Consider the following 54936-nt stretch of genomic DNA (forward strand, 5'->3'; position numbering starts at 1 on the left):
CGGTGATTCATTGTTTTGGTAAAGATGATGCGCTGGTGCCATCGGATACCGGTGAGAGAATAGAAAGAGACTACCCTGCCCACAGTGTTCTGATGATGGAAGGGGGTCACTGCTTCTTCCTGGATAAAGACTCAGGCGCTATAAAACAGGTAGCAGACCAGGTTAACCGCTTATGCAACCGAAGCTGAAAACAGCTGCATATTCTTCAGAGGCTCAAGTTGATAAGTTACGCGTGGCTGCCAATTTCAGCCGGGCTGCGGCTACCTATGATTCAGCAGCGGTTCTTCAGAAGCGTGTAGCTGCAAGGGCCATGCTGGGTCTGCCTACAGAGTGCTCTCCTCAACAGATTCTGGATCTGGGCTCGGGTACAGGCAGTCAGACAAAGGTGCTGGCAGAGCATTTCCCGGAAGCTCATGTTACCGGTCTGGATCTGGCCATGGGCATGCTGCAATTTGCCCGCTCCCAGTGTGACTCTTCCTCCTGGTGCTCCGGAGATATTGAAGCTCTGCCGTTTAAAAGCAACAGCTTTGATCTGGTGTTTTCCAGTCTGGCAATCCAATGGTGTTCATTCGAAACCGTTCTTGATGAGCTGTACCGTATTCTCAAGCCAGGTGGTGTTTTCGTCTTCTCAAGTCTCACCAGTGGCACCATGGGGGAATTGAATGAAGCCTGGAAGCAGGTAGACAGCAATATCCATGTGAACGGTTTTGAAAGCTTCGAGCATCAGAAAAAACAGGTGCTTGAATCTTGCTTTAAACAGCAATCTTTCAAGCAACAAACAGAGACACTCTACTATCCTGAGCTTTTTCAGCTCCTCAGGGAACTGAAAGCACTGGGAGTCAACACGGTGCACAGTCGACAGCCGGGCTTGATGACAAGAGGCCGACTGCTCCAGCTTCAGGAAGCCTACGAAACGTTTCGGGTCGACGCCGGGTTACCCCTGTCCTATCAAGTGCTGTACGGGATTTTGAGAAAACCAGCCCATGCCTAAAACCTTTTTTGTCACTGGCACCGATACGGATGCCGGTAAGACCTTTGTCACCTGTGCCATGTTAGCGTCAGCGAATCAGCAGGGTCTGAAAACTCTGGCTCTAAAGCCGGTGGCAGCGGGATCAGAGAACACTCCGGATGGTCCCAGGAATGACGACGCCCTGAACCTGATGAGTGCCATGAATGTTGATCTGGGTTATTCGCAGGTCAACCCTGTGCTCTTTGAGCCTCCGATTGCACCTCATATTGCAGCTCAGGAAGAAGGAAGACGAGTCACGGTCGATCGCCTTACAGGGTTTTGCCGCGGCGCTCTGATGACTCGGCATGACCTTTCATTTATTGAGGGTGCTGGTGGTTGGAGAGTGCCTCTGAATGATCGTGAGATGCTGGCAGATCTGGCGAAAAATATGAATGTACCTGTCATCTTAGTGGTGGGTATGAAGCTGGGTTGTATCAGCCATTCTCTGCTGACGGTTGAGTCCATTCTGCAAAGTGGATGTCAGCTGGCTGGATGGGTAGCTAATCAGGTGGACCCTGAAATGAGTCGGTTTGAGGAAAATGTCGAAACGCTTAAAGCTATGATTCCTTCTCCCTGCCTGGGTGTTGTTCCCTGGATGGATGATAGCCAAAAGAACAATGCTGCTTCCTGTTTGGACCTGTCTCCCCTGCTGTCCTGATATTAAAGCCAGTCATCCGACTGGCTTAATTTCAAAACTCCATTTCAATCACTCAGGCATCAGTTCATGGTTGTCTGTCCGATATAAAAAGATGGGTCACAAGAGTGGTTCATCATGGGTGAAAAAATCAATCCGAGTTCTCCATCGCCTTCCCAGTCTGTAGGTCATGAGGCTCATCAACCCGCCAGCAAGAAGTCGGTTCTCTGGAAAGGGCGTTTCAAAGTCAGCGTTCCTGATGGTGTAAAAAGAAAGCTGGGCCATTTAAAGACTAATCCATTCAAACGCTCTTCCGGACAAAGACGAATCAAGAGAATGACCCGTGAGGAATTCAAGTTTCGGCTGGGGCTTTTGAAACCCTCCAACTGGGCCAGCAGGGCGGTTCCTCGACTGGATGGCCAAATCAGAAGTCAGGTTGATTCTGCATTGTCCTCTCTTAGAGAAGGAAAGACAGAAGCATTCATGGACGGTATCTTTTCTGTTCGGCAGTTGATGCACCAGAGAGCTTTTTACACTGGGGAAGGTCATGCCCAGGAAGATTTTCTGAACAGTATTGAGGCTGAAATCCTGAATCATCCAGAAGAGTATACAGGGCGCCTTTTGGCTGAATTTTCAGACGCTGGCAGCTATCTTAACCGTCTTCGTGATGCTGTGGATAAAGCGTATGATGAATTCAGAAGTGGAGACGTACTGGCTTCTAATCACCTCCTGACACTTTCCAGTGCCAGAAGCTTTTTGGTCAAGCTTGGTCAGTTAACTCTTGGAAAAGAGGCTTCTGAAGAGTGGCTCAGGAAAGAGCCTGAAAGTGATAACGATGTTATGCACAAAGTGAGCGAGACAGTGAGCCGCTTGCCTCCCGGAAGACTCCATTGAAAAAGCCATTGATCAGGTATCTCTTCAAGCTCCACGTTTTTGAAAGATAAAGCATGAACAATAGTTGACATTTGTTGTAAGCGAACGTAAGTTTCAAACAACTGTTTGAAACTGGTACTATAATTTTATATATACCAGTTCATTGAATAAATATAAGAGAACCCAGAGGTACCGTTATGCCAGAATATAAGGCCCCCCTGCGCGATATCCGGTTCGTACGTGACGAGCTCCTTGGATACACTGAGCACTATGCCAGTATCCCCGGTGGTGAAGAAGCTACCCCTGATATGGTTGATGCCATTCTTGAAGAAGGTGCAAAGTTCTGCGAGCAGGTTCTGGCTCCTTTGAATCAGATTGGCGACGAACAAGGTTGCACCTGGTCTGAAGAAGGTGTGAAAACACCTGACGGTTTTAAAGACGCTTATCTGCAGTATGTAGAAGGCGGATGGCCTTCACTGGCCAGCGATCCTGCCTATGGTGGTCAGGGTCTGCCATATTCTCTTGGGCTGGTTCTGAGTGAACTGATGGGTGAAGCCAACTGGTCCTGGGGTATGTACCCAGGCCTGAGTCATGGCGCCATGAATACTCTGGAAGCCCATGGTACTGAAGAACAAAAGCAAACCTACCTGACCAAACTGGTATCCGGTGAATGGACTGGTACCATGTGTCTGACAGAACCTCACTGTGGTTCTGACCTGGGCATGCTGCGCACCAAAGCTGAGCCAGCGGCTGACGGTTCTTACAAGATTTCAGGCACCAAGATTTTCATCTCTGCCGGTGAGCACGACATGGCAGACAATATTGTCCATATCGTTCTGGCTCGTCTGCCAGGTGCTCCTGAAGGTACCAAAGGTATCTCCCTGTTTATCGTTCCCAAACATCTCCCAGGCAAGCACGGCGAAAGCAATGGTGTCAGCTGTGGCTCGATCGAGCACAAGATGGGGATTCACGGTAACGCAACCTGCGTCATGAACTTTGATGAAGCTACCGGCTTCCTGATTGGTCCGGAAAACCGTGGTCTGAACTGCATGTTTACCTTTATGAATACAGCCCGTCTGGGAACCGGTATTCAGGGACTGTCACACGGTGAGATTGCTTATCAAGGTGCACTGCGTTATGCCCGTGAGCGCCTGCAGATGCGTTCTCTGAGTGGTGCCAAGAATCCTGATGGCCCTGCAGATCCCATCATCGTACATCCTGATGTTCGTCGTATGCTGCTGACCATCAAAGCCTTCACTGAAGGTAACCGTGCGCTGATGTATTACACCGCCAAGAAAGCGGATCTGCTGCACAATCCAGACGAAGCAGTTCGTGATCAGGCGGATAAAGAGTTGGGCTTCCTGACACCTATTCTGAAAGCCTTCCTGACCGAAACAGGTTTTGAATCGGCCAACCATGGCGTTCAGTGCTACGGTGGTCACGGTTATATCAGTGAGTGGGGTATGGAGCAGAACGTTCGTGACTGCCGTATCTCCATGCTTTATGAAGGCACTACCGGTATCCAGGCGTTGGATCTGCTGGGAAGAAAAATCTTCCAGACCGGCGGTGAGTCCATGAAGCCTTTCACCAAGGAAGTTCACAAATTCTGTAAAGCTCATGCCGAGAATGAAGAGCTGAAAGCATTTGTTGAGCCTCTGGCTGCGCTGAACAAAGAGTGGGGCGATCTCACCATGCAGCTGGGTCTGAAGGCGATGGAAAATCCGGATGAAGTGGGTGCGGCGGCTGTCGACTTCCTGATGTACTCCGGTTACGCGACACTGGCATACATGTGGGCTGATATGGCCAGAGTGGCTTCCGAGAAGCTGGCTGAAGGCACTACTGAAGAAGGCTTCTACAAAGCCAAGCTTCAGACAGCACGTTTCTATTATGAGCGTATTCTGCCAAGAACCCTGTCTCATAAGGCAGCCATGTTGTCCGGTACTGAAAACCTGCTGGATATGGCTGAAGAAGATTTCGGCGAGCTGTAAAGCTGAAATGCTGTTAAAGAAGGGCTACCGTATGGTGGCCCTTTTTTATGGATAAAGTAAAAATAACTTTTGTTTCAGGGTGTCTCGTCAAGTATTACAAAACTAAGCAGGGTGACTGGCAGGGCTATTAACAAGGCGATATGAATGACCGGGTTAATCAGCATCAACAGGCCTGCAGCAATCCAGATGTTTTTCACAATACTTCTTTTGGCTCGATAGGACGCAGTGAAAGTCCTACGATAAAAATGACGGGCATCCGGTGTTTTGTCTTGCATCCAGTCCGGTTGCCATTTGATTTTCAACATAGTGCTGATCAGGGCTATCAGATACCGCATAGTCATTCCTTTGATATATGCGCATACATTTAAGTTAACACGAAAAAAACCATTTGCTGGTCATTTTGAGTCTATCGTTTATTAGTTTTTTGCCTAACCTCCAACGCTGGTCTATAAAAAAATACAGCATTAATCCTTTTTCAAAGACCATGGAGATATAACAGCCGCACCAGGAGCTGTATTAGGCGAGGCGATGAGCACACAGAAAACACTAATAATCCCCTTATCGGGCTTTTATAAGCGAATCATTAATCCTTTCTTAAAGGTAATTCTTATTCTCTCAATTCCCTGCAGCCTGCTGGCGGCAGAGAACAGCGAAATAAACTACGGATTACAGAGCCATAATGGCCAGTCTCAATGGTTAGAGCCTGACGGCGTCATGTTGGCTGCAGATACCAACAGGGACATGGTTCAGGACGATCAGCCCCCAGAGGAATCAGAAGAACCTCCGGTTACCGTAGATACATACTCCCCCTACAATAGCTTTGAAGAAGAGTCCGGCTGGGTGGATCAAATCTGGGGGCGTCCATCCCGAGATCATATCTATCTTGGGATGTGGACTTTGCACCTGGATCCTGGCGATGATCAGGAAAACAATAATGAGCTGATTGGTTTCACATACAAGGGATACTACGGTGGAACATTTATCAATACCCACAGCGACCGGGTTTGGTCGGCGGGTTGGCAGAGAACACTGTTTCAGCAGAAGTATGGAGAGTTTGATGTCGAGGCTGGTTATCGTGCCGGCATCATGTATGGGTACAAGAAGTATCTGACGCTCTATGACACCCGTTTCTTTCCACTGATTCAGGCGGTTCTGGATATCGATTACAAAGGTTTCGGCCTGGAGCTCTCCTGGGCTGGAGTCGTTCTGACAGCGGGCTTCTATTATCGTTTTTAACCGCCTGGATTTGGAAAGAGACTGATTTAAAACACTTCCTGAAGCCACAGATAAATGCTGTGGCTTTTTTTGTAGTTAAAAATTCAAACGTTAGTTTAAAACATTCCTTTTAGAGCCCTATCCACTGGGGTAAAATAAATGAACACTTGACTAAAAACATTAAAACTCCAGGAGTGTCCACCATGGCAGATTATCAGGCACCTCTCCGTGATATGCGCTTTGTGATGTACGAAGTATTCAATGCTGATAAACGTTGGAGCCAGTGGCCTGCTACTCAGGAAGTGGTTGATCGTGAAACTGCGGATGCCTTTCTGGAAGAAGGTGCAAAGCTGGCTGCTCGAACCGTTGCGCCGTTGAATCGCGAAGGTGACGAGGAAGGCTGTCACTGGACTGAAGAAGGTGTAACCACCCCAAAAGGTTACAAAGAAGCTTATCAGCTGTTTTCAGAAGCGGGTCTGACCGGAATTAGTGGAAATCCTGAATATGGTGGCATGGGCATGCCCAAGGCACTGAGTGCTCAATTTGATGAGATGTTCAGTAGCGCCAGCCTGGCATTTATTTTGTACCCAAGCCTGACTTCTGGCTCTGCTCTGGCGATTGATGCTCACGCTTCTGAAGGTCTGAAATCACTCTATCTGCCAAAGCTTTATTCCGGTGAGTGGACAGGTGCTATGTGCCTGACTGAACCTCATTGCGGAACTGATCTGGGGATCATCAGAACCAAGGCAGAAGACAATGGTGATGGTTCCTACAACATTACTGGAACCAAAATTTTTATCACCGCAGGTGAGCATGACCTGACGGACAATATTATTCATCTGGTTCTGGCCAAGCTACCGGATGCCCCGGCTGGACCCAAAGGCATTTCCATGTTCCTGGTGCCAAAAGTCAATGTGAATGACGATGGGTCACTGGCAGAAAGAAACGAAGTGCATTGTGGTTCCCTGGAACACAAAATGGGCATCAAGGCTTCTGCAACCTGTGTCATGAATTTTGATGGTGCCAAAGGTTATCTGGTGGGTGAGGTCAATAAAGGCCTGAACGCCATGTTTACCATGATGAACTATGAGCGACTGTTTGTGGGTATCCAGGGTTTGGGTACCAGTGAAATGTCTTATCAGTCGGCTCTGGAATACGCTAAAGAAAGAGGGCAGGGCAGAGCGGCAACCGGTGCCCAAAATCCTGAAAAAGCAGCGGACCCTATCCTGGTTCACGGTGATGTCAGAAGAATGCTGCTCAATATGAAAGCCCTGAATGAGGGTGGTCGGGCGTTTTCAACCTATGTTGCAACACAGCTGGATACTGCAAAGTTCAGTCCGGATGAAACTGAAAGAAAGCAGGCTGCAAATCAGGTCGCACTGTTAACACCTGTGGTCAAAGCTTTCCTGACTGATATGGGACTGGAGAGTTGTGTGGCTGGCCAGCAGGTATTTGGCGGCCATGGTTACATTCGTGAGTGGGGTCAGGAACAACTGGTCAGGGATGTTCGCATCGCCCAGATTTACGAGGGCACCAACGGCATTCAGGCTCTGGATTTACTGGGACGTAAAATTGTTGCTAACAAGGGTGCCTACGTTAAAGAATTTGCAGAGAATGTGAGAAGCTTTATTGCTGAAGGTGAAGCCGACGAGTTTTCCAAACCACTGGAAGGCGCTCTTTCCAGTCTTGAATCTCTGACAGAAAACTTGTTGGAACAAGCAGCGAAAGATCCAAATGCTGTTAATTCAAGTTGTGTTGATTACCTCCATGCTTTTTCTTATGTGGCATACGGTTGGATGTGGTCCATGATGGCAAGGCAGGCTCAGATGCAACTCAATGAAGGCACTCAGGAAGAAAGTTTTTATCAGGCAAAGATTGTGACTGCACGTTATTATTTCAAGCGTCTCTTGCCAAAAATGGAAGGTCTTCTGGCGACTGCGGCTTCCGGTACTGAAGAGCTGTATGGCCTTTCTGATGAACAGTTTTAATGCGTCATTAACATCTTTATCTGAAACATTCTGCTGACCAATAAGATCTTTCGCTTTAACCAGGCGAAGGATCTTTTCATAAAACTGCGATGATAATGAAAGTAAATTGAAAGACATTTAACAGTAGTCTTTAAATCAAGGAACTTTGCATTCCTGACCGATTGTCTATAGTTAAAGTACTGGGCTATTAATCTACATGGATTGTAGAGGCAAGGAAGCAAAAAAATGAGCAGGATGCTCACAGGGAGTCGCCCAGTCTAATTAACCTCGCTTTGCGAGGTTTTTCTTTTTCAGGAAATGCATTAAAGAATTAGCTTAGATTCTTCAACGCTTTTGTAGTTTTATCCAGAGCATTTTTTAAGTCAGGAATTAACTCAATAGCTTCCGAGAGTTGATTATCCTTGCCGAGTTTTTCCACTTCCAGAGAGATCCCCGCCAGGTATGAAGCCCCCAGATTGTTGCTGCTGGATTTCAATGTATGCGCAGCCCTGACCATTATTTTCAGATCAGCTTCTTTGGATGCGTTCTCAATATCTCTTAACAAGGAAGGAGCGTCTTCCAGATAGCTGTCCACCAAACTATCAAACTCATCTTCCATGATTTCCTTGAGAGTCTCGAGTGTTTGCATATCAAGCACTGGCTCAAGATCACTCTGATCATCATCTTCATCAATCTCTGTTGTTTCTGATGAGTCAGCATTGTCTTTGTCATCATCCAGATCTCCAATCAGCCACTGAGCCAACTTTTCTTTCAGCAGGCTGGCCTTGATCGGTTTGCTCAGATAATCATCCATACCGGATGCCAGGCACTTCTCGCGGTCGCCCTGCATGGCGTTGGCTGTCATGGCAATGATGGGTATTCTTGGCAGGTTATGAGTGCTTTCTCTTTTGCGTATCAGGCTGGTAGCTTCGTAACCGCTCATTTCCGGCATCTGACAGTCCATGAGAATCAGGTCGTAATCCTGTTTCTGACTCATAGTGACCGCTTCCTTACCATCTGCTGCAATATCAGGGCTGTTCAATCCAACTTTTTTCAGCATGCTGACAGCCACTTTCTGGTTAACAATATTGTCTTCAACCAGAAGTATACGAATGGTATTACAGAAAGCGCTTTCTTCAACATCGGCTTCAACGGTTTCAGTGTGCTGAATGTGATGCTCATGCATCACCTGCATGGTGGTATCAAGCAAGCGTGACTGTCGGTAAGGTTTGCTCAGACAGGCGGATATCCCGACTTCCTTTTGTTTTGCCCGGGTAATAAAACCTGAAGAGCTCAACATGATTCTTCTTGCCTTGGCCAGAGCAGGTTCTTCTTCAATGGCTTTGGAGAGAGCCAGTCCGTCCATTTCTGGCATATCCATATCGAGCAGAATTAATTCAAATGGAGCACCTTCAGAAGCAGCATTCAGCAGGGCTGCCAGAGCTTCCTTACCACTACTGGCTTCAGAGTGTTCAATGCCCCAGGCGGTCAGATAATGCCTGAGAATTTCACGGTTGGTGGCATTGTCGTCGACAATAAGGGCTTTGATGCCTTCCAATGCATGGCTGATATTTCGAGGTCTAATAGCTTGTGTTTCAGACACTTCCAGATCCAGTACGAAAGAGAAAGTGGAACCCAGGTCGGGGGCGCTGGAAACTTCTACATCACTGCCCATCAATTCCACTAATTGTCTGGATATGGTCAGTCCTAGTCCGGTACCGCCAAACTTACGGGTTGTGCTGCCGTCGGCCTGGGTAAAAGCGGTAAACAGATTGGGAAGAACATCAGGGGCTATACCAATACCTGTGTCTTCCACCAAAAACTCAACTTTGACATTGTTGTCTTTGGTTTCCAGCATATTCAGCCGGACAACCACTTCACCCTCTTCAGTAAATTTCACAGCGTTGCCAACCAGGTTGGTCAGTACCTGTCTCAGACGTACTGAGTCCCCTTTAACAATGCTGGGAAGGTCGACATCGGTAAAGCAGCTTAATTCCAAACCTTTTTCTCTGGCTTTGCCTGCCAGTAAAGCACAGACATCTTCGGCAATTTCAGCAGGGTTCATGTCAATGGATTCAATTTCCATCTTGCCAGCTTCAATTTTCGAGAAATCGAGAATGTCGTTGATTATCTGCAGCAAAGCATCAGCGGAACTGTAGGCAGTTTCCAGAAAGTCCTGCTGCACACGATCAAGGCGAGTATCTTTCAGCAGTTCCAGCATACCCAGTACACCGTTCATGGGCGTACGGATCTCGTGACTCATATTGGCAAGGAATGCACTCTTGGCTTTGGCTGCTTCCAGAGCAGCTTCTTTAGCTTCGTTGAGTTCGGAAATATTCTCTTTCAGTTCCCGGTTGGCACTGTGTAATTCCCGGGTTCTTTCCGCAACCGAAGCTTCAAGGTTTTCCCGGTGTTGCTGGAGCCTTTGGTCACGCTCTTTAATCTGCATCAGCATTTCATTAAAGCAGTCGTAGAGCTGACCAATCTCATCGTTATCGAATTTCTGTACCTGATGGTCGTACTGCTCATTCTTGGTCATCTGGGAGATGGTATTGGCCAGCTCTGTTATGGGTTTACCCAGTAATCTTTGAAGCTTGGAGGCCAGAATGGAAGCAAGAATAACGGAAACCAGAGCCGCTATAAGCGCCAATAAAAGGTTTTGTGTCAGTTCGATGTACAGGGGTGAAAGATCACATTGAATGTAGATAGCACCAATCAATTGTTGATCAAGAACAATAGGGCGATAGAGGTGAAGTCGAGTATTGCTGAAAATAGTGACCGGGCGTTCAAAATCCTGAAGTGAAAATGCCCAGGGGCTGTGATTGGATCGATGATAAGCCGCAATTTCTTCGCCATCCGCATTCAAAAGAAAAGCAGATTGAATATGGGTGGCACTGTTAAAACCAGTCAGTAGATTCTTTGCTGAATTCTGGTCTTCAAACACTAGGGCTGCATGAGCGTTAGAGCCTACCACTTCAGCCAGGGTTTCCATATGATCAACGAGAGAAGCACGGGACTTGATAAGATCGCTGACACTTTGAATGGACAAGGTTACCAACAGAACTGCATAGGCCGTGATCAACATGGCATAGCGCAGCTTTCGCTTGATAGGAAGATTCCTGAAAGTAACCATTTCTGTTTTTACACCAAAAAAGGTTTTCATCCCGGTCGGGATGAAAACGAGTTGCTACTTATGGGTTAAGAAAGTGTTTTCATCACTGGAGCTAACAAAAACACTCTTAATTCACTCATGGCTGAGTCATTCAATGACTTTGGCCAGATTTTTAAGCTGTGAGCTGATATTCAGGCCTGAAGCATCAGCCGATGATTTGTTAATGGTGAAGTTGATCTTCTTCCCCTTTCTCGCAAGTCCTATCAATCCACCCTGCTCAGCGAACGAGCGACTGTCACTGATAGTGAGAATGGGCTTACCTTTAAGGTTATTGGTGATTTTCGACGACGAGGCCTGATCAACATTGTGGATGTAAAGAATGTCACACAACTTATCCACAGGAGCATTCAAATCTTTATGAGTAACGGATAAACGTCTACCCATACTGATTTTTCGATTGATCTTGGTCAGCTCACTGTTGATCGTGCCTTCACCCAGAATACACAGAGTAAGACTTTGCTTTTTCTTGGGCCAGGTAACGAACTTGGTCAGTTTGTAGACAATAGCCGTTTTGACTTTGTCTTCGGGAGTACCGGCTATGGCAGCGGGGATAAAGAATATCGCTGTTAAGCTGGCGGTGATCATCAGCAGGCTGATGTTAGATTTAATCATGTTCATTGGCATCGGCATGAAGTCGTCCTCCTCCATCCGATTAAAATTGCCAGCGAATCTGGGCGTACCATGATTCCTGGATTTCTGTTGGTGCCATTCCACTCAGAGTTTCATAAAACTCTCTGTGGTGATCTCTGAAGAGATTCTGTCCGACCAAAGAAAACTCTAGGTTGTCTCCATATTTCTTGGCCAGACGAATATCCAGTGATGTATTGGCTCCGATATTAGCGTTCTTCAGATTGTCCGAGTAACGAACCCAGAAGTCGAAGTACCACTGGTTGGGCAGGTTCATGGTGGAGCGAATATTGGCAGTGTGAGGCGCGCTCAGATCTTCAACAATCCTCTCATTGGTGTTAAGAAAGTCTGTTTTTGCCTGATTTGGCCATGCATCTACTTGCAGCCAGCTATAAGTAAACTGCAGTTTCCACCAGTCCTTTGCCTGCCAGTCAGCTACTACTTCAAGACCGTAGGTTTTTGTGTTCAGCCCGTTGATAAGTGTTGCGGGCAACTGAACTACGTTTGGATAAGGACAAAGATAAAGAGAAGAGCCAGTAGCAGAAGGAATGGTGATGGCATTGGAGCCATTAGGGCACATATTGGTATCTACGTAGGCAATGATATCTTCGTATTGGTTGTAGAAAGCCGTGATATCCAGTCTGAAGTTGTTGCCGAACTGCTCCCTGTAACCTAACTCTAAAGCGGTCAGTTTCTCAGATTTCAGATCAGGGTTACCCATGATTGGAATGATGTAGGAAACTGTACTTGGCGTCTCAATAGTGATCCCATCCGTTTGCAGTGCTGTTTCACTGATGGATGGCGTTTTCACAGCCCGGGAAAGAGCTGCCCAGAAAGTTCTATTCTCAGAAGGCCTCCAAGTTAAACGAGCATTTGGCTGAACCTCGTAGCCGGTAAAACTGTTGTGTTCAAATCGAGAGCTGAGAGTGAAAGTCCATTGATCATTCAGTGTGATGTCATCCTGAATGAAAGCACTGAACAGCTCTGTTTGTTTGGAGTCCTTCCCCTCAAGCAGGTACATGAAGGGAGTATTTTTAACTTCATACCAGGTGGCTCTGTAACCCAGCCCCCAAACTAAGTCATGTCTACCCCAGAGCTGGGAGTAATGTTGAAACTCCAGATCAATGGTGTCGCGCTTTTCAGCGATTCGGTAATCAAAGTTCTGGTAGTTGTCGTAGATGGCTCTCAATGAGTAATCGTGGGTTTCACTCAGTGTTCTTTTCCAATAAGCACCGAGATTACCGCCTCGTTGATCCCGACTGAGTCCATTGACGATAAAGCCGTTAGCCAGCTGTGGAATGGTTGGCTGTGACTTATCCAGCAATCTCAGTGGAGGTCTGGTAGTGCCTTCGTATAGTTCACCTTGAACCGTCATCTCGGAATCAGATGAAACCTTCCATTCTGATTTGAAGCCTGCTCTGCGCATCTTCCAGTCATCAGCAGTATCTTTACCCTCTGCATTGACCTGACCGTCACGCTCAAAGGCTTTGACATAAACGCGATAAAAACCTGTTTCACCAAACTCACCGCCGTGGCGGAAGGCGCCAAATGCTTTTTCTTCAGTACCGCCACCGGCTGTTAACAAGTTGCCCTGGGTATCTGCGGCTTTTTTAGTAATGATATTGATGACACCGTTTACTGCGTTAGCTCCCCAGAGTGCTGCACCTGGGCCACGAATGACCTCAATGCGGTCAATGTCTTCCATCATGGTGTCCTGAACATCCCAGTTAACACCGGAGAAGAGCGGCGAGTAAACCGTTCTGCCGTCAATCAGAACCAGCAATTTATTGGCGAAGATGTAGTTAAAGCCCCGGGTGCTGATTGACCAGGTGTTGGCGTTCAGCTTCGCTACCTGCATCCCTGGCACCATTCTCAGGGCTTCAGGAATTGAGGTGACGCCCGTGCGGCGCAGGTCTTCGTTGGTGATGACATAAATAGCCGCGGCTGAATCCATCAAACGCTGCTTCTTACGGGATACTGAAGTAACGTCAGGAATTTCCATGGAAATCAGTTCTTCCAGACTGAGATCAAAGAGATCCTCTTCTTCCGGGGATTCGGCGAATGCCTGGCTGCTTGCGAAAATACATGAGGCCAGCAGTGTGGGTAGAAAATTGGTTTTCAAGGTTCCGCTCCGTGGATCTTGATCAAATCCCAACACTGCTGAAGTTGAAGATTCAAGAAAACAAAAGGTCCTCTTTAAAACCTAGCTGATTTGTCAGAGCTTGAGTTGGAATCAGAACATTTAGGCTTGATGACAGACGAAGGTTATTTAGGGGCGATGAAGGGTAGATCCTTTTCGGTTGGATCTACCCTTTGATGATTTACTCGTCTCTGGCATCCAGTACTGCAGCGCCAGCGTCTAGAATGCCTGCACCACAAATGCTGGTGGAGCATGTGCCACCGGAGAATGAGCGGGCATTGAGCTTGATGATTTCTTCGACTCTTGCCGGAGTCAGGTTGGGGTTAATGGAGTACATAAGCGCGGCAACCCCAGCTACATGAGGTGTGGCCATGCTGGTTCCCTGATAATACTCGTAGTTGTCCTGGGTCGCGGCAGTGGCTCCAGCATTGGCTGTAGAAAGAACACCATTGCCGTAATAACGGGTTTCACCACCTGGTGCTGAAATATCGACATTACTACCGTAGTTGGAATACCAGCTGCGATCTCCGCCACGGTCAATGGCTCCTACAGTAATGACATTGCTGCAGTTGGCAGGTGTAGCATAGGCCACGTTTGTGTTTTCGTTACCCGCTGCCACTACAACAGTTACACCGGCGCTGACCACTTCATTAATGGCATTCTGATAGCTTTGGGGACAGCTGTATGAAAAGCCTCCCAGACTCATATTAATGACTTTAACTGGATTGGTATTTCGGGACATGCCATAAACATCCAGACCTGCTGCCCAGCGCATGGCATCAATAATGTCCGAGGTATAGCCACCACAACGGCCTAATGCCCTTAGAGGCATCACTTTGGCATTCCAGGCTACGCCAGCAACTCCTGTGCTGTTATTGGATTCTGCAGCAATGGTTCCGGAAACATGAGTGCCGTGCCAGCTGCTTTCTGTGGGGGCTGGTGGAACGGGTTGACCGTTGGAGTAACCACAGGCGCCTGCGGAAGTAATGGCATCACCTGAATCTATAGCATTCTGGTCTCGGCCCCCGCCATCATTGGCTATCCAGGAATGGGAGATAAAGTCATGGCCGGAGACAACATTGCCATCGATATCCTTGTGATACACAATGCCTGTATCGATAACGCCGACAATGACATCACTGCGACCGGTGGTAATATCCCAGGCCGCAGGCAGGTTGCTGCCTGCAGTGGATTCAAAATAGTGCCACTGCTCGTTGTAACGGGAGTCATTAGGAACACGCATGATTTGCATGATGTAATCAGGCTCTGCAAAAGCTACCTGAGGATTATCTTCCAGGGAGTCGGCGAGTATTTGGGCGTCATTGATATTGACGCTGCCACCAATCTCAATAATTTCTTTATCTCTTCCTGCCGCCACTCCAAAAGCACCGTAGTTGACCCCCTGCTTGATATGAGCGATAGCATTGCCTTCGGTGGGTTCAGGGTGATAATTGATAATGATTCTATCGGTCACCTGTCTGGGGGCGGTTTCGATTTCAATTTCCTGGGTGGTAGCCTTTTGAAAGGTAAACCCCAGTAAAGTCAGCAACAAAGCAATCCTTGCTTTCATGATGAGACTTCCTTATCTCAGAGTAGGTAATTGGATTGAAGTCAGTATGGTTCAAGTTAAAAAGGGCAGCATAGGATTACCGAAGAGGTGTGGTTTTTCTTGTATGGAGTGGCTTTTTATTTAAATAATTGATGCTCAAAATGTCATATCAGACGGATAAATTCGGTCACTTGTCATTGAATTAACAGGATTCAACGTTATAACCTGATTCAGACGACAAAAAAATGGCAGTGAAAGTATGTTTGAATACTGGCTGAATTACATTCAGCATCCCTGGCTACTGGCGTTGTTAATTCTCTTGGGAAGCTATGTATTAGAAGATGCAGCTATTGTATTTGCGGCTCTGTTAAGTGCTGATGGGATGATTAGTGGCCAGCTTGCATTTTTTGCACTATTTGTTGGGATCTTTACCGGTGACCTTGGACTTTATGGTTTAGGTGTTCTTTCTCGAAGAATAAATAAGCTGAGTCGTCTTCTTGATTTGGCATCAGTAGAACGAGCCGGTGTCTGGTTGGAAAATCGTATGTTGACAACGATAATTTCTGTTCGAGTCATCCCGGGTCTTCGCTTTCCTGTTTATACGGCGTGTGGATTTTTTGAGCTCTCTTTCTTAAAGTTTCTTATTCTGGTTCTTTTTGCTTCGGTCGTCTGGACCGCATTACTATTTTCAGGCTTTTATACCGCAGGGGTTATGTTCTGGTCTGAGGTTGGGTTGTGGAAGTGGCTTTTACTGCCATTGATTGTCTGTCTGATTATGTACGGCCATCGATTGATATATCGCAATTATGGGGTTTTGAAATAACTATGGAAATAACCGACACGGACAGTCTGGTTGATACCTTTATACGCCCCAGTGGGAAAAATAAAAGCATTCATCAGGGAATGCCTCCTTTAGAAGACTCTGAAAAACCGGTCTCTTATTTCGAGTTCTGGCCCGGTTATATCTTTTATCTGCCTGTAGCCATTCAATGGTTGTGGTTAGCTGTTCGCTATCAGGGAATCAGTTTGCCATTAATCAGTAACCCTGGAATCAGTTTGAGCGGGATGGTCGGGGAATCAAAGTCAGAGATCTTTTCGTCAGCTACTGGTGAAGCCAGGGATAAAATAGCCCCCTGGTGTCTGCTTTCCGAGTGGCACTCATTGGAGGACGCAATATGGCAGGCACGGCAATTGATGGGGTCGATTGATCTGGACTTTCCTGTTATAGCCAAACCAGATGTTGGCTGTCGAGGTGCAGGGGTCCAGATCATCAGGGATATTCTGGAATTAAAAGCCTATATCAACAACTTTCCAAAGGCCGGGCGAATTGTGCTTCAGCAGGTCATACCTTATGAAGCTGAAGCAGGCATATTTTATATTCGCTATCCAGGGGAAGAGCGAGGGCGCATTTTTTCCATCACGTTGAAATATCCTCCCTATGTGGTGGGCAATGGGGTGGATACACTCAGGCAGCTCATTGAAAAAGATCCCAGAGCCAGCAAGGTCAGCAAACTTTATTTTCAGCGTCATTTTCAAAAACTGGAACAAATTATTCCAAGGGGAATGCCCTTTCGACTGGCATTTGCAGGCAGTCATTCAAGAGGCGCTATTTTTCGTGATGGCCGAGAATTTATTACGCCTGAGCTGGAAGAAGCCTTTGATAAAGTTGCGGAAGGCCTGCCTGATTATTTCTACGGGCGGATTGATATTCGATTTAGAGATATAAATTCTCTAATGAATGGCGAAAATTACTATATACTTGAAGTGAATGGTGCCAGCAGCGAAGCCGCTCATATCTGGGATTGCAGAGGTTCTCTGAAAGAAGTTTATCGAGTACTGTTTTATCAGTACCGAACGCTCTTTCGATTAGGTTGGCTTAACCGGCGCCGTGGATTTCGCCCACCTTCCATCATGAAGCTATATAAACAGTGGAAGCAGGAGCGGGAGCTTGTCAGACAATATCCGGATACGGAGTAATTGTCCGCAGGGAGGCGAGGATGATTCGCACTCATCACCGTGAAAGCTATTGGCTTTTCGCTATAGCCGTCTTTGCTATTGCCTTGCTGTTTAGCAATAACGCATTTGCAGCCAAGAATATCTATACCGGCTGGTTCAGTAATAAAGCTGTCAGTGGTTATGATACCGTCGCGTATTTTACTGAAGGCAAAGCTGTTAAGGGCAACGCCCGATTCAAATATAAGTATCTGGAAGTTGAATGGTACTTCTCGTCTGAAAAAAACCTTGAGATGTTCAAGAAAGATCCTGATAAATACCGCCCTCAGTATGGAGGCTATTGCGCCTGGGCTATAGCTGAGAAAAAACAAAGGGCCCCGGGTGACCCCAATTACTGGAAAATAGTCGATAAAAAGCTGTATTTGAATTACGACGCTGATATTCAATCAAGGTGGATAAAGGACATTCCTGGTTTTATCAAACTGGGTGACAAAAACTGGCCAAAAATGATGGCTAACTAATGCAAGGAGAGCATTATGTTCAAGGAAGGTTTTAAATGGCTATTGTGCATATACATTGCCTTTGTATTTGTACAATCCCTGTTTTTCAAATTCACCGATGCCTATGAGACCGTTTATATATTCAGTGTGCTTGGCAACTGGTCAGGACTGGAATGGTTCGCAGAGTATGGTGCTTATGGGGTTGGTATCACAGAGTTGATCGCTGCCATTATGCTTATGATTCCTGCCATCAGGCTTTATGGAGCGATTCTCTCAGCCGGTGTTATGGCTGGAGCGGTATTCTTCCATTTATTTACCCCATTGGGCATCAATATGCCTGAGTTCGATAATATGGGTAATATCATAGGCGATGATGGTGGTCTGCTGTTTTACAATGCAGCCGGTATGCTGGTGGCCGCAATTGTTGTCGCTATCATGGAATTCATCGACACGGATAATGCCATTAAACGGATTCTTTTCTGATACCTTCTGACCTGTGCGGGGTGATGTATTCCCGCCGTTTCCCAAGCTCAATAAGTTTCAAGTGCCCACCGAGAAATAAAAACGTTCACATCCTGTTAACGGAATTGTCATTTACCCTTTCTAGTCTTGTTACTGTAGGCCAGCTTGTTCATTATAAAAGATAGGAAGTTGGCCAGTCTCCAGTATTGGAGAAAAAATAATACCCATAGAGGTAGAAAAGGCTTGTTGTTTTTCAATGGTGTTTAGCTAATGGGCAACAAGGTTTTTCACAAAATTGAAAGGGAAAATCGGATGACTCCTGAAAGTTCTCCATTCAGACTTCCAAAAAAAACCCGGTCTGGTCTGCCCGAAGCTGCTGCTGAGTGGTTTTTAGGGCTTAAAACAATTGATCAGCTCTATAAAAAAGAAGTCAATGAAGAATACCCCTCTGATGATTTTCTTAAACTGGTACTGAAAATATTTAATGTTCAGCATCAAATCGCATCAGGGGATTTGAGTTCCATTCCTGCAACAGGTCCTTCGGTTATTGTTGCAAATCATCCATTTGGTGGTATTGAAGGTGTAGCTCTGGCTGATTTGTTATTACAGGTACGTCCTGATGTGAAGGTGCTGACTAATGAATTGCTTTGCCGGATACAGGAGCTGAAAGAGCTGTTTATTGGTGTTGATATTATCAGCGCTAATGCCCGAAAGAAGAACCAGAATGCCATTGAAGAAGCCAGAAAGTGGGTGGAAGAGGGGCATCAGTTGCTGATCTTCCCTGCAGGAGAAGTTTCCAGTCTCGACCTTTCATTAAGACAGGTCACAGATCCCAAGTGGAGAAATACAGCCGCCCGAATCATCCGGCAGACTCAGGCGAAAGTCACACCGGTATTTATAGAGGGTAGAAACGGCTGGTTATTTCAGGCTATGGGATTGATTCATCCTAAGCTGCGAACAGTGAGACTGATCAGAGAACTCCTGAACAAGCGCGGTTCAACACTGAGCTTCCGCATTGGAAGAACATTGGATGAGTTGGACTATCAAACGATGAGTTCCGATGCCTCACTGACCAACTATCTTCGTTTGAATACTTATCTCCTCTCAACCCATAAACCGGTTCGCACAAAACTGGTTTCTCTGCCTAAAAAAGAAAGAAAAGAACAACCGGTTGCCGATCCCATTGCCAGCGAAAAGCTCAAGGCAAATGTTGAGCGGTTACCCGATGAGTGCCTGCTGCTGGAAAAGGGCGAAATGAGTGTTTACTGTGCCCCCTCTGAGCAGCTCCCTGAGATATTGCCGGAAATTGGTCGTCTTCGTGAAGTGACATTCCGGGGCGTCGGTGAAGGCACAGGCAAGTCCAGAGATCTGGATGAGTATGATGATTACTATCTGCATCTGTTTCTCTGGAATCAGAAAGAAGACAAGATCATGGGCGCCTATCGAATTGGTCAGGTTGACCAGATTCTGCGTTCAAAGGGAGTACATGGCATCTATTCCCGCAGTCTGTTCCGTTATCATGCCGAGTTTATCCACAAGCTGGGCAGTTGTCTGGAAATGGGCCGTTCTTTTGTCGTTCCTGAATATCAGAGAAGCCTGAGTGCCTTGATGATGCTCTGGAAGGGTATCGGAGCCTATGTCGCTGCCAACCCCTGGTACAAGGTATTGTTTGGTCCAGTCAGCATCAGCAGTGATTACAGCGAAGTATCGCGTCAGCTGATGGCCGGTTGCTTGTCTGTGAATAACTCCGACAGTGTGCTGCGTGATCTGGTTCAGCCCACGACTCCGCTGAAGCCAGGTAAGGGACGCTTCTGGAATCAGGCCGATTTAATGGGGCTGACGGACTTTGAAAAACTGTCTTCCCTGGTCCAGCAGATAGAGAAGGACAATAAAGGCATCCCCATCCTGTTGAAACAATATTTAAAGCTGCGTGGTGAGTTGGCAGCCTTCAATGTTGATCCGGATTTTAATAATGCCCTGGATGGATTGATTATCGTCGACCTTCTGAAAGTGGACGAAAGAACACTCAATAAATACATGGGAGCAGCAGGGGCAAAAGCCTTCCTGGAATATAACAGGCCTGCTGCCTGATCTGGGAATCAGCTCTATTCCTGGGTGGCTTCCTCGGCTGATTTCTGGTGCAGTCGTGTGGATGTGGCTACACCAAAATCAACCGGCAGCTTGATACCTTCCTGCCCCAGCATCAGGGCAATCAAAGCCAGATGGTGTGTGGTATGGCTCTGCAGAAAAAGTAACTCCCGGATAATGCTGCTGCTGGTTTCAATGGATTGTCCAGAGTCCAGTAGCGCGACCACTGCAACGGATTCAGGGTAGTGAGACATATCCTGGCCACTGAGCAGTAAATGAATATTCTTCAGATACTCTATGGCCTGTTTCGCCGATTCTTCCAATATCGAGTTTCGGGGGCGATTGTCGTAATCAATGGCGCCGTAATCCAATCCTTTAAAAAAACAGTGGTAGAACTCAATAATGTGCCTGACATGGGTTCCAATTGAGCTCGAAAGGAGAGAAGACTTTTTCTGGTACTGATCTTCTGAAAGGTGAAGCAGCACTGATTCCAGCTCTGAGAGCGTGCTGATATTGAACTGGCGCGCATCGGTCAGTGTCATGCGGTTTCCGGTTTATTTTTATCTCTGATTTATTCAGTCTGTCACAGTGAAAGGCTTTTTGTATAGGTTCTGAATCTGAGTCATGTCAATGAATGTCAATACAGTGCATTCGTCTTGAATGAAAGATTGGCGGAGTCATGGATTCTGGTTAGAATGCCTGCTTGAATATCCGGGGCCATAGAAGTCCTGCTTTCAGAAGGTAGTCATGTGAAGCTGCTGGCTATTTGCAGTTGACTCATTGTCCGAATAAAAGTGCTGACCAAGATACAAAAAATGACCTGCATCTCAGGATGAATAGGGGGAGTATCGCCAGCACAGGGACAGACTGTTCAGGTTTCAATTAATGCCTTTCAGTTCCTGACTCTGAGTGAGCCGGGTCAGGGTAAATACTGAAATTACAAGTACAGCCTTTTCGACTACCTTCTAGATAAATATTCGGTGCTGTCAGTGGGTGGCCATCCGACTGACTGTGATTGAAAAGAATGAAACTGTTAAGTGACCAGAGGAATTATCGATGAGCAGCATTCCATCCGAACTGCGTTATGTTCGTTCCCACGAGTGGATTCGAATCGAAGAAGACGGTACTGCCACCATTGGTATTACTGATCATGCCCAGGAAGCTCTGGGTGATGTAGTTTTTGTTGAACTGCCTGAAGTTGGTTCCATTCTGGCTGCTGAAGACGAAGCCGGCGTGGTTGAGTCTGTAAAAGCAGCTTCTGACATTTATGCTCCGATTTCTGGCGAAGTAGTTGCTATCAATGAAGCACTGGAAGAAACACCAGAAACTGTGAACGGTGCTCCTTACGATGAGGGCTGGTTCTTCAAGGTGAAGATCACTGACGAAGGTCAGCTGTCCGAACTGATGGACGCCGAAGCTTACGCTGAATTTGTAGAGTCAGAAGCTTGATAGAGCTTGTCTGACTTTCTGGAAAAGCCCTGCACTGTCAGGGCTTTTTTGTGGACGGCTTTTCTGTATTCTCGTCCCGGTAAGAGCTTGCTGCTTTAGCTTCTGGCGGTATACTTCACCCTCCCTTCCTGTAGATATGACTCTCACGATGAATGACGACCAGCTGCTGCGCTACAGCCGACAAATACTATTGCCTCAGGTAGATATTGAGGGGCAGGAGCGGTTGCTCAATGCTCATGTTCTGATTGTTGGAATGGGTGGCCTGGGCTGTCCCGCGGCTATTTATCTGGCTGCTGCGGGGGTTGGAAGGCTGACTATTATTGACCCGGACGTGGTCGATACCACCAATCTTCAAAGGCAGATTGCCTTTTCCACAGATGATGTCGGACAGTTTAAGGTTCATGCTGCTGCAGCAAGAATCAGTGCGATGAATCCTGGCATTGAAATCGATCCAATCCCGAGAAAACTGGATGAGCAGGAAGTGTTGGGTCTGGTAGAAAATACCGACCTGGTTCTGGATGCCACAGACAATTTCGACAGCCGCTTCATGGTGAATCGTTGTTGTGTCAAAGCTGGAGTGCCGCTGGTAACGGGAGCTGCAATCCGCTTGAACGGTCAGCTGACAGTCTTTGATCGTTGGCAGGAAAATGCACCTTGTTACCGTTGTCTCTACTCGGAAGAAATAGCAGAAGAGTTGAGCTGTTCTGAATCCGGGATTCTGGGACCGGTGGTTGGGACCATAGGTACCATGCAGGCGTTGGAAGCGATCAAGCTACTTACAGGTGCGGGTAAGTCATTGAATGGTCGATTGCTGATGTTTGATGCTGCCACTATGGAGTGGCAGAGTCTGGCGCTGGAAGCTGATCCTGAATGTCCGGTATGCGGTCAGAATGGCATTTCTTAAACGAATTCAATCCTGATAGTTTTGAACTTCACTTAACAGGCGTTGTTTGTGCTCACTGTCCAGTTCGTTCCAGTGGGCACCTATCAAAGCTCCTTCCATGGCATAGAGTAGAACCTTGGAAACTTTAAAGCCTCTGTCCCTCACTTTGCAGTAAGCTGCTACTGCCCCCACCTCATGAAGTTGCTCAAGAGTACGAATACCCACAGCGTTAAGCCACTGCACTGAAGTTTTACCTAGATTTTTTAACTCGATCAGGTCAGTTGCCATACCGGTTTCCCAAATCGTCCCAAGCGTCCATGTCAGGGGTTTGATATTTCTGAATGTCAGAAGGAATTTTCTTTTAATGAGTTTAATGATAGACGAGTCTTTACAGCTGCCCATAAAAGGGCAGCCGAAGAGGGAAAAATAGATCAATTTAATTGATCAGTCAGGTCAGATAGCAGTTTTTCACGCCAGTTCTCGATGGCGGTGTTTAGTACTATGGTGTGGGTTTTTTCGTGATCAGAGAGCGGTTCTTCCCATTGATGTTGCTTTTGAATCAGGTCGGCAGTGGCTTCTGATGCGTCAGTGTTGTTGGATTGACGTTTACTGATACGGCTTTTCAGAACGTCGTCGGGTGCCATACATTTGACTATAAAATAGGGGAGCTGAAGCACCTCTGCTGGCTGACAACAGAGTGTTCTTTCCTGCGTTTTAAGGGATGCTCCATCTATGATCACGGGAATGCCCTGACTTAACAGAAACCCGGCTGTTTCCTGTATCTGCTTATAGGTTTTATCAGTGACTTCCTGGGTATAGATATCCAGTTTGGCATCGTGGCTTGATGCCTCTGGCTTGAGGCCAAACAGTCTTTTCCGTTCAATGTCTGTTCGGAGCATAATGCAGTGAGAGTTTTCGACCAGTTGTTTGCCTGCTGTTGTTTTTCCTGAGCCGGACAGTCCCTGCATAATTACGAGAAAGGGTTTTACTTCCTTAGAATAACTTTCAGCCAGTGTGGCAAACTCACGGTATTCTCTCAGAACTTCATTACGAAGCTCATCTGTAATATTGTCACCATGCAAACGGAACAGGACAACTTTTGCCCGCACTACAGCACGGTAAGCCTTATAAAAGTTTAAAAGACCTAAACCACGATAGTCGCCACTGATCTCCATATATCGGTTAACGACAGGTGACGCTAGGTGAGAAAGCCCCCTGGAATCCAGATCCATACACAAGAAGCCAAGGTCGGCCATCGTGTCTGTCCAGCGGAAATCTTCATTGAACTCTATGCAGTCAAACAGAGTGACTTTGCCCTCAAAAATGGTGATGTTTCCTAGGTGTACATCGCCATGGCAGGCTTTAATGAAACCCTGTTCCTTTCTCTCACGAATAAGCGGCAACAATTGCTGATAACTGTCTGTTGCCCACTTTTCCATTCTGGCCAGCTGGGCGAGGTCCTGTTCTTCATTCAGCAGAGGTCTGATCTGATCAAAGTTCTGCTCTACCGGAAACCAGACATGCTCTTGCGAGCCGTAGTGCTGATCCGCTGTGCTGACTTCAATGTCACTATGGAATTCTGCGAGTTGTTCAGCGACGTCCAGTAAGGGCTCAAGAGTCAGTTTTCCTGACGAGCTGATTGAGTCCAGCATGTCCTCTTGCGGGAACTGTTTCATGACAATGGCGTACTCGAAAGGCTGAGTCTGGTCATTCAGTATAGGGTTGTCGGGAGAGCCGCTGATGGGAATCACTGAGTCATAGAGTCGGGGAGCCAGCCGTTGGTTCAGTTTGACTTCCATTTCACAGAACTTCTTACGGTCAGATAGTTCTGTGAAATTCAAAAAACCGAAATCCATGGGCTTTTTGATTTTGTAGACTTTCTCACCCGTCAGAATCACCCAGGATATATGAGTTTCCAAAAGCTCTATCTTCTCAACAGGGTGAGGATAGGCTGAGGGCTTGAGTAAAGCCTCGATGAGTTCCGTGCTCAATGTCTTGATCCGTTGTTGATTGTTATTTTTTGTCTGGTTCTGATTATACCTGCCTGACGATGATTTGCTCATCCCTCTAATGGAGGAAATTCAAATAAGGGAAGCGAAGAGAGCCTGTATCGGTAAACAGCCATAAGCTGGAAATGTTGCTCATTTTGATCCTTGAAATTATTTACAGGATTCTAAATAGCGGAGTTTTCATATTAAAAAACACGGCAAACCATAGAGCTATTACGGAAAACTATGACGTATAATCTCGCACTATGGTCACAAAGAAAAAAACACCGTCCAGGGGGAAATCCTCCAGACGCAAGAAGAAAGCCCCTAAAGCTGGTGGGCTCAAGCGCTGGTTTTTGATTCTGGTAAAGCTGGGTGTCTGCGGTCTGATTGTACTGGCGGCCTACACCGTTTATCTGGATGCGGTTGTCACAAAAAAATTTGAAGGTAAAAAATGGGCGATACCTGCTCAGGTCTATGCTCGCCCACTGGAACTGTATGAGGGGCAGTTACTCAACCCTGATGAACTGCAGGCCCAACTGCGACGTCAGGGTTACCAGGCGGTAAGAGATGTTAAACGCCCTGGTACCTTTGCCCGTACAGGAAGTCGCTTCATCATTTATAGCCGAGGCTTTCATTTCCCGGATGGGGCAGAGCCTTCACGTTATGCCAGTGTCGTTTTTTCAGAAAATGAAGTGACCAGTCTCAAGGGCAAGAATGCCGAGAGCCTTCCGTTACTGAGACTGGACCCTCAGCCGGTTGGGGGAATTTATCCTTCGACCTTTGAAGATCGTATTCTCATTCGTGAATCTCAGGCACCAAAGGCTTTGACAAAAGCCCTGTTGGCAATAGAAGACAAGAATTTCTATGAGCACTGGGGTATTTCCCCGAGTTCTATTGCCAGGGCATTTCTGGTCAATCTGAGAGCAGGAGGTGTTGTGCAGGGTGGGAGTACCTTGACACAGCAGCTGGTTAAAAACTTTTATCTAAGCAATGACAGAACTCTGAGCCGTAAGGTCAATGAAGCGATTATGTCAGTGCTGTTGGACTTTCATTATTCCAAAGAAGAAATTCTGGAAACCTATCTGAATGAGGTTTATCTGGGGCAGCATGGCAGACGAGCTATTCATGGTTTTGGTCTTGCCAGTCATTTCTATTTTGCCCAGCCTATTCAAGAGTTGAGTCTTGCCCGTGTGGCTCTTTTAGTGGCTCTGGTGAAAGGTCCCTCGTATTACGACCCAAGACGTTTTCCTGAAAGAGCAAAAGAGCGAAGAAATCTGGTACTGGATGTGATGGCGGATGAAGGTATTGTGCCTCGTTCTGAAGCCGAACGTTCAAAAAAACTACCTCTCGGAGTCGTCACCAGAGAACAGCTTAACACCAGTGCTTACCCTGCCTACATCGATATGGTGAAAAAGCAGCTGCGTGAGGATTATGATGAGCGTGATCTGACTTCGGAAGGTCTCAGGATCTTCACCAACATGGATCCCATTATCCAGCGCTTTGCCCAGAAAAGTATGACCAGCACGGTTGGCCAACTGGAAAAGGACAACCCTGAACTGCAAGGGGCTATGGTAGTGACCTCAGCTCAGACTGGTGATCTTCTAGCAGTAGTAGGGGATAAAAACCCAGGTTATGTTGGCTTTAACCGGGCCGTGGATGCCCGTAGGCCAGTAGGGTCGCTGCTCAAGCCTGCTATCTATCTGACTGCACTGGAACAACCTGCACGATTCAGCTTAACGACACCAGTTAATGATTCCCCTATTCAGGTAGATGATGGTCAGGGTGGGCTTTGGGAGCCTTCCAACTATGACGGTAAATCCAGGGGCATGGTGCCTTTACAGGAAGCTCTGGCCAAATCCTACAACCAGGCGGCTATTCAGACAGGAATGGCTCTGGGACTGGATAATGTGCTCAAGACGGTTGAGAGTTTGGGCGTTGAGAGAAAGCTGCCTCATTACCCGTCGGTAATGCTGGGTGCGGCATCTCTTTCGCCTATGGATATCGCTTCCATGTATCAAACCATTGCCAGCGGAGGTTACAAAATGCCTTTGCGTGCTATCGATGCGGTGGTTGATGCCCAGGGGCAGCCCCTGAAACGGTACAGTATCTCGGTTGAAAGAGCTTTTGATGCCGCTCCCATGGAACTTTTGCGGCATGCCATGGGTCAGGTAATGAGAGAAGGAACAGGACGCAGAGCTTACTGGAGCATCAGTCAGGATATTCAGCTGGCTGGCAAGAGCGGTACAACCAACGATTCTAGAGACAGCTGGTTTGCCGGTTTCTCAGGCAATCTGATGGCCGTTACCTGGCTGGGGAATGATGATAACAGCCCCACCAGTCTCACTGGCAGTAGTGGTGCGCTCAGGGTCTGGACCCGGTTTATGCAACAGGTGCCCATCAAGTCGGTTCAACCTTTGAACAGTGAGCAGGTTGAATATGTTTGGGTTAAGCCGGCGGCCAACTTAAGAACAGGACGCAGTTGTGAAGGCGCGGTAAGAGTGCCTTATATCAAAGGTTCAGAACCTGTGGAGTATCAGGGGTGTGGTCGAACCGTTAGCGAACCGGTTAAAACACTGTTTGATTCCATAAAGTCATGGTTTGATTAAATGAAGCGATTATTACCTCTGCTGTTAGTCACTTTGCTAACGGGTTGTGCAGGCACAGGACAAGTGGCCTATATGCCGCAATCTATTTCTACCGATTCAGACTCACCCTATGAGCATCGAACCGATGCGGTAGGCACGCTTCTGGATCAGGCATGGAATGCTATGGCAGAGAATGATCTGAACCGGGCGGGAAGCTCTTTGTCCAGAGCCATGAGAATCAGTCCGACGGATCCATCCGTTTACTATCTGATGGCTCAACTCCGAAAGAAACAGGGACAGCACGAACAGGCCCGAGAACTGGCAGGTAGAGCCTTGAGTCTGGGGCCAGAGTCAGGACTCAGACGACAGATTCAAGGCTTTTTGGGTGGGCTGGGATAAAGCAGCAAGATTTACTGGTTCAACTCAGGCCATTGTTTCTTGAGAATATCAAACCCGGTGATGATTGCACCATGATCAGAGGCTTGCAGAACAGGATGACCATCTGCCAGAAGACAATAAGCTTCTGATGGAGATATCTGGTTGCCAGAGTAGAAAATAAAGTCGATCCTTCCCTGTGAAGGGTTGCCCTTGAAGTAGGGAGTCCAGGTTTTACAAGCATTTGTCACAGGGTCTGGCTTAACTTCCCGGTAACTATCGAGAAATCCCAGGTTTTCAGCTGCAAGAGATGTAGGCCAATCTATTGCGCCGCGATCGTAATAGTTGGTTTCTGCCGTAAAGTCCTGGTGTGAATAGGTATTTAAATCACCCGCTATGATGACAGGGCGTAGATTCGTATTGGCTTCGTTCAGTGCCTTGGTCATGTAAGCAGATAGAGTGTCAGCCCTTCCCTGATCCATAGCTATCAACTCTTTGTTCGTATACTTGGGGTCTGATACCGGGTTGGTCACATCGCCCCCACCTGAGCTGGCACTGAGCCAAACAGAGTAAACATCCATTTCACGATTCTCGGGCATACTCAGTCTGACGCCACAAAGACCACTGTCACATTGCACAAGATCAGAAGCGATTGGGAAGCGGCTCAACACAGTCAGGTTATTTTCTGCATCAGCTGTTTTTAAATAAAATCCAAGGCGTTCGGCCAGCGCTGCTTGATAACCATAAGATTCCTGCATCAAAAGGACATCTACATTGCTGTTTATTATTTGTTCGTAGATATATTCCTGGCCTGATTCGGGGCTGGCTTGAGAACCGGCATGCCAGATATTGTATGACATAACGGTAATTTGCTCCGGCAATGTGGAGTAATCTACATCTCGAGCCGTTGAAAATTGCCAGGCTGGCCCCTGGATTGTTGACGTGCCATCTGAAACAGTTACTCGCCAGAAGTAGTCCTGCTCAGGTTGAAGTTGACCAATATCAATACTGTTTTCAGTTGTTGAGAACTCGTTTATAACATGATTGAAAGTCTCGTCTTCGGCAATTTCAACCCGGTAAAGGCTGTTGTTATTTTTGAACTCGTTACCCTGTTGCCATTTCAAGGTCAGATTTTCAAACGGAACATTTTTTATCTGGTGAGATGGGGAGGGACTGTAGGCAGATAATGTTCTTTTGTTTTCTTGTGCCAGAAGAGCAATATAAGGCTCGGTCAAAACACCTGAATAGATTCTGATATCGTCAATGTAAAAGTTGGCGGATCCCAGAGGTTCAACGTCGCCTGTAATTCCAGCGCCAAAACTCAACTGGTTACTGGCCAGATTGATTGGCAGGCCTTCTGCTATTTTTTTTCCATCGATATAGAGGACTGAACCATGAAGGTCGTTAGTCAGGGTGATGGAAAGCCATTCATCTTTTTGTGGTTTGATCCCACCCAGGAGCTTAACAGGTTGATCGTTGTTAGGTGTTGAAGAATTGAACCACTTTCGCCATAGCTCAATCTCTCCCTTCCCATTAAGAACAAGAGCAGGTTCTCTGGAGCGCCCACCAAAGTGGCTGCCATCAATAATGTTGCTGTAATCTTCAGGCTGCTGATTATCAAACTTGACTCTAAATGACAGCGTTCGGTATTCAGATAGATTGACATCCTCGATCAGAATGTTGTCGTCGGCTGTAAATTTATGGATAGCATTGTTGTTCTCATACAGAGTGTTATTGCTGTTTAGAGTAACTTTTGCTGGATACTTCTTGCCAATATTATTTGGATCCAGCTTTGAACCTGAAGGAGGGTTATCAAAGTCCATTGAGACCAGCAGGGTGGTATTACCAACCTCTTCCAAAGTCATTGTATTTATCTGATCTTCAGGCGGAGAGTCAGGACTGGGCGAATCATTGTCGTCACAGCCAGCAAGTAAGCTGGCAACCAATACTAAGGGAAAGAAACTGATTCTTATAGGCACTCGCATAAACTACCTGTTTTTCCGAAGAATAATGAATGAAAAACTTATGGAGAGATTTTTATAAGATTACTGTCTTTTTGTTTCAGAGTTATTTCATATTTCTTAATGCTAAAAATGAAGGTTTTCAGCCATTGAGAGTGAGATTTGTTTTTAAGCGGGAAAGCACGGATGCTTTCTCTGGTGTCATTGGGATAGAATGTTGGAAAGCATATTTTTTATAGCAAGTCATGACTACAGAAGTTAGAGAATTACTGGTCTCTCTGGAAGAAGAGTTGAAGCGTCTGGAATGCTGGCAGGCCATGCCTCCATCAGCAGAGGCTCTGGCCAGTACCACACCATTCTGCATGGATACAATGGGCTTTACCCAGTGGTTGCAGTGGCTGTTTATTCCCAGGGTTCATGCCATTCTGGATCAGGACTCTGCGCTGCCAAAAGGGGCTAACATCAAGCCTTATGCAGAAGAGGCTTTGATGGTTGAGAAGATAGAAGCCACCCAGCTGCTGGTGTTGATGGAACGTTTTGATCAGCTGATGAACTAATCAGCCATGGTTGGATGAATACAGAAGAATAATCTTGCTGTATTCATCTCGATACCTCTATACCGTCATCAACCGCCGGACTTCTTCTTCATTCATCTCACTGCCCGCACCTGAAAGCACAAGCTCTCCACGATCCAGTACCGCATATTGATCTGCAAGATCACGGGCAAACTCGAAGTATTGCTCAACCAGTAAGATGGCCATTTCTCCACGGTCTCTTAACATACCTATCACAGACTGGATGTCCTTGATGATGGAGGGTTGAATACCTTCTGTGGGCTCATCGAGTATCAGCAGTTCCGGCTTGGTGACAAGAGCTCGGGCAATTGCCAGCTGTTGTTGCTGACCACCTGAAAGGTCGCCTCCCCGGCGATGCCGCATATCCAGTAGAACAGGGAAGAGATCATAGATTTCACGATCAACTTTGCGTTCTGCTCTTGGCAAACAGGCAAATCCGGTTTCCAGGTTTTCCTGAACAGTAAGCAGGGGGAAAATTTGCCGCCCCTGGGGAACATAAGCAATGCCTTGCTTGGCTCTTTGATGGGAAGACTGACCGTTTATGGACCGGTCTTTCCAGAGGATCTGGCCGGCAGAAGCTGAAACTCGTCCTGCTACAGCATTCATTAATGTGGTTTTACCCACACCGTTTCGACCCATAATGCTGGTCACCTGACCTTTATCTGCATTCAGTGATACAGATTTCAGAGTCTGGCTGGCTCCGTAAAAAACATCTATGTTCTGAACTTCAAGCATGCTTTCTCCAGCTTGGGGCTATCTTCCCAGATAAACGTCGATGACTTGTTGATCCTGCTGCACATGTTCCAGCGATCCCTCGGCCAGTACACTGCCCTCATGAAGCACCATTACTCGGCAATCCAGCGCCTTGATAAAGGCCATATCATGCTCGACAACCACAACACTTCTTTCTGATGACAGCTCTCTTAACAGGTCTGCGGTTCTGAAGGTTTCTTCATCGGTCATGCCCGCTGCAGGCTCATCTATCAATAGAAGCTCAGGGTCCTGAAGCAATAGCATGCCTATTTCAAGCCACTGTTTTTGGCCATGGGAGAGAGAGGCTCCAGTGAAATCACGGCGATCCTGAAGCCGGATTTTTTCAAGCGCTTCGTCAATCTTGTTTGCACCTTCTGAAGACAAGCCTTTAAACATTGACTCAAAAGGTGAGCGGCGTCCTTTCAATGCCAGTTCAAGGTTTTCCCAGACTGTCAGGCTTTCAATGACGGAAGGTTTCTGAAACTTGCGACCAATACCCAGATTGGCCACTTCGGCTTCGTCGTGTCGAGTCAGGTCTATAGAGCTTTTGAGTTGCATTGAGCTATTTGGGTTAAAAAGCACGTCACCTGTATCAGGTCGGGTTTTACCAGTAATAACATCCATCATGGTGCTTTTACCTGCACCGTTAGGGCCGATAATGGCTCTGAGCTCCTGATTCTTTACCAGAAATGACAGGTTGTTCAGGGCTTTAAAACCATCGAAGCTAACGGTCACATTATCCAGGTACAGTAGCGTGTCATCAGGAATGTGTTTATCGACCATGATCAACTACCTCTTTGTCCTGAGTCCCGGATGACGGTTTTATAAATCTCTTTTTGGCTTGTTCGTAGAGTCCCACGACACCTCTCGGTAACCAGAGTGTTGTAACAACAAACAAGGCACCCAGGGCGAACAGCCAGGCATCGGGCATGGCACCGGTAAACCAGGTCTTGGCGTAATTGACCAGCAGAGCACCAATGATTGCGCCGTAAAGCGTGCCTCGTCCGCCAACAGCAACCCAGACAACCAGTTCAATAGAGTTAATGGGAGAAAACTCGCCCGGATTGATGATGCCGACCTGTGGCACATAAAGTGCGCCAGCAATACCAGCCAGAATGGCAGAGACTACAAAGGCAACCAGCTTGTAATGCTCAACCCGGTAACCAATAAAGCGAGTGCGGCTCTCAGCATCTCTTACAGCCATTAAAACCCTGCCGTAGCGAGAATTGACCAGCCATCTGCAAAGCAAATAGCCCAGTCCCAAAGCCAACGCTGAAAGCATTAAAAGAACAACCCGGGTGCTATCACTCTGTAAACTGAAACCGAGAATATCCTTAAAGTCGGTGAGACCGTTGTTGCCGCCAAAGCCGAAGTCATTCTGAAAGAACATCAGCATCAGGGCATAAGTCAGTGCCTGGGTAATAATGGAGAGATAGACGCCGGTAACCCTTGATCTGAAGGCCAGCCATCCAAACAGAAAGGCCAGTAAACCTGGCACCAGTGCCACCATAAACATGGCGAACCAGAATGAGTCAAAGCCCTGCCAGTACCAGGGCAGTTCCTGCCAGTTCAGAAAGACCATAAAGTCGGGCAGTTCAGGGTTTCCGTAAACGCCTCGATCACCAATCTGACGCATCAGATACATGCCCATGGCGTAGCCGCCCAGAGCAAAGAAAGCGCCGTGGCCGAGACTGAGAATACCGCAGTAACCCCAAACCAGATCCAGAGCAAGAGCCAGAAGGCCAAAGCAAAGATACTTACCAAGCAGAGTAACAGTGTAACTACTCACATGAAGAGCTGAACCTTCAGGCACAAACTGATTCAATCCGGAAACAATAATGCTGACGGCAAAGACAGCGATCAAAAGCCACTTTCCTGCCGGGTCATCCAAAAGAAAACGACAAAGTGGTCCTTTCCCTTTCATGCTTGTGGATAATGTTGCTGAACTCATTGATCAGTCCTCCACCGCACGACCTTTCAGGGCAAACAGCCCCTTGGGTCTTTTCTGAATAAACAGAATAATGAAAACCAGCACCAGGATTTTGGCGACTACAGCGCCAGCCCAGGGTTCCAGTAATTTATTGACCACGCCCAGTCCCATAGCCGCAACCAAAGTGCCCCAGAGGTTTCCGACACCGCCAAAGACCACGACCATAAAGGAGTCGATAATGTAGTTTTGACCCAGGTTGGGACCGACATTTGTCAGTTGAGACAGCGCAACACCAGCGACACCGGCAATGCCAGAACCCAGTCCGAAAGTCAGGGCATCAACACGGCTGGTATGAATCCCCATGGAACTGGCCATGGCGCGGTTCTGGGTAACAGCCCGCATATTCAAGCCAAAACGGGTATGGCGGAGAATAAACAGCAACGTTAGAAAAACAGCCAGACTGAAGCCAATGATGTAAACCCGGTTCCAGGTCAGGGAAAGGGCATCGTTAATGATCCAGGAGCCACTCATCCACTCGGGAGTCGAGACCGCCTGGTTCAGAGGTGAGAAAATAGTTCTGACAGCCTGCTGCAATATCAGGCTGATACCAAAAGTAGCCAGAAGGGTTTCCAGAGGTCTACCATAAAGGTGTCGTATGACCAGGCGCTCAATCAGTATGCCGACAGAGCCAGCGACAATAAATGCCATTGGCACTGCAATAAACAGAGATTGTTCAATCAGAGATGGAAAAGCCGATTGAATAACAAAGGTGGTGTAGGCACCCAGCATCATCATTTCGCCGTGAGCCATGTTGATTACGCCCATAACGCCAAAGGTGATGGCAAGGCCTATAGCGGCCAGAAGCAGAACAGAACCCAGGCTTAAACCAAAGAACATACTTTCAACGGCGGAATAGTAATCCTGTCGACGATCCAGATCGGCCAGAGCACTGTGAATCCCCTGAAGAAGCTGCTTGTCCTTTGTAGTATTTTTGGCAGACTCAAGTGCTGAGCGGACAATGGGGTTGTCTGATTCTGCGAGGGTTTTAAGGCTTTCCAGTTTGAGCTCATCGCTGCCCTGTTGAAAGTTGTAGAGGGCGATAGCGGTTGTCAGAGCTGCTTGAACATCGGTATCCGTTTCCTGTTCAACCATCCCTTCCAGCAGTGGGAGTGTGCTGACGTTAATGTCTTTTGAGATTTCCTTGACAGCCTGAAGGCGTTTATCAGGATCTTCCGATTTCAGGTCCCAGAGAGCCAGTGCGGTTTTGATGGAGTTTCGCAGCCGATTGTTGATTCTGACTTTTTTCAGACTGCGTTTTTTGACTTCTCCCCATGCGTCTCCACTGATGGGATCTGAAATAAGATAGGTTCGACCTGATTTTTCTGCGGTTACCAGCCTTTGGGTCTTTTTCTCGATAAATAATTGACCCGATAACCAAAGGGTCAGAATGTTCTGGCTTTCATCATCACCTTTGACAGAAAGACGGGTGATGGCGGTCTCCAGTTTGTCCCATGACTTTTCACCCAGCATGGTGGCCAGTTCTTCATTGCTGCTCGCATCGCTGCTGGCAAGAACCTGTCCGGGTGCAGAAAAGACAAAAAGAAGACAGAGGCATACTAACGGCAATGCTTGCCAGAGTCTCCAGTTCATAGAATGTCCAATGAATAAATAGGTTGGTTGCCTGTCATACTTCAGACAGGCTTAAGGGGCATGGCATCAAAGGTGTGACCCTTTCATGCCATTTGGCTGCAAAAAATAACGGCGTATGGATCAGTAGTTCTGACCGGAGCAAACACCGGATTGCAGGTTGTAGTTACCGCACTTGATGGGAGCAGACCAGTCAGCCACGATTTTTGAACTCTCTGGCAGGTAGTTGGTCCAGGCATCGCCAATGACACCGCCTTTGGTTTCCCAGACAATTTCAAACTGGCCATCATCCTGGATCTCACCAATCAGAACCGGCTTGGTCAGGTGGTGGTTAGTGTTCATAACCGCAGTGCCACCGGTCAGGTTGGGAACAGTAATGCCGTACATGGCAGGGCGAACGCTGTCTACGCTGGTGGAACCTGATTTCTCAACGGCTTTGGCCCACATGTTGAAACCAATATAAGTGGCTTCCATGGGATCATTGGAAACGCGCTCTTCATTTTTGGTGAATGCCTGCCAGGTTTCGATGAACTCGTCGTTGATTTCACTCTCAGCACTCATGAAGTAGTTCCAGGCAGCCAAATGGCCCACCAGAGGCGCCGTATCAATGCCTGACAGTTCTTCTTCACCTACAGAGAAGGCAATAACCGGAATGTTTTCAGCTGCAATGCCCTGGTTAGCCAGCTCTTTATAGAAAGGTACATTGGCGTCACCGTTAATGGTTGAGATCACCGCTGTCTTCTTACCGGCATTACCGAACTTTTTGATATCAGAGACAATGGTCTGCCAGTCTGAATGACCAAACGGGGTGTAATTGATCAGGATGTCGGATTCTTTCACACCCTTACTCTTCAGATAGGATTCCAGAATCTTGTTAGTGGTTCTTGGGTAGACATAGTCTGTACCGGCAAGAACAAAACGTTTAACGCTCCCTCCGTCGGCACTCATCAGATAGTCAACCGCTGGAATAGCCTGCTGGTTGGGTGCGGCACCGGTGTAAAAAACGTTTTTGGAAGATTCTTCTCCCTCGTACTGAACCGGGTAGAACATCAGGCCGTTCAGTTCTTCAACAACTGGAAGGACTGACTTTCGGGATACAGAAGTCCAGCCACCAAAAATGACATCGACTTTTTCTTTTGCCAGAAGCTCACGGGCTTTTTCAGCAAACAGAGGCCAGTCTGAGGCCGGATCAACAACAACCGCTTCCAGCTTTTTACCCAGCAGACCACCCTTCTTGTTCTGTTCATCCACCATCATCAGAACAGTGTCTTTCAAAGTGGTTTCACTGATGGCCATGGTACCGGACAGGGAATGCAGAACACCCACCTTAATGGTATCTGCAGCCTGGGAGATGACTGAAAAGGACAGCGCTGCTGTAGCAGCAGATGCTGTCAGCAAGCCTTTCGAGAGTTTTTTGAGGGAGCTCTTCATGGTTGTTATTGACCCTTGTTGTTCTTGTGTGCGACTGGGGAATCAGCAATGTGTGTGCCAATATTGACAGGATCTGTCGTCCATCCTGTTATCGTCTCCCTTTCAGGGTGCTTGTTAAGGTGAATCTCTTAATATCGCCTTGACAGCACATGCCTTATTTCAGAACATCGCATTCACCAAGTTGGTTCGTACGCACTGTTTTGAGGCGCGTCAGCTGACTATCTGGTTAAGAAAATCGCTAGAACAGCCATGGGCTGCCTGAAAATAATCAATAAAAATGGAACATCTTTTGCAAGCCAGAGATGACCTTTAACATGAAGGGCTGATGTATGGGGCTGGCATTTAATCCATTATCAAATTTGCGAGCAAATCTGAGTTTCCAAACTGATACCGATCAGGGTGACATTATCTCTGAGGGCAAGGTGTCTGGAGACAAGGGCTGGCGTGCCGGTATTGCTGTTGAGTTGAGTTATCATGATGGCCATACCCGTATGGGCCGTACGCGCCATTATGGACCGTTGCGAATTCAGCGCCCGTTTTGGCCAGAAGGCAAAGATCTTGCTCATCTCTATATTCTTCATCCCCCCGGTGGGCTGGTTGCAGGTGATGAACTGCTGCAAAGCTTTGAAGCCCAAGAAGGTGCTGCCGGTTTAGTTACAACCCCTGCTGCAGGCAAAGTCTACTTCAATGGCAACGGTCAGCTTCAGAAACAGTTAACGTCACTGGTCGTTCAAGATCAGGCGTGTCTGGAGTGGCTGCCTCAGGAAACCATCATCTTTAATGGTGCAGAAGCTGAGTTGAATACCTCGGTGGAGCTGACAGGCAGTGGCCGTTATGCAGGCTGGGATATTGTCTGTCTGGGCCGTAAAGCCAGTGGTGAAGCCTTTGAGCAAGGTAAGGTCATCCAGAATCTTCAGATTACGCTCAACGATCAGGCTATTTACCGGGAACGACTGGAACTGGCTGCCGATTCATCGCTGGCTCAGTCCCTGCTGGGACTGAATGGCAAACATGTCTTTGGCTCATTGCTTATGACTCTTGAGCAAGATCCCGGTTGTGAGCACCTTCATGAAATTCTGGAAATCCATGGCTGGTCAAACTGTGCTGCTATTACCTGGCGAAATGGTGTTTTCATTGCCCGTTATCTAGGCAGCTCGCCAGAACAAGCCAGAAAAGTATTCACCGAATTATGGCGTGAGCTGCGTCCCAAGCTGAACGGCAGGGCGGGTTGTACCCCCAGAATTTGGAATACCTGAACGATTCTTTTGAAAAACAACAAGAATACATTGGAGTGCTCTCATGGAGCTGACACCCAGAGAAAAAGACAAGCTGCTGTTATATACGGCTGCGCTTGTGGCTGAACGTCGCCTTGGTCGTGGAGTGAAACTGAACTACCCGGAATCCATAGCGCTGATTTCCATGCATATCATGGAAGGTGCAAGAGACGGGAAGACCGTAGCTCAGCTGATGAATGAAGGGCGTGAAATCCTGACTCGTGACAATGTGATGGAAGGTATTCCTGAAATGATTCACGAAGTTCAGGTTGAGGCGACTTTCCCTGATGGCACCAAGTTGGTCACCGTCCACAATCCCATTGCTTAATAGTCGGAGGTTTTATGATTCCAGGTGAAGTCATTGCCTCTGATGAGGCTATTGAAATCAACGAAGGCCGGGAAACCTGTGTGGTCACGGTTGCCAATACCGGAGACAGACCTGTTCAGGTGGGCTCCCATTATCACTTCTACGAGGTCAATCCGGCTCTGGATTTTGATCGTGAAACCACCCTTGGTTTCCGGCTGAATATCCCAGCAGGAACAGCTGTTCGCTTCGAGCCGGGCCAGGATCGGGAAGTTGAGCTGGTGAAATTTGCCGGGGAAGGCAAAATCTATGGCTTCCGTGGTGATGTCATGGGTGATCTTGAGAAGGGAGACCAGTAATGGCAAGAATGGAACGTCAAACCTATGTGGACATGTTTGGTCCTACCGTAGGCGACAAAGTACGTCTTGGCGATACCGATCTGTTCATCAGCCCGGAAAAAGATTTTACGGTCTATGGTGACGAAGTTAAATTCGGTGGTGGCAAGGTCATCCGTGACGGCATGGGTCAGAGCCAGAGAACTGGTTCTGAAGTTGTGGATACCGTCATTACCAATGCTTTGATTCTGGATCATTGGGGCATAGTGAAAGCCGATATCGGCATCAAGAGTGGCCGGATAGAGAAGATTGGCAAGGCGGGTAATCCCGATGTTCAGGCGGGTGTCGACATTATTATCGGCCCCGGTACCGAGGTCATTGCCGGAGAAGGGCAGATAGTTACTGCCGGCGGTATTGATGCCCATATCCACTTTATTTGTCCCCAGCAGATCGAAGAAGCCCTAGCCTCTGGTGTCACGACCATGTTGGGCGGTGGAACAGGCCCTGCAACGGGAACCAATGCGACGACCTGTACACCGGGTGAGTGGCATATGAGTTCAATGCTTCAGGCTGTCGATAGTCTACCCATGAATATTGGTTTTCTGGGTAAAGGTAACGGCAGCTTGCCTGCTGCATTGGAAGAGCAGGTTCTGGCTGGAGCTATGGGAATGAAGCTGCATGAGGACTGGGGAACAACACCTGCTTCCATAGATTGTTGTCTGGGTGTGGCGGAAAAATACGACATTCAGGTAGCAATACATACCGACACTCTGAATGAATCAGGTTTTGTAGAAGATACCATTGCAGCCTTCAAAGGCAGAGTTATCCATACCTACCACACTGAAGGTGCCGGTGGTGGTCATGCCCCCGATATCATCAAGGCCTGTGGTGAGGATTTTGTTCTACCGTCGTCTACCAACCCTACTCGTCCCTACACTATCAATACTGTAGATGAGCATCTGGACATGTTGATGGTCTGCCATCACCTTGATCCGAATATTCCCGAAGATGTGGCTTTTGCTGATTCCCGTATCCGCAGGGAAACCATTGCAGCTGAAGATATTCTGCATGATCTGGGGGCTTTCTCGATGATTGCTTCAGATTCTCAGGCCATGGGCCGGGTTGGTGAAGTGGTATGCAGAACCTGGCAGACAGCTCACAAGATGAAAGTGCAGCGTGGACTGTTGCCAGAAGACAGTTCAGCAGGTGTGGATAACTTCAGGGCTCGACGCTATGTGGCCAAATACACCATGAATCCAGCAATCACTCATGGCATTTCCCATGAAGTGGGTTCCATTGAGCCGGGCAAGCTGGCCGATCTGGTGTTATGGAAACCAGCATTCTTTGGTACCAAGCCTTCTCTGGTACTGAAAGGTGGGGCAATAGCTATGGCACCCATGGGCGATCCCAATGCCTCTATCCCAACACCTCAACCTGTTCATTATCGCCCCATGTTTGGTGCATTGGGTAAGACAGTGTCCGCTACTTCCCTGTCCTTTGTTTCTCAGGCCGCTTTTGAAAACGACATTGGACGTAAGTTGGGGCTGAATAAAGTAGTGTCTGCAGTTAAAAACACTCGCTCTATTCGCAAGAAAGATATGTTGCTGAATACCTGGCAGCCTCATATGGAGGTTAATCCGGAAACCTATGAAGTTCGCGCTGATGGTGAGCTGCTTGTCTGTGCACCTGCAGAAGTGGTTCCTTTAGCTCAGCGGTACTTCCTGTTTTAAATCTGATTTGTTTTGCATCGTTAAATAAGAGTTAAGGAAAAAGGAAAATAATAAATGCTGAAGTTAACCGGGCGCCTGCAGGAAACTGATGTTCAGCACAACGATGAGCTTTTGTTGCCTTTTGATGAGCGCAAGCGTGGCCGCCTTAAAGCCGTCACCACCAGTGGCAGGGAAGCTGGAATCTTTATTGAGAGAGGGGATGTACTCAGAGATGGCACCTTGCTTCAGGCTGAGAGTGGCGAGGTGGTTCTGGTCCGCGCCAGTGATGAAGAGGTGACAACAGCCTGTTGTGATGACCCCCTGACATTCTCAAAAGCGTGTTATCACTTGGGTAATCGCCATGTCCCCCTGCAGATAGGTAATAACTGGCTGCGTTACCAGAAAGACCATGTTCTGGATGAGATGGTGGAGCTATTAGGCTTGCAGGTGGATCACACTCAAGCTCCCTTTGAGCCTGAAAATGGTGCTTACGCCAAGGGACATAGTCACCACCATCATCATGGTGAGCACAGCCATGAGCCGGTAGAAAGCCATGAACACTGACGCTCTGCTTGGCCTTTTACATATCTCCAGCCCTGCGCTTCCAGTGGGTGCTTTTGCTTATTCCCAAGGGCTGGAAACCGCTATTGATCGACAGTGGTGTTATGACCGGGAATCCACCTGTAGCTGGATTTCCGAGCTGCTAACGCAGGGTATGGGTCGTCTGGATGTACCTGCTTTCTACCGACTGTTTGATGCTTTTGAGTCAGAAGATCGACAGACTGTTGAATACTGGAATAACCAGTTGCTGGCTTTTCGGGAAACGCGTGAGCTATACGACGAAGACTGTCAGGTCGGCAAAGCCTTCAAAACCTGGCTGCAGTCTTTGTATCCAGAGGAGTCCAGAGCCCAATGGCTGGAAAAACCGACACAGGCGGCCATGTTTGCACTGTCCTGTCTTTGTCACGGTATGGATAAGGAGACTGCGGCCATAGGCTTGCTTTGGTCATGGTGTGAAAATCAGGTGGCTGGCGCAACCAAAGCGGTTCCCCTTGGGCAGACGGACGCCCAGAAAATACTGCAGCATCTGGCCCATGAAATAGCGACTGTACTTGCCAGCTCGAAAACGATTAAAGATCACGAAATGGGAAATAACCTGGTGCATTACGCCATGGCCAGCAGCTGGCATGAGCACCAGTATTCAAGACTGTTCAGATCCTAGGAAAAAGAAAAATGACAACTAAGCAACCTCAAACACTTCGCGTTGGTGTAGGTGGTCCGGTAGGATCAGGCAAAACAGCGCTGCTCACAAAACTCTGTGCTTCCATGCGAAAGCATTACAATCTGGCTGTTGTCACCAATGATATTTATACGAAAGAAGATGCTCAGTTTCTGATTCGTCATGAAGCGCTGGAAGAAGATCGAATCATTGGTGTGGAAACCGGCGGTTGCCCCCATACAGCCATTCGAGAAGATGCCTCCATGAATCTGGCGGCAGTGGATGAGCTTTGTCAGCGTCATCCGGGKCTGGAAATGGTGCTGGTTGAATCCGGTGGCGATAACCTGAGTGCCACGTTCAGCCCGGAACTGTCCGATCTCACTATCTATGTAATCGATGTCTCCGCTGGGGATAAAATCCCTCGTAAAGGTGGGCCGGGTATTACCCGCTCTGATTTGTTGATCATTAATAAAACCGATCTGGCGCCGATTGTTGGAGCCTCTCTGGAAGTAATGGACAGGGATGCGAAAAAGATGCGTGGCGATCGACCTTTCCTGTTCACAAACCTTAAGGCTGAGCAGGGTGTTCGCGAAGTGATCGACTTTATTGTTGACAAAGGCATGCTGGAAGCGAAAATGCCTGAAAAACAAGATCATGAACCGACAGCCGTGAGCGTGTAAAGTTTCACTTTATTAAGTTCATGATAAATATAAAAAGGGGTAGTACAAAATGAATAAACTGGGAACAGTTGCTACAGCCTTTGCTACTGCAATGGCTTCTTCTCAGGTTCTCGCTCATCCGGGAGATCACTCCGAGGGTGGTGTTTTCTCCATGTTGATGCACTTTCTGACAGAGCCTGACCATATGGTATTTATCGGTATCACCGGTGCTCTGGCCTGCTTTTCTTATCGTGTCTATAAAAAGATCAATGCTGGCAAGAAGCATCAGGGTTGATTGATTGGGCCGGGCAGGCTCACTGCCCGGCTATTCTTGAGCTGTTTAGCTACAGCACTCCATTGGGCTGCTTCAAATATTCTTTCAGTGAATAGATGTGCAGGTCTGTGTATTCATTCTCCTTTTCATGCCATACAGTGACCAGTAGATATTGGCCGTCATGACTGACAGCAGCTGATGTTGGGTAGCCACTGGTGAAAGGAAAATGCCTGTAAAGTGTGCTTTGATGACCTGTTTTCAAATCAATGGATAAAACTTTATTGGGCAGGAAGAACGTTTCTGCTTTACGTTTTTCATGTTTCCTGTAGTCCAGATAAAACTGCAGAGGAGCAGGTCTGCTTACGGCACTGATATCCTGAAGAGTAATTAATAATTTTTGTCCGTTGTCGTATAGCTGGGCATTTTCAATAAAGGACTCCTGATCCCCTGATTGATTGAACACCGTTGCCTTTTTAAGGTTATCCAGACCGTAGCTATAAACATCGCCATAATCGAAGGCAAAGAGTTTGCCATCGTTACTGGTCAGTGCTCCATCCCCGCCGTCCGTTTTCAGCTTTGAAACTTTTGGGGTGTCAGAAGATGGATCAACGACCTTGTAGGTCACTAAGCTATGAGGCAACCAGGCAGAAGAGCCGTCTGGAGTCACTGCTACGCCGTCATCGCCTCCATAGCCAGGCCAGCCATACCAGTCAGGCATGGGAATGGCTGTGACATCCATTTTATCCGGGTTGACTGAAATACGATTCAGCCAGCGTTTTCCATTGCTGTACTGGTCGTCGGCTTTGGTCGTTTCCAGCGAGACAAAGTAGACATAATCACCTTTCTCTGTTGCTGATAAAGAGAAACTTGTTACTGGAAACACGCTGCCCTTCATGCCTGTGCCTGGATTGTAATCCAGCCTTTTGATGGGCTTACCATCTTTCAGAATAAATCCATAAACTCCGTTGGTGATGTCATAGCCCGGAAAGTTGGTAAAAGCCATCACATACAGAATCTCGGTATCACCCTGTTTTACGAAAATAGCTGAATTGGCCGCACCGGTTATATCCAATCGAGTGATCAATTCGCCTTTTTCATAATCCACCAGGTCTGCTCCCTGGTTGCCGGATATGACGGCCAGTGAACTGAAAGGTGACACAACTGTACTGTATGCATGATTGGAGACGTTGGAGATCGTTTTTCCGCCCAGGGGCTGGTTGATGGGAAAGGCTTGGGCAGGAACAGAAAAATACAGAGCCAGAATCACTGACAGACCGTGAAGAAACTTCATAACTCATACTTTTATGGGGAAGGTATGAAGAAGATAGATGCTGTGGGAGAAGGTGAAAGATGCATATTATTTATATACACCTTTCATTGAGAAGAGATGGGTTCAGTTCAGGCTAATGGTCTTTGCATTCATACAGCTGTCTTCAACAACAGACAGGGCTTTTTCTGCAAACTCAGTGGGTGAAGTAGTACGTTTGCTGGCTGGAATGATTTCTGCCATTCCGTTCAGTCCAAAGCGAATAGAATCACCGGTAGCCGGTTCAATGGTATTCACCCGGATGCCATAGGCATCAAATTCCTTGGCCAGGGGAATGCCCATTCTGGCTACAGCGTCTTTGGATGCACGACAGGCGTCCTGACCTACCTTACCTTCGCTTTCTGCGACGCAGGCGGTATTAATAATCACGCCGCTTTCGCCGCTGGCATTACGCTGGTTGCATTTCATCTTCTTGGCAGCAGCCTGGAGGATATTAAAAGTCCCCATCAGGTTGGTTTGCAGAATTTGATGATAGCGGCTGGAGGCTTTCTTAAAACCTTCGTCTTCGTCATTAGCGGCATTCAGGCTGGGGCAGCCAGAATTGACGACTACGTTTACGCAGCCAAAAATTTTCTGTGCGGTATCAAGCGCGGCATCAATAGACTTTTCGTCAGTGACATCGGCGTGCTGAAAAATTGCTTTCTGGCCATAGTGTTGAGCCAGTTTGTGTCCCGCTTCGTCGTTTACATCCAGGATGGCAACATTAGCGCCAGCCTCAAGGAAGGCTTTTACGGTGGCTTTTCCCAAACCGGTTGCCCCACCGGTTACGACTGCGGTTAAACCTTTAACTTGCATTGTGTATACCTTATTGCGACGACTGATTTATTGTTATTTTGCTGTTAACGCAACAGTTGTTCAGGCAGTGCCATTATATAGGTGTTACTGCGTATAAGAAATAACTCTGTTGAACTACTCCGGATATCTGATCGGAAAAAGTTTAGTTCCCTGTCGGCAGGAGTGCTCGAAATATCGACTTTTACTTTAAAGAGGAACAGCCTTCAGGATGAAATCATTTATCTTTATAGGTGTTATAAGTTGGTAGGGTTTGTTTGGAGTTGTTTCATTTGTTAACTATTTAAATCGCTTTATAACACTTTTAAGAGGTAGAAGGTTTTATGCCTTTTATTATTGAGGTTGAGTTTCAGAAAGGGTCTGAAATCACTTCTCACCCTTCGGAGTGAGAAATGATTTCATTGAAGATGACTCATTGATTAGAGGCAGAACTTTTTCATTTGCTGGCGAATTCGATCTCTTTCCCTTTCCCGACCTTCATCCCCGAGAATTTCGAAACTGCCGTCGGTTTTATTCAGACGAACCTGGTCTTCACTGTCCAGTGTCTCAAGGTTGTCCTTCAGTTTTTTGCAGTAGGCCAGAACTTCGGGATTCTGATCTGGTTTGGAAGGATCATTGGAGGTAGATTCTGAGTCAGCTGAGGGGACTCCTGAGGGTAGAGGCTTTTCCGACATATCCTCATCGGGTTCATCCAGGCTGGTAATGACTTCTGTATCGACATTCGCCAGAGGTGGTCTGGAGGAGTAATGAGTGGTGCCGTTCTCATCAACCCATTTGAAGATTCTGTCTGCCTGGACAGGAATGGTGAGGCAAACCGTCAGCAGCAGAGTCAGGGCGCTTATTGCTTTCATGCCGATCATCCTTGAGTGTTGGCCAAACTGAGCGATTCTGCTTCGAACAGTCCGGTATCATCAGATTTTTTGTGGTTATTACTCTAAATGTATGCAATTTCCGCGATTCTGCTTCGTCAGACTATTGACTCTGCTGCGGCGACGGTAAAGAATGTCACCTCCCGGCGCTGCCCAATCAGGTGACTTCGGGGTTTTATGCGACAATCCGGGGGAGTTATCCATGCCTCCCGATAAGAGCATTCCTTGGAATGCTGACAGGTGAGCCTTGCCGGGCGTCATTTGCCAGATTCCTGACCCTACCCACACAGGAATGTTGAGGCCTTGAATGCAGCAAATACTGCCAAGCAGTATATGCCGTGGAAAAAAGAGAGGCCGGAGTCCCTAACCGCTCAGACAGCATGGGCTGGTCTGCAGCATTAACTCAGCGGCGTCAAGCCGATTCATTTCTAATAATTAGTACTGCCGAGGGTAAGCACACGTGGAGCTTTTATCCGGCGCGGACATGGTGGTCCGTTCACTGGCTGATGAAGGGGTAGAGTACATCTACGGGTATCCTGGTGGAGCCCTGTTGCACGTCTACGATGCGATATTCAGACAAAAAGAAGTCACCCATATTCTGGTGCGCCATGAACAGGCCGCTACCCATATGGCTGACGGCTATGCCCGGGCTACAGGTAAGCCTGGCGTGGCACTGGTTACATCAGGACCAGGTGCTACAAACACAATAACCGGTATTGCTACTGCCTATATGGATTCCATTCCCATGGTAGTGCTTTCAGGCCAGGTGCCTTCCGGCTTTATCGGAACCGATATGTTCCAGGAAGTGGACATGGTGGGTATTTCCCGTCCCATCGTTAAGCACAGTTTCCTGGTGAAAAAGGCAGAAGATATTCCAGAGGTTATCCGCAAGGCATTCCATATTGCCCAGACCGGAAGACCCGGACCTGTCGTGGTGGATATTCCCAAAGATATCACCGACCTGACCAAAAAATACGAATACCAATACCCGGACAAAGTTAAGATCCGTTCTTACAATCCGCCAGCCAAAGGCCACAACGGACAGATTCGCAAAGCCGTTGAATTGCTGATGAAGGCTCGCAGGCCGGTTATCTATGCCGGTGGTGGTGTTGTTCTGGGTCAGGCTTCAGACCTTCTGACCGAGCTGGCCAGAAAGTTGAACGTTCCGGTGACTAATACCCTGAATGGTCTGGGTGGGTTCCCCGGTTCAGATCGTCAGTTTATCGGTATGCTGGGCATGCACGGCAGCTATTGCGCCAACAAAACCATGCATCACTCCGATCTGATTCTGGCCATTGGTGCCCGTTTTGATGATCGGGTGACCAACAATACTGAGAAGTTCTGTCCGGACGCCAAGATCATTCATATCGATATTGATCCGGCCAGTATTTCCAAAACTGTGACTGCAGACATTCCTATCGTTGGGCCTGTAGATACCGTTCTGGAGAATATGCTTCGTCAGCTTGATGAATATCAGGGTTCGCAGGATGATGCAGCGCTGGCCGAATGGTGGGCGAGCATTGATTCCTGGAGAGAAAGAGGCCTGTTCCCTTACGAAAAGGGTGAAGGCATTCTCAAGCCTCAGCAGGTTATTGAGTCTCTGTATCAGGTGACCAAGGGCGATGCTTATGTGACCTCTGACGTAGGTCAGCACCAGATGTTTGCGGCCCAGTATTATCGCTTTAACAAGCCGAATCGCTGGATCAACTCCGGAGGCTTGGGCACCATGGGTTTCGGCCTGCCTGCGGCCATGGGCATCAAACTGAACTTTCCTGACCAGGATGTTGCCTGTGTCACCGGGGAAGGCAGCATACAGATGAATATCCAGGAATTGTCCACCTGTCTGCAGTATGACCTGAACGTTAAGATTATAAATGTGAATAATCAGGCGCTCGGCATGGTACGTCAGTGGCAGGATATGCAGTATGACAGCCGCTACTCCCACTCCTATATGGAGTCTCTGCCTGACTTCGTTAAACTGGCAGAGTCTTATGGTCATGTAGGTATGAGAGTGACCCGTCCGGAAGAATTGTTGCCTGCCATGGAAGAAGCCTTCTCCCTGAAAGATCGTCTGGTCTTCATGGATATCCAGGTGGACCCCAACGAGCATGTGTATCCGATGCAAATCAAAGACGGCAACATGTGTGACCTGTGGCTCAGCAAGACGGAGAGAACCTGATGAGACGGATTATCTCTGTACTGGTAGAAAACGAACCGGGTGCTCTGTCACGTATTGTCGGGCTGTTTTCCCAGCGTAACTACAACATCGAAACACTGACCGTTGCTCCAACAGAAGATGCGACCTTGTCTCGTCTGACAGTCACCACTTCAGGTAATCCTCAGGTTATTGAGCAGATTACCAAGCAACTGAACAAGCTGATTGATGTAGTTAAGCTGGTGGACCTGACAGAAGGTCATCATGTTGAACGTGAGCTGATGCTGATCAAGGTGCGTGCAAGTGGTCCTTTGAGAGCTGAAGTTAAACGTACGGCGGATATCTTCCGTGGTCAGATAGTGGATGTAACCAGCTCGGTTTACACCATTCAACTGACCGGTACCCAGGACAAGCTGGATGGCTTTATCGAATCCATAGGTCAGGCCCAGGTGCTGGAAGTGGTTCGTAGCGGTATCACGGGTATTGCCCGTGGTGAAAAGGTGCTTAGCCTTTAATCGCTGACCGCCCTGCAATACTCCTTGTGGGGCAATGTCATGACACTCTCTTTCAGAAAGGAGAGTGTCATGAATACTTTCTCATCGCACTCAGTTGTTAAAGCCTGCAAATGGGCTCCTCTCCTTCCTTGATTCGAACAATATTATTCGGATACTTCTTAATTAATTCATCCCAGCTGTCCAGGTTCTTTTTATGGACGGACTCGTTAGTTTGACTCATGAGTCTTGGGGTTAATACATTCAGATCTGGATCGACAATCACTCTTCTGCCTTCCATTGCTGCTGAGTCGGCCAGTTGTTTTACGGCGTCTTCTGAATCGTATCCAACAATGGCAACATTCTTCAGTTTATGAAGCTTTAAAAGATTCGTTAAATCACCTTCAATCCATGCAAGGTATTCATCCGCTGAGTGAATAATGACAAAGTCTTCCGGATTTTCCGGTTCGGTGGTTTGAACCAGGTTGCGATAATAGAAGGTTTTGAATTGTTTTTTAGCCATCTCTTCCAGAACAGCAAGAAGCATTTTTGGCTGATCGTCAGAAGACGGTTTTAATTGCACGTTTAAGAACAATACGTCGTCGTCATCAGAAAACTCTTCCAATAATCCGACGCTGGCTCGAATACTTTCTTCTTTCTCATTAAAGGCAAAACGTGGAAGAGCTGATGCTGAATAAAGATTTCCATAACTCATATCCACTGTCATGATCAGGACTTTTTCACCCTGCACAAGCATACTGTCAATATAAGTAATAAGGCTTTCCAAGTCTGCCCGGACAGGAAGAACAGCGAATAGAAAGCAGATCAGTGCAGCACAAAAAACGGATTTGGGAAACACGTCTGATAACCCTTAAATAAACAAGGGGAGGGATCATTAACCGAAAGGAGTTAATGATCTTCAGAATAGCCGGAAGTAATCAAAATAATATTCACTTAATAGTGGGGAACATCGGTTTCATCGTGTTGTTATTACAACAGCTCCCAGAAGGCTTGAATCAACGGGCTTTTTAATTTCTTTTCAAGCACACACAAACCGACATCATAAGCAGCCAGCCAGGGTTTTATATCCAGAATTTTTACCTTGTCAGACAGTGGGCTGTTATCAAGAACAATCTGTGGCACAACACCTATGCCGAATCCAAGACTGACCATACTGACAATGGCTTCATTGCCTGCTACCTGGGCATAGATTTTGGGCTTTATTCTTTTTGCTGAAAACCATCGATCCACACGCTGCCGACCAATACCTTTCTCAGAAAGAATCATGGGTGTACGGCTCCAGTCTTCGATACTCTGAGGGGTCTCTATCTCACCGGAAGCAGGACCTATGAATACCAGAGGGGAGAGCCCAATGCTGTGGAACTTAATCTCGGTGGGTAACTGATCCGGGCGAGCAGAAATGGCTATGTCTTCTTTTCCGGAAGTCACCAGATCAATGGCTGAGTCAGGGTCGCCGGTGTGAAGTTTAATCTCTATTCTCGGGTAACGGTGACGGAACCGCCTGAGAATGTCGTAAAGAAAGCTGTAGCTGGCTGTCACGGAGCAATAAACACTGATTTCACCTTTCAGCTCTTTGGATTCGGCCATTAACTCATTTCTAATCGAAGACCATTGAACCAGAGCTTCCCGGGCATATTTCTCAAATTTAATGCCCTCTGCCGTCAGGCTGACACTGCGATTGTCCCGTTCAAACAGGCCGACACCCAGCTTTTCTTCCAGATGCTGAATGCTTCTGCTCAGAGTGGATGGGCTGATGTGGCAGGCTGCACTCGCGCGGCCAAAATGGAGTGTTTCAGCCAGACTCAGGAAGTGCTGCAGGGGCTTGAGGTCCATATTTCGTTATTTCTTAAAATGAAACGTTATGTTGCAAATATATCATTTTACGCAATAACCTGCCTGCTTTATTCTCCACATCAACGTTTTCAGCCCGGACAATAACGAATAATCCGGGGCGTTTTACTCAGGAATCCGTCATGAAAGTTTATTACGATAAAGACTGTGATCTCTCCATCATCCGTGGCAAGAAAGTATCCATCATCGGCTACGGCTCTCAGGGGCATGCCCATGCCAACAACCTGAAAGATTCCGGTGTGGATGTCACCATTGGTCTGCGTAAAAACTCTGCCTCTGTTGCCAAAGCAGAATCTGCTGGTCTGAATGTACTGGATGTACCTTCTGCGGTAGCTCAGGCTGACGTGGTTATGATCCTGACTCCGGACGAATTCCAGTCCCAGCTGTACAAGAGTGAAATTGAGCCTAACCTGAAGCAGGGTGCGACTCTGGCATTTGCTCACGGTTTCTCCATTCACTACAACCAGGTCGTGCCACGCGCTGATCTGGACGTAATCATGATCGCCCCTAAGGCTCCAGGCCACACTGTTCGCTCCGAGTTTGTAAAAGGCGGCGGTATTCCAGATCTGGTTGCTATTTATCAGGACGCTACCGGCAAGGCCAAAGACCTGGCTCTGTCCTACGCTTCCGGTGTGGGTGGTGGTCGTACCGGCATCATCGAAACTACGTTTAAAGACGAAACTGAAACAGACCTGTTTGGTGAGCAGGCTGTACTGTGCGGTGGTGCTGTAGAACTGGTTAAAGCCGGTTTCGAAACACTGACCGAAGCCGGTTATGCGCCTGAAATGGCTTACTTCGAATGCCTGCATGAGCTGAAACTGATCGTAGACCTGATGTACGAAGGCGGCATTGCCAACATGAACTACTCCATCTCCAATAATGCGGAGTACGGTGAGTATGTGACAGGCCCTGAAGTTATCAATGATGAGTCTCGTCAGGCCATGCGCAATGCACTGAAGCGGATTCAGAATGGTGAGTATGCCAAGATGTTTATCACTGAAGGCGCTATGAACTATCCATCCATGACGGCTTATCGTCGTAACAATGCCGCTCACCCGATTGAGAAGACCGGTGCCAAGCTGCGTGAAATGATGCCCTGGATCACTGAGAACCAGCTGGTTGATAAAGACAAGAACTGATTATTGACAATCCGTTCTTAAAAAAAGGCGCCTTGTGCGCCTTTTTTTGTTGTTATAAATGTAAACAGAGTTCCTTTTTTTCCTATCCCTCAGGAGCAGTACTTTGAGAAAAAAGATCGCCCATCTGAAGGCGCAGCCACACATCCTTGCAATACTGGGGTTGGTGCTGGCCACACTCTGCTGGGGGGGTAACAGTGTTGCGGGCCGGATGAGTGTGGGAGACATTCCTCCGGTGGCGCTGTCATTCTGGCGTTGGACACTGGCTTTCCTGATTCTGTTTTCGTTTACCGGAAAGAGTCTGATCCGCAAGAGAAAGGAGATTTTTCAAAGCCGCTACAAGTTGCTTGCTCTGGGCTTTTTCAGTATTGCCTGCTTTAACACACTGCTCTACATTGCCGCACAATCTACCCAGGCGGTGAATCTTGCTCTGATACAGATTGCCTTGCCTGTCATCACCATGATTCTGGCAGTTCCTTTACTGAGTATCTATCCGAAAAAGCGTCAGCTTATAGGTATGGGGATTGCCATTCCGGGCTTACTGACCATTTTCAGTAAGGGGGAATGGTCCATGTTAGCCAGCCTTGATTTTGGTCGGGGTGACATGATTATGTTTGTCGCTACCTGCTGCTGGGGTTTTTATACGGTTCTATTGAAGCGTTTTGAACTGCCTGTATCAGGGGCTCAGCTGCTGACGACTCTGGTCGGGATCGGGGTGATGATTCTGTTTCCATTTTATCTTTGGGAATTTTCGATCAGAGGTGGCTTCTCCGTGAATGCAAAAGCTCTGTATCTGATCAGTTACGTGGTCATGTTCGCTTCATTGGTAGCCTATATATCATGGAACTTTGGTGTGTCTGTGCTCGGGGCAAATACAGCAGCCATGTTTAATTTTCTGATCCCTGTCTTCTCAGCTATGTTCGCAATTCCCATTCTTGGAGAGACGCTCCATCAATACCACTTGATAGCAGCAGGTCTTATTTTTACAGGGCTTTGGATAGCTAACAGGAAGTATGCTTCATCAGAGAGTCCGGGTTAGACTCCCTGTGCGAATGCATGAATAAGGAATAATAAGAATGATGTATTACGAAGATCTGGAGCTGAATCAAAGCAAAATCAGTGAGCAGACTCATGAAGTGACAGCAGAGGAAATCAAGGCGTTTGCCGGTCAATGGGATCCCATGCCATTTCATCTCGATGAGGAAGTGGCCAGCCTCTCTCCGATGGGAGGTTTGTTTGCCTCCAGTCTTCATACTGTGGCCATCGGCACAAAGCTTGGACACACCATGATTGATGAAGACATAGCCATTCTTGCTGGATTGGGGTGGGATGAATTGCGTTTCCCAAAGCCAGTTATGGTGGGAGACGTTCTACGTTGCAAAAGTGAAATTGTGGATAAAAGGGTTTCTAACAGTAAACCTGACCGAGGCATTGTAGTGACACAGATGACGGTTACCAATCAGAATGAGGAGGTGATAGCTACTTACAAGTTCACCAATATGGTGTTTAGAAGGCCAGAATAATTATGAAGGGCTGAATAATTTATTGATTCAGCCCTTCATAGGTTTCCAGTTATTTTACTTCACACTTTAGTTCTGACAGGCCTTCGGGCTTTTCAATACTGCATTCAATTCCATTCTTGAAAATCGCTCTGTTATTCCCAACAAGTGTGTAGGAGCAGCCATTGCCCCATGTATAAGTATCCCCATTCCGGGTAATATGATTCTCAGAATTGGTGGAGTGGCTGTTATTGTAATTGACTACTTCAGTGTTCATATCCCGGAAGTTGGATGGTTGATTCCTTTTGGTCTTTTCCCAGGAGGATTGATATGCAAGATCGTAACCGAAATAAGTGCCCGGCAGGTAACCCAGCTGGAATATAACGGAATTACACTTAGCTGTGTAATTGAGGTCTTCTGCATTGGCAATCGATACCAGCAAAGAGCAGAGTAAGACGGCGGTAGCTTTAAGTTTCATAACGATGTCCTCGTTTAAATAGTTACAGTTTTGATATAGAGACTGCAGATTTGGACAATCGTGGAGCAGAAGTGTTCCATTAAGAACAAGGATTGTGAGAGTTGGTTAGGCGTACTGACAAGCTGTTTAGCGGTACTTACAGGGAAGGAAGAGGCTGCCTGAGTCCGGGAAATCTAGCCCAGGCAGCTGAGTGTTACTGCTGTTTCAACGTAGCAACAAATTTTCGGGATTCGTCAATCGATCTCTGCATGTCGCGCAACAGACGGTCAATATCTGACTTGATTGAGCCAAACTCACCTTTCAATGCAGAAATAGCCTGAGCATTCAGATTGTGCTTCAAATACAGCACCTGATCCTGGAAGGCATTCAGCACTGGCTGCATACGCTTTTCTGATTGTTCCATGCTAGCCAGCATACGCTTGTATTGACGACGGGTATCGCTCAGCTTTTGCTGACTTGAGCGACGAAGGCTGGCACTTGAATAGAGGTCGAGTTCTTCTTCCCATTCTTCAAACAAGGCTTCTGATACATCTTTAACGCCTTGAATGCGACTTCTAACTTCTTCTGCTGAAGCAACACTGTCTTCGTATTCAGTGTTTAGCTGATCATACAGTGCTTCCAGATCTCCGCCATTAAAGCTGACAACGCTTCGAAACTGATCCAGAGCTGAACGGAACTGCTCCTGAGCTTCTTCCTGGGCTGTCTGAGAACTCTCTATGCGATCAACCATGATATCGCGCTTATGGATGCCGACTTTCTCCATAGCGCTGTAATAAGTGCTCTGACAACCTGTCATAAAAACTGCCGCCATCAACAGAAGTGCGGGCATTCCTATTCGAGACACGGTAGGCATGGTATTACTCATCCTGGCTTTTAATGGCTTTGATGACTTCCTGGTTGCGCTTGTCGGCCAGGTGACTGTTGACAACAAACAGAGCGTGAATAATTCCTGGGATCCAGCCCAGCAGAGTGAGAATAATATTAAGAATCATCTGTCCCGGCTTGCCACATAAGATAACCGCTATTGGCGGTAGCAGAATGGCCAGAAAGTAACGCATGGTGTCTCCCTTTGCTGAGTCTGGCAGTCTTCCTGAATAGAAGACTGCTTCCATTAATGTCTGTTGTTTTACTTTTCTATGCTGCAGCAGTATCCGATTGCAGAGCAAGCAAATCAAGCAGCCGAAGGACTTCTTCCTGCAAGTTTTTAGAAGCCAGGGCAAGGTTGGCAGCGAACTCGTCAGCAGTACTGTGTTCACTGTCCATCAGGTCGGTGACCGATTTAATGGCAACCAGCGGGGTTTTATAGTGTGAGGCTATCCAGGCAATAGCGGCGGCTTCCATCTCTTTATTCACAATCTCTTCTTCACGGAGAATAGCCTCGTCGGTTGGGCTCATATCCAGAGAGTTGCCTGTACAAACAGTCGATGTGGGCAGACCCAGTTGTTCAGCCAGTTCTATTGCGCTCTCGCAACGATAGTTGCCGTGCCCATAGGCTTCGTAGTTACCTCCTAAAGGGATTCGACGGTCAAAGAAGCGGATACGTTCACCAATATAGACGTCACCAATCTTGCTGCCTTTTTCTGCAAAAGCACCGCAGGTTCCGGCATTGATGACCAGATCCGGAGCAAAGTTTCGCAGAGCTTCATGGGCTGCCAGAGTTGCGGGCTGGGTACCTACGTTTTCAACGCCTAAAAGAGGATCAGAGCCATTAATAACCAGATTGATGCTGAGATTCTTGTACTGACCCGCAAAGGTTTTGCAGGGCAGTATTGGACTTATGTCGCTAGTCTCGGTGAGACCCAGCTGCTCAATGAGTGGCGCGGCTTCCTGTTTCATGGCCACAATCATTGTAATTCTTTTCATAGCGATCAATTCGGTTGGTAGTCGGGAAGCTATAGTGTCCCGTTATGAGTAGATGATTCCAATAAGTAAATTCTTATATTCATAGCGCATAATGCTGCCGTTCTGCAGGAGGTGACAAGAGATGTACTGGGTGAATAAGTGCTGATGGATGCAGAACTTAGGCTATTAAGTGTTACTCACATTGTTTTTTGACTCTGACAGGGCGTAAGCTTGGCGCCCATTTTTTACTGAGCCTGTGAGAACCGATGGAGTACAAACCGGTTTCTGAATTACAGCGTATCCTGGCTTGTCTGCCTGAAGCTGTAACTGATGCTTTTGGTCAGGGGCAGCCGGCAAACTATATCCCTGCATTGGCTGAAGTGAACCCCAACAAATTTGGTATGGCGGTCAGTACCGTAGAGGGTGAAGACTTCACAGTCGGCGATGCCGGTGAGATGTTCTCCATCCAGAGTATTTCAAAAGTATTTTCTCTCAGTCTTGCTATCAGTCACATGGGAGAAGAATTGTTCCAGCGGGTAGGTGTAGAACCTTCCGGAACCACTTTTAATTCCCTCTCCCAGTTGGAGTATGAAAACGGTATTCCCCGAAATCCTTTCATAAATGCGGGAGCGTTGGTGGTGTCTGATGCTTTGTTGGAATACGTCAGCTCCCCCAAGCAAGACTTTCTGAGCTTTGTACCAGGGCAATTGCATCAATTCAGAACGACTGAGCAAAGCAGCTTTTTCAGGTGCTTATGGTCCCACCCTGCTAGCTTCCGGTGACTCTTGATACTGCGACTTCCCTTATTGGCTTTGATAGCGTTCAGCGCAAGCCGTCTCAGAATGGAGAAATTTTCAGCCCCATTTCCTGTGCTTATCTGACATGCGTCCTCTGAAAATGCAACGTCCAAAATCCAGTGCAGATTATTCTCCACCGCCCAATGA

At 47.4% G+C, this 54936-nt stretch carries 54 protein-coding genes (1 of these 54 cut by a window edge); 31 read left to right on the forward strand and 23 right to left on the reverse strand.

Annotated features, from left to right (window positions below; translation table 11 throughout):
• The 5 genes from WG89_RS08005 to WG89_RS08025 all read left to right on the forward strand — a co-directional run.
• Nucleotides 1-188, forward strand: partial view of an alpha/beta fold hydrolase gene (locus WG89_RS08005; RefSeq protein WP_062263935.1) — the final stretch only. 559 nt of this gene lie to the left of the window's left edge; 188 of the gene's 747 nt are visible here — the last part of the coding sequence; its start codon lies beyond the left edge, outside the window; it ends in the stop codon at nt 186-188.
• The gene (bioC, locus tag WG89_RS08010) at nt 173-991 is read left to right on the forward strand and encodes a malonyl-ACP O-methyltransferase BioC (RefSeq protein ID WP_062263937.1); all 819 of its coding nucleotides are present in this window, start codon (nt 173-175) and stop codon (nt 989-991) included. The genes WG89_RS08005 and bioC overlap by 16 nt, the downstream gene beginning before the upstream one ends.
• Entirely contained in the window at nt 984-1667 is a 684-nt protein-coding gene (gene bioD, locus WG89_RS08015) for a dethiobiotin synthase (protein ID WP_062263939.1), read from the forward strand. The genes bioC and bioD overlap by 8 nt, the downstream gene beginning before the upstream one ends.
• A 114-nt stretch (nt 1668-1781) precedes the next feature.
• Nucleotides 1782-2537, forward strand: a complete 756-nt coding sequence (locus tag WG89_RS08020) for a hypothetical protein (protein ID WP_062263940.1) — start codon at nt 1782-1784, stop codon at nt 2535-2537.
• Between the two features lie 176 nt (nt 2538-2713).
• Nucleotides 2714-4504 (forward strand): acyl-CoA dehydrogenase C-terminal domain-containing protein, encoded by a 1791-nt coding sequence (locus WG89_RS08025; RefSeq protein ID WP_062263943.1) that lies wholly within the window; start codon nt 2714-2716, stop codon nt 4502-4504.
• Nucleotides 4505-4578: 74 nt separating this feature from the next.
• Here the strand turns inward: WG89_RS08025 and WG89_RS08030 are convergent, their stop codons facing one another.
• Nucleotides 4579-4839: a hypothetical protein gene (locus WG89_RS08030; RefSeq protein ID WP_062263946.1), complete on the reverse strand. Its 261-nt coding sequence runs from the start codon at nt 4837-4839 to the stop codon at nt 4579-4581.
• 193 nt (nt 4840-5032) lie between these two features.
• Here WG89_RS08030 and WG89_RS08035 point away from each other — a divergent pair, with 193 nt between their 5' ends.
• Together WG89_RS08035 and WG89_RS08040 are read left to right on the forward strand one after the other, a co-directional pair.
• Complete coding sequence (locus tag WG89_RS08035) at nt 5033-5740, forward strand: hypothetical protein (RefSeq protein ID WP_062263949.1); 708 nt, start codon at nt 5033-5035, stop codon at nt 5738-5740.
• Between the two features lie 182 nt (nt 5741-5922).
• The gene (locus WG89_RS08040) at nt 5923-7707 is read left to right on the forward strand and encodes an acyl-CoA dehydrogenase C-terminal domain-containing protein (RefSeq protein ID WP_062263952.1); all 1785 of its coding nucleotides are present in this window, start codon (nt 5923-5925) and stop codon (nt 7705-7707) included.
• A gap of 310 nt (nt 7708-8017) precedes the next feature.
• Here the strand turns inward: WG89_RS08040 and WG89_RS08045 are convergent, their stop codons facing one another.
• The 4 genes from WG89_RS08045 to WG89_RS08060 form a co-directional block, all read right to left on the reverse strand.
• A complete protein-coding gene (locus WG89_RS08045) occupies nt 8018-10849 on the reverse strand; it encodes a response regulator (protein WP_062263955.1) in 2832 nt (943 codons plus the stop codon).
• Between the two features lie 96 nt (nt 10850-10945).
• Nucleotides 10946-11488 (reverse strand): YfiR family protein, encoded by a 543-nt coding sequence (locus WG89_RS08050; RefSeq protein WP_172806743.1) that lies wholly within the window; start codon nt 11486-11488, stop codon nt 10946-10948.
• A 22-nt stretch (nt 11489-11510) separates the two neighbouring features.
• Nucleotides 11511-13607 (reverse strand): TonB-dependent receptor plug domain-containing protein, encoded by a 2097-nt coding sequence (locus WG89_RS32690; RefSeq protein WP_062263960.1) that lies wholly within the window; start codon nt 13605-13607, stop codon nt 11511-11513.
• A 199-nt stretch (nt 13608-13806) separates the two neighbouring features.
• Nucleotides 13807-15195, reverse strand: a complete 1389-nt coding sequence (locus WG89_RS08060) for a S8 family peptidase (protein ID WP_062263963.1) — start codon at nt 15193-15195, stop codon at nt 13807-13809.
• Between the two features lie 238 nt (nt 15196-15433).
• Between WG89_RS08060 and WG89_RS08065 the strand changes: the two genes are divergently transcribed.
• The 5 genes from WG89_RS08065 (at nt 15434) to WG89_RS08085 (ending at nt 20180) form a co-directional block, all read left to right on the forward strand.
• Complete coding sequence (locus WG89_RS08065) at nt 15434-15997, forward strand: DedA family protein (protein WP_062263966.1); 564 nt, start codon at nt 15434-15436, stop codon at nt 15995-15997.
• Between the two features lie 2 nt (nt 15998-15999).
• Nucleotides 16000-17151 carry a D-alanine--D-alanine ligase gene (locus WG89_RS08070; protein WP_216638451.1) on the forward strand — a complete coding sequence of 384 codons (1152 nt, stop codon included), beginning with the start codon at nt 16000-16002 and terminating at the stop codon, nt 17149-17151.
• Nucleotides 17152-17171: 20 nt separating this feature from the next.
• Nucleotides 17172-17648: a YHS domain-containing (seleno)protein gene (locus tag WG89_RS08075; RefSeq protein ID WP_062263970.1), complete on the forward strand. Its 477-nt coding sequence runs from the start codon at nt 17172-17174 to the stop codon at nt 17646-17648.
• Nucleotides 17649-17663: 15 nt separating this feature from the next.
• Nucleotides 17664-18110: a MauE/DoxX family redox-associated membrane protein gene (locus WG89_RS08080; RefSeq protein ID WP_062263973.1), complete on the forward strand. Its 447-nt coding sequence runs from the start codon at nt 17664-17666 to the stop codon at nt 18108-18110.
• Between the two features lie 291 nt (nt 18111-18401).
• A complete protein-coding gene (locus tag WG89_RS08085; RefSeq protein WP_172806744.1) occupies nt 18402-20180 on the forward strand; it encodes a lysophospholipid acyltransferase family protein in 1779 nt (592 codons plus the stop codon).
• 14 nt (nt 20181-20194) lie between these two features.
• Here WG89_RS08085 and WG89_RS08090 read toward each other — a convergent pair whose 3' ends face one another.
• Nucleotides 20195-20719 (reverse strand): DinB family protein, encoded by a 525-nt coding sequence (locus tag WG89_RS08090; protein WP_062263980.1) that lies wholly within the window; start codon nt 20717-20719, stop codon nt 20195-20197.
• Nucleotides 20720-21233: 514 nt separating this feature from the next.
• Between WG89_RS08090 and gcvH the strand changes: the two genes are divergently transcribed.
• Both gcvH and WG89_RS08100 read left to right on the forward strand, forming a co-directional pair.
• Nucleotides 21234-21626, forward strand: a complete 393-nt coding sequence (gene gcvH, locus WG89_RS08095; protein WP_062263982.1) for a glycine cleavage system protein GcvH — start codon at nt 21234-21236, stop codon at nt 21624-21626.
• A 136-nt stretch (nt 21627-21762) separates the two neighbouring features.
• A complete protein-coding gene (locus WG89_RS08100) occupies nt 21763-22530 on the forward strand; it encodes a HesA/MoeB/ThiF family protein (protein ID WP_245662886.1) in 768 nt (255 codons plus the stop codon).
• 6 nt (nt 22531-22536) lie between these two features.
• Here the strand turns inward: WG89_RS08100 and WG89_RS08105 are convergent, their stop codons facing one another.
• Nucleotides 22537-22797 (reverse strand): TfoX/Sxy family protein, encoded by a 261-nt coding sequence (locus WG89_RS08105; protein ID WP_062264089.1) that lies wholly within the window; start codon nt 22795-22797, stop codon nt 22537-22539.
• A 143-nt stretch (nt 22798-22940) separates the two neighbouring features.
• Nucleotides 22941-24500 carry a bifunctional aminoglycoside phosphotransferase/ATP-binding protein gene (locus tag WG89_RS08110; protein WP_062263986.1) on the reverse strand — a complete coding sequence of 520 codons (1560 nt, stop codon included), beginning with the start codon at nt 24498-24500 and terminating at the stop codon, nt 22941-22943.
• Between the two features lie 263 nt (nt 24501-24763).
• On the opposite strand from WG89_RS08110, the gene mrcB reads away from it, so the two are divergent.
• Together mrcB and WG89_RS08120 are read left to right on the forward strand one after the other, a co-directional pair.
• A complete protein-coding gene (gene mrcB, locus WG89_RS08115; RefSeq protein ID WP_062263989.1) occupies nt 24764-27106 on the forward strand; it encodes a penicillin-binding protein 1B in 2343 nt (780 codons plus the stop codon).
• Complete coding sequence (locus WG89_RS08120; protein ID WP_079253723.1) at nt 27107-27484, forward strand: tetratricopeptide repeat protein; 378 nt, start codon at nt 27107-27109, stop codon at nt 27482-27484.
• A gap of 11 nt (nt 27485-27495) precedes the next feature.
• On the opposite strand, the gene WG89_RS08125 is transcribed toward WG89_RS08120, so the two are convergent.
• Nucleotides 27496-29325, reverse strand: a complete 1830-nt coding sequence (locus WG89_RS08125) for an endonuclease/exonuclease/phosphatase family protein (RefSeq protein ID WP_172806745.1) — start codon at nt 29323-29325, stop codon at nt 27496-27498.
• 341 nt (nt 29326-29666) lie between these two features.
• Between WG89_RS08125 and WG89_RS08135 the strand changes: the two genes are divergently transcribed.
• The gene (locus WG89_RS08135) at nt 29667-29978 is read left to right on the forward strand and encodes a YqcC family protein (protein ID WP_062264000.1); all 312 of its coding nucleotides are present in this window, start codon (nt 29667-29669) and stop codon (nt 29976-29978) included.
• Nucleotides 29979-30035: 57 nt separating this feature from the next.
• On the opposite strand, the gene urtE is transcribed toward WG89_RS08135, so the two are convergent.
• From urtE to urtA, 5 genes are all read right to left on the reverse strand, one after another.
• Complete coding sequence (urtE, locus tag WG89_RS08140; RefSeq protein WP_062264003.1) at nt 30036-30731, reverse strand: urea ABC transporter ATP-binding subunit UrtE; 696 nt, start codon at nt 30729-30731, stop codon at nt 30036-30038.
• 18 nt (nt 30732-30749) lie between these two features.
• Entirely contained in the window at nt 30750-31532 is a 783-nt protein-coding gene (urtD, locus tag WG89_RS08145; protein WP_062264006.1) for an urea ABC transporter ATP-binding protein UrtD, read from the reverse strand.
• Nucleotides 31522-32700 carry an urea ABC transporter permease subunit UrtC gene (gene urtC, locus WG89_RS08150; RefSeq protein WP_245662887.1) on the reverse strand — a complete coding sequence of 393 codons (1179 nt, stop codon included), beginning with the start codon at nt 32698-32700 and terminating at the stop codon, nt 31522-31524. Before urtC ends, urtD begins: the two co-directional genes overlap by 11 nt.
• A gap of 3 nt (nt 32701-32703) precedes the next feature.
• The gene (gene urtB, locus WG89_RS08155) at nt 32704-34329 is read right to left on the reverse strand and encodes an urea ABC transporter permease subunit UrtB (RefSeq protein WP_062264009.1); all 1626 of its coding nucleotides are present in this window, start codon (nt 34327-34329) and stop codon (nt 32704-32706) included.
• 120 nt (nt 34330-34449) lie between these two features.
• Complete coding sequence (urtA, locus tag WG89_RS08160; protein WP_062264012.1) at nt 34450-35757, reverse strand: urea ABC transporter substrate-binding protein; 1308 nt, start codon at nt 35755-35757, stop codon at nt 34450-34452.
• A gap of 329 nt (nt 35758-36086) precedes the next feature.
• On the opposite strand from urtA, the gene WG89_RS08165 reads away from it, so the two are divergent.
• From WG89_RS08165 to WG89_RS08200, 8 genes are read left to right on the forward strand one after another with little or no spacing between them, the layout of a single operon-like run.
• Nucleotides 36087-37013, forward strand: coding sequence for an urease accessory protein UreD (locus WG89_RS08165; protein ID WP_062264016.1), 927 nt, complete (start codon nt 36087-36089; stop codon nt 37011-37013).
• A 43-nt stretch (nt 37014-37056) separates the two neighbouring features.
• The gene (locus tag WG89_RS08170; protein ID WP_062264019.1) at nt 37057-37359 is read left to right on the forward strand and encodes an urease subunit gamma; all 303 of its coding nucleotides are present in this window, start codon (nt 37057-37059) and stop codon (nt 37357-37359) included.
• A gap of 14 nt (nt 37360-37373) precedes the next feature.
• Nucleotides 37374-37694 (forward strand): urease subunit beta, encoded by a 321-nt coding sequence (locus WG89_RS08175; RefSeq protein WP_062264022.1) that lies wholly within the window; start codon nt 37374-37376, stop codon nt 37692-37694.
• Nucleotides 37694-39400, forward strand: a complete 1707-nt coding sequence (gene ureC / locus WG89_RS08180) for an urease subunit alpha (protein WP_062264025.1) — start codon at nt 37694-37696, stop codon at nt 39398-39400. The genes WG89_RS08175 and ureC overlap by 1 nt, the downstream gene beginning before the upstream one ends.
• 54 nt (nt 39401-39454) lie before the next feature.
• Complete coding sequence (gene ureE / locus WG89_RS08185; RefSeq protein WP_062264027.1) at nt 39455-39943, forward strand: urease accessory protein UreE; 489 nt, start codon at nt 39455-39457, stop codon at nt 39941-39943.
• The gene (locus tag WG89_RS08190) at nt 39933-40601 is read left to right on the forward strand and encodes an urease accessory protein UreF (RefSeq protein WP_062264030.1); all 669 of its coding nucleotides are present in this window, start codon (nt 39933-39935) and stop codon (nt 40599-40601) included. Before ureE ends, WG89_RS08190 begins: the two co-directional genes overlap by 11 nt.
• 11 nt (nt 40602-40612) lie before the next feature.
• Nucleotides 40613-41278: an urease accessory protein UreG gene (ureG, locus tag WG89_RS08195; RefSeq protein ID WP_062264033.1), complete on the forward strand. Its 666-nt coding sequence runs from the start codon at nt 40613-40615 to the stop codon at nt 41276-41278.
• Nucleotides 41279-41327: 49 nt separating this feature from the next.
• Nucleotides 41328-41552 (forward strand): HupE/UreJ family protein, encoded by a 225-nt coding sequence (locus WG89_RS08200; protein WP_062264036.1) that lies wholly within the window; start codon nt 41328-41330, stop codon nt 41550-41552.
• A 49-nt stretch (nt 41553-41601) separates the two neighbouring features.
• Here the strand turns inward: WG89_RS08200 and WG89_RS08205 are convergent, their stop codons facing one another.
• From WG89_RS08205 to WG89_RS08215, 3 genes are all read right to left on the reverse strand, one after another.
• Nucleotides 41602-42822 (reverse strand): hypothetical protein, encoded by a 1221-nt coding sequence (locus WG89_RS08205; RefSeq protein ID WP_062264039.1) that lies wholly within the window; start codon nt 42820-42822, stop codon nt 41602-41604.
• A gap of 102 nt (nt 42823-42924) precedes the next feature.
• Entirely contained in the window at nt 42925-43653 is a 729-nt protein-coding gene (locus WG89_RS08210) for an SDR family NAD(P)-dependent oxidoreductase (RefSeq protein WP_062264042.1), read from the reverse strand.
• 416 nt (nt 43654-44069) lie between these two features.
• Nucleotides 44070-44501, reverse strand: coding sequence for a DUF4124 domain-containing protein (locus WG89_RS08215; RefSeq protein WP_172806746.1), 432 nt, complete (start codon nt 44499-44501; stop codon nt 44070-44072).
• Between the two features lie 478 nt (nt 44502-44979).
• Here WG89_RS08215 and WG89_RS08220 point away from each other — a divergent pair, with 478 nt between their 5' ends.
• Both WG89_RS08220 and ilvN read left to right on the forward strand, forming a co-directional pair.
• The gene (locus WG89_RS08220; protein WP_079253724.1) at nt 44980-46698 is read left to right on the forward strand and encodes an acetolactate synthase 3 large subunit; all 1719 of its coding nucleotides are present in this window, start codon (nt 44980-44982) and stop codon (nt 46696-46698) included.
• Nucleotides 46698-47189: an acetolactate synthase small subunit gene (gene ilvN, locus WG89_RS08225; protein ID WP_062264051.1), complete on the forward strand. Its 492-nt coding sequence runs from the start codon at nt 46698-46700 to the stop codon at nt 47187-47189. The genes WG89_RS08220 and ilvN overlap by 1 nt, the downstream gene beginning before the upstream one ends.
• 97 nt (nt 47190-47286) lie before the next feature.
• On the opposite strand, the gene WG89_RS08230 is transcribed toward ilvN, so the two are convergent.
• Nucleotides 47287-48024, reverse strand: coding sequence for a hypothetical protein (locus tag WG89_RS08230; RefSeq protein ID WP_062264055.1), 738 nt, complete (start codon nt 48022-48024; stop codon nt 47287-47289).
• Between the two features lie 131 nt (nt 48025-48155).
• Nucleotides 48156-49019, reverse strand: coding sequence for an HTH-type transcriptional activator IlvY (gene ilvY, locus WG89_RS08235; RefSeq protein ID WP_062264057.1), 864 nt, complete (start codon nt 49017-49019; stop codon nt 48156-48158).
• A gap of 140 nt (nt 49020-49159) precedes the next feature.
• Here ilvY and ilvC point away from each other — a divergent pair, with 140 nt between their 5' ends.
• The 3 genes from ilvC to WG89_RS08250 all read left to right on the forward strand — a co-directional run bounded on the left by ilvC (nt 49160) and on the right by WG89_RS08250 (nt 51696).
• Nucleotides 49160-50176: a ketol-acid reductoisomerase gene (ilvC, locus tag WG89_RS08240; RefSeq protein ID WP_062264060.1), complete on the forward strand. Its 1017-nt coding sequence runs from the start codon at nt 49160-49162 to the stop codon at nt 50174-50176.
• A gap of 103 nt (nt 50177-50279) precedes the next feature.
• Nucleotides 50280-51212 (forward strand): DMT family transporter, encoded by a 933-nt coding sequence (locus tag WG89_RS08245; protein ID WP_062264063.1) that lies wholly within the window; start codon nt 50280-50282, stop codon nt 51210-51212.
• Nucleotides 51213-51249: 37 nt separating this feature from the next.
• Complete coding sequence (locus WG89_RS08250) at nt 51250-51696, forward strand: MaoC/PaaZ C-terminal domain-containing protein (RefSeq protein WP_062264066.1); 447 nt, start codon at nt 51250-51252, stop codon at nt 51694-51696.
• A gap of 49 nt (nt 51697-51745) precedes the next feature.
• On the opposite strand, the gene WG89_RS08255 is transcribed toward WG89_RS08250, so the two are convergent.
• The 4 genes from WG89_RS08255 to WG89_RS08270 form a co-directional block, all read right to left on the reverse strand.
• Nucleotides 51746-52150 (reverse strand): hypothetical protein, encoded by a 405-nt coding sequence (locus WG89_RS08255; protein WP_062264070.1) that lies wholly within the window; start codon nt 52148-52150, stop codon nt 51746-51748.
• 193 nt (nt 52151-52343) lie between these two features.
• On the reverse strand, nt 52344-53003 hold the full coding sequence (locus WG89_RS08260) for a DUF2959 domain-containing protein (protein WP_216638452.1): 660 nt from the start codon (nt 53001-53003) through the stop codon (nt 52344-52346).
• A gap of 4 nt (nt 53004-53007) precedes the next feature.
• Nucleotides 53008-53262: a YqaE/Pmp3 family membrane protein gene (locus WG89_RS33225; RefSeq protein WP_479686490.1), complete on the reverse strand. Its 255-nt coding sequence runs from the start codon at nt 53260-53262 to the stop codon at nt 53008-53010.
• Nucleotides 53263-53284: 22 nt separating this feature from the next.
• Complete coding sequence (locus WG89_RS08270) at nt 53285-54013, reverse strand: phosphorylase family protein (RefSeq protein ID WP_079253725.1); 729 nt, start codon at nt 54011-54013, stop codon at nt 53285-53287.
• A 245-nt stretch (nt 54014-54258) separates the two neighbouring features.
• Here WG89_RS08270 and WG89_RS08275 point away from each other — a divergent pair, with 245 nt between their 5' ends.
• A complete protein-coding gene (locus tag WG89_RS08275; protein ID WP_062264076.1) occupies nt 54259-54774 on the forward strand; it encodes a glutaminase in 516 nt (171 codons plus the stop codon).
• Nucleotides 54775-54936 lie beyond the last annotated feature (162 nt).

Source organism: Endozoicomonas arenosclerae, assembly GCF_001562015.1.
Lineage (GTDB): Bacteria > Pseudomonadota > Gammaproteobacteria > Pseudomonadales > Endozoicomonadaceae > Endozoicomonas_A > Endozoicomonas_A arenosclerae.

Coding starts and splice junctions, on each gene's coding strand:
- WG89_RS08170 (WP_062264019.1), top strand. CDS start 37,057: ATGGAGCTGACACCCAGAGAAAAAGACAAGCTGCTGTTATATACGGCT.
- WG89_RS08260 (WP_216638452.1), bottom strand. CDS start 53,003: ATGCCTACCGTGTCTCGAATAGGAATGCCCGCACTTCTGTTGATGGCG.
- mrcB (WP_062263989.1), top strand. CDS start 24,764: ATGGTCACAAAGAAAAAAACACCGTCCAGGGGGAAATCCTCCAGACGC.
- ilvY (WP_062264057.1), bottom strand. CDS start 49,019: ATGGACCTCAAGCCCCTGCAGCACTTCCTGAGTCTGGCTGAAACACTC.
- WG89_RS08275 (WP_062264076.1), top strand. CDS start 54,259: ATGGAGTACAAACCGGTTTCTGAATTACAGCGTATCCTGGCTTGTCTG.
- urtC (WP_245662887.1), bottom strand. CDS start 32,700: ATGAGTTCAGCAACATTATCCACAAGCATGAAAGGGAAAGGACCACTT.
- WG89_RS08060 (WP_062263963.1), bottom strand. CDS start 15,195: ATGAAAGCAAGGATTGCTTTGTTGCTGACTTTACTGGGGTTTACCTTT.
- WG89_RS08200 (WP_062264036.1), top strand. CDS start 41,328: ATGAATAAACTGGGAACAGTTGCTACAGCCTTTGCTACTGCAATGGCT.
- WG89_RS33225 (WP_479686490.1), bottom strand. CDS start 53,262: ATGGAAGCAGTCTTCTATTCAGGAAGACTGCCAGACTCAGCAAAGGGA.
- WG89_RS08040 (WP_062263952.1), top strand. CDS start 5,923: ATGGCAGATTATCAGGCACCTCTCCGTGATATGCGCTTTGTGATGTAC.
- WG89_RS08210 (WP_062264042.1), bottom strand. CDS start 43,653: ATGCAAGTTAAAGGTTTAACCGCAGTCGTAACCGGTGGGGCAACCGGT.
- WG89_RS08045 (WP_062263955.1), bottom strand. CDS start 10,849: ATGAAAACCTTTTTTGGTGTAAAAACAGAAATGGTTACTTTCAGGAAT.
- urtE (WP_062264003.1), bottom strand. CDS start 30,731: ATGCTTGAAGTTCAGAACATAGATGTTTTTTACGGAGCCAGCCAGACT.
- WG89_RS08135 (WP_062264000.1), top strand. CDS start 29,667: ATGACTACAGAAGTTAGAGAATTACTGGTCTCTCTGGAAGAAGAGTTG.
- WG89_RS08065 (WP_062263966.1), top strand. CDS start 15,434: ATGTTTGAATACTGGCTGAATTACATTCAGCATCCCTGGCTACTGGCG.
- ureE (WP_062264027.1), top strand. CDS start 39,455: ATGCTGAAGTTAACCGGGCGCCTGCAGGAAACTGATGTTCAGCACAAC.
- WG89_RS08190 (WP_062264030.1), top strand. CDS start 39,933: ATGAACACTGACGCTCTGCTTGGCCTTTTACATATCTCCAGCCCTGCG.
- urtD (WP_062264006.1), bottom strand. CDS start 31,532: ATGGTCGATAAACACATTCCTGATGACACGCTACTGTACCTGGATAAT.
- WG89_RS08105 (WP_062264089.1), bottom strand. CDS start 22,797: ATGGCAACTGACCTGATCGAGTTAAAAAATCTAGGTAAAACTTCAGTG.
- WG89_RS08025 (WP_062263943.1), top strand. CDS start 2,714: ATGCCAGAATATAAGGCCCCCCTGCGCGATATCCGGTTCGTACGTGAC.
- WG89_RS08035 (WP_062263949.1), top strand. CDS start 5,033: ATGAGCACACAGAAAACACTAATAATCCCCTTATCGGGCTTTTATAAG.
- WG89_RS08250 (WP_062264066.1), top strand. CDS start 51,250: ATGATGTATTACGAAGATCTGGAGCTGAATCAAAGCAAAATCAGTGAG.
- WG89_RS08165 (WP_062264016.1), top strand. CDS start 36,087: ATGGGGCTGGCATTTAATCCATTATCAAATTTGCGAGCAAATCTGAGT.
- gcvH (WP_062263982.1), top strand. CDS start 21,234: ATGAGCAGCATTCCATCCGAACTGCGTTATGTTCGTTCCCACGAGTGG.
- WG89_RS08205 (WP_062264039.1), bottom strand. CDS start 42,822: ATGAAGTTTCTTCACGGTCTGTCAGTGATTCTGGCTCTGTATTTTTCT.
- ureC (WP_062264025.1), top strand. CDS start 37,694: ATGGCAAGAATGGAACGTCAAACCTATGTGGACATGTTTGGTCCTACC.
- bioD (WP_062263939.1), top strand. CDS start 984: ATGCCTAAAACCTTTTTTGTCACTGGCACCGATACGGATGCCGGTAAG.
- urtB (WP_062264009.1), bottom strand. CDS start 34,329: ATGAACTGGAGACTCTGGCAAGCATTGCCGTTAGTATGCCTCTGTCTT.
- WG89_RS08125 (WP_172806745.1), bottom strand. CDS start 29,325: ATGACTTTGGAAGAGGTTGGTAATACCACCCTGCTGGTCTCAATGGAC.
- WG89_RS08090 (WP_062263980.1), bottom strand. CDS start 20,719: ATGACACTGACCGATGCGCGCCAGTTCAATATCAGCACGCTCTCAGAG.
- WG89_RS08085 (WP_172806744.1), top strand. CDS start 18,402: ATGACTCCTGAAAGTTCTCCATTCAGACTTCCAAAAAAAACCCGGTCT.
- WG89_RS08030 (WP_062263946.1), bottom strand. CDS start 4,839: ATGCGGTATCTGATAGCCCTGATCAGCACTATGTTGAAAATCAAATGG.
- WG89_RS08255 (WP_062264070.1), bottom strand. CDS start 52,150: ATGAAACTTAAAGCTACCGCCGTCTTACTCTGCTCTTTGCTGGTATCG.
- ilvN (WP_062264051.1), top strand. CDS start 46,698: ATGAGACGGATTATCTCTGTACTGGTAGAAAACGAACCGGGTGCTCTG.
- WG89_RS08020 (WP_062263940.1), top strand. CDS start 1,782: ATGGGTGAAAAAATCAATCCGAGTTCTCCATCGCCTTCCCAGTCTGTA.
- WG89_RS08215 (WP_172806746.1), bottom strand. CDS start 44,501: ATGAAAGCAATAAGCGCCCTGACTCTGCTGCTGACGGTTTGCCTCACC.
- WG89_RS08080 (WP_062263973.1), top strand. CDS start 17,664: ATGTTCAAGGAAGGTTTTAAATGGCTATTGTGCATATACATTGCCTTT.
- urtA (WP_062264012.1), bottom strand. CDS start 35,757: ATGAAGAGCTCCCTCAAAAAACTCTCGAAAGGCTTGCTGACAGCATCT.
- WG89_RS08070 (WP_216638451.1), top strand. CDS start 16,000: ATGGAAATAACCGACACGGACAGTCTGGTTGATACCTTTATACGCCCC.
- WG89_RS08175 (WP_062264022.1), top strand. CDS start 37,374: ATGATTCCAGGTGAAGTCATTGCCTCTGATGAGGCTATTGAAATCAAC.
- WG89_RS08270 (WP_079253725.1), bottom strand. CDS start 54,013: ATGAAAAGAATTACAATGATTGTGGCCATGAAACAGGAAGCCGCGCCA.
- WG89_RS08100 (WP_245662886.1), top strand. CDS start 21,763: ATGACTCTCACGATGAATGACGACCAGCTGCTGCGCTACAGCCGACAA.
- bioC (WP_062263937.1), top strand. CDS start 173: ATGCAACCGAAGCTGAAAACAGCTGCATATTCTTCAGAGGCTCAAGTT.
- WG89_RS08075 (WP_062263970.1), top strand. CDS start 17,172: ATGATTCGCACTCATCACCGTGAAAGCTATTGGCTTTTCGCTATAGCC.
- WG89_RS08120 (WP_079253723.1), top strand. CDS start 27,107: ATGAAGCGATTATTACCTCTGCTGTTAGTCACTTTGCTAACGGGTTGT.
- ilvC (WP_062264060.1), top strand. CDS start 49,160: ATGAAAGTTTATTACGATAAAGACTGTGATCTCTCCATCATCCGTGGC.
- WG89_RS08050 (WP_172806743.1), bottom strand. CDS start 11,488: ATGCCGATGCCAATGAACATGATTAAATCTAACATCAGCCTGCTGATG.